This is a genomic window from Actinophytocola xanthii, assembly GCF_001921205.1.
GTDB lineage: Bacteria > Actinomycetota > Actinomycetes > Mycobacteriales > Pseudonocardiaceae > Actinophytocola > Actinophytocola xanthii.
The window spans coordinates 1-57,329 of record NZ_MSIE01000040.1; the positions used below are offsets into that span (position 1 = coordinate 1).

50 protein-coding genes (1 of these 50 running past the window's edge) are annotated in these 57,329 nt (G+C 72.8%); 27 read left to right on the forward strand and 23 right to left on the reverse strand.

All coding sequences use genetic code 11. The features are described from left to right. Positions 1-171: 171 nt before the first annotated feature. Complete coding sequence (locus tag BU204_RS21230; protein ID WP_075127470.1) at positions 172-792, forward strand: TetR/AcrR family transcriptional regulator; 621 nt, start codon at positions 172-174, stop codon at positions 790-792. A 3-nt stretch (positions 793-795) separates the two neighbouring features. Here BU204_RS21230 and BU204_RS21235 read toward each other — a convergent pair whose 3' ends face one another. Then, positions 796-1,440: a VOC family protein gene (locus tag BU204_RS21235; RefSeq protein WP_158073486.1), complete on the reverse strand. Its 645-nt coding sequence runs from the start codon at positions 1,438-1,440 to the stop codon at positions 796-798. A 107-nt stretch (positions 1,441-1,547) separates the two neighbouring features. Here BU204_RS21235 and BU204_RS21240 point away from each other — a divergent pair, with 107 nt between their 5' ends. After that, positions 1,548-2,087 (forward strand): hypothetical protein, encoded by a 540-nt coding sequence (locus BU204_RS21240; protein ID WP_075127471.1) that lies wholly within the window; start codon positions 1,548-1,550, stop codon positions 2,085-2,087. A gap of 23 nt (positions 2,088-2,110) precedes the next feature. On the opposite strand, the gene BU204_RS21245 is transcribed toward BU204_RS21240, so the two are convergent. Further along, a complete protein-coding gene (locus tag BU204_RS21245) occupies positions 2,111-2,746 on the reverse strand; it encodes a class I SAM-dependent methyltransferase (RefSeq protein ID WP_075127472.1) in 636 nt (211 codons plus the stop codon). Between the two features lie 183 nt (positions 2,747-2,929). On the opposite strand from BU204_RS21245, the gene BU204_RS21250 reads away from it, so the two are divergent. The 3 genes from BU204_RS21250 (at position 2,930) to BU204_RS21260 (ending at position 6,150) form a co-directional block, all read left to right on the forward strand. Next, positions 2,930-3,742 carry a DUF6299 family protein gene (locus tag BU204_RS21250; RefSeq protein WP_075127473.1) on the forward strand — a complete coding sequence of 271 codons (813 nt, stop codon included), beginning with the start codon at positions 2,930-2,932 and terminating at the stop codon, positions 3,740-3,742. Between the two features lie 115 nt (positions 3,743-3,857). Further along, positions 3,858-5,006, forward strand: a complete 1,149-nt coding sequence (locus BU204_RS21255) for a glycosyltransferase (protein WP_075127474.1) — start codon at positions 3,858-3,860, stop codon at positions 5,004-5,006. A 25-nt stretch (positions 5,007-5,031) separates the two neighbouring features. After that, positions 5,032-6,150 (forward strand): NAD(P)/FAD-dependent oxidoreductase, encoded by a 1,119-nt coding sequence (locus BU204_RS21260; RefSeq protein WP_075127475.1) that lies wholly within the window; start codon positions 5,032-5,034, stop codon positions 6,148-6,150. Positions 6,151-6,158: 8 nt separating this feature from the next. Here BU204_RS21260 and BU204_RS21265 read toward each other — a convergent pair whose 3' ends face one another. The 4 genes from BU204_RS21265 to BU204_RS21280 form a co-directional block, all read right to left on the reverse strand. After that, positions 6,159-7,361 (reverse strand): GAF domain-containing sensor histidine kinase, encoded by a 1,203-nt coding sequence (locus BU204_RS21265; RefSeq protein ID WP_075127476.1) that lies wholly within the window; start codon positions 7,359-7,361, stop codon positions 6,159-6,161. Positions 7,362-7,471: 110 nt separating this feature from the next. After that, a complete protein-coding gene (locus BU204_RS21270) occupies positions 7,472-8,740 on the reverse strand; it encodes a cation:proton antiporter domain-containing protein (RefSeq protein WP_075127477.1) in 1,269 nt (422 codons plus the stop codon). Between the two features lie 301 nt (positions 8,741-9,041). Beyond that, complete coding sequence (locus tag BU204_RS21275; RefSeq protein ID WP_075127478.1) at positions 9,042-9,485, reverse strand: hypothetical protein; 444 nt, start codon at positions 9,483-9,485, stop codon at positions 9,042-9,044. Positions 9,486-9,568: 83 nt separating this feature from the next. After that, positions 9,569-12,718 carry an AfsR/SARP family transcriptional regulator gene (locus tag BU204_RS21280; protein WP_075127479.1) on the reverse strand — a complete coding sequence of 1,050 codons (3,150 nt, stop codon included), beginning with the start codon at positions 12,716-12,718 and terminating at the stop codon, positions 9,569-9,571. A 157-nt stretch (positions 12,719-12,875) separates the two neighbouring features. Here BU204_RS21280 and BU204_RS21285 point away from each other — a divergent pair, with 157 nt between their 5' ends. Continuing rightward, positions 12,876-14,069: a PucR family transcriptional regulator gene (locus BU204_RS21285; RefSeq protein WP_075127480.1), complete on the forward strand. Its 1,194-nt coding sequence runs from the start codon at positions 12,876-12,878 to the stop codon at positions 14,067-14,069. Here BU204_RS21285 and BU204_RS21290 read toward each other — a convergent pair. Further along, positions 14,055-14,453: a VOC family protein gene (locus BU204_RS21290; RefSeq protein ID WP_075127481.1), complete on the reverse strand. Its 399-nt coding sequence runs from the start codon at positions 14,451-14,453 to the stop codon at positions 14,055-14,057. The genes BU204_RS21285 and BU204_RS21290 overlap by 15 nt on opposite strands. Positions 14,454-14,556: 103 nt before the next feature. On the opposite strand from BU204_RS21290, the gene BU204_RS21295 reads away from it, so the two are divergent. Next, positions 14,557-14,889: a hypothetical protein gene (locus BU204_RS21295; protein WP_075127570.1), complete on the forward strand. Its 333-nt coding sequence runs from the start codon at positions 14,557-14,559 to the stop codon at positions 14,887-14,889. On the opposite strand, the gene BU204_RS21300 is transcribed toward BU204_RS21295, so the two are convergent. The 4 genes from BU204_RS21300 to BU204_RS21315 all read right to left on the reverse strand — a co-directional run bounded on the left by BU204_RS21300 (position 14,886) and on the right by BU204_RS21315 (position 23,531). After that, positions 14,886-20,903, reverse strand: coding sequence for an Ig-like domain-containing protein (locus tag BU204_RS21300; protein ID WP_075127482.1), 6,018 nt, complete (start codon positions 20,901-20,903; stop codon positions 14,886-14,888). The two genes, BU204_RS21295 and BU204_RS21300, sit on opposite strands and share 4 nt — an antisense overlap. Before the next feature lie 106 nt (positions 20,904-21,009). Next, a complete protein-coding gene (locus BU204_RS21305) occupies positions 21,010-21,969 on the reverse strand; it encodes a sporulation protein (protein WP_075127483.1) in 960 nt (319 codons plus the stop codon). Between the two features lie 82 nt (positions 21,970-22,051). After that, complete coding sequence (locus BU204_RS21310) at positions 22,052-23,035, reverse strand: DNA polymerase domain-containing protein (protein ID WP_233160446.1); 984 nt, start codon at positions 23,033-23,035, stop codon at positions 22,052-22,054. 49 nt (positions 23,036-23,084) lie between these two features. Next, complete coding sequence (locus BU204_RS21315; protein WP_075127484.1) at positions 23,085-23,531, reverse strand: DUF4383 domain-containing protein; 447 nt, start codon at positions 23,529-23,531, stop codon at positions 23,085-23,087. A gap of 107 nt (positions 23,532-23,638) precedes the next feature. Here BU204_RS21315 and BU204_RS21320 point away from each other — a divergent pair, with 107 nt between their 5' ends. From BU204_RS21320 to BU204_RS21335, 4 genes are all read left to right on the forward strand, one after another. Beyond that, positions 23,639-24,124, forward strand: a complete 486-nt coding sequence (locus BU204_RS21320) for a hypothetical protein (protein WP_075127485.1) — start codon at positions 23,639-23,641, stop codon at positions 24,122-24,124. Positions 24,125-24,195: 71 nt separating this feature from the next. Continuing rightward, entirely contained in the window at positions 24,196-25,026 is an 831-nt protein-coding gene (locus tag BU204_RS21325; RefSeq protein ID WP_083661489.1) for an ANTAR domain-containing response regulator, read from the forward strand. 373 nt (positions 25,027-25,399) lie between these two features. Then, on the forward strand, positions 25,400-25,849 hold the full coding sequence (locus tag BU204_RS21330) for a DivIVA domain-containing protein (RefSeq protein WP_158073487.1): 450 nt from the start codon (positions 25,400-25,402) through the stop codon (positions 25,847-25,849). 59 nt (positions 25,850-25,908) lie between these two features. Then, positions 25,909-26,958, forward strand: coding sequence for a LacI family DNA-binding transcriptional regulator (locus BU204_RS21335; RefSeq protein WP_075127487.1), 1,050 nt, complete (start codon positions 25,909-25,911; stop codon positions 26,956-26,958). On the opposite strand, the gene BU204_RS21340 is transcribed toward BU204_RS21335, so the two are convergent. After that, positions 26,948-27,748: a hypothetical protein gene (locus tag BU204_RS21340; protein ID WP_198942942.1), complete on the reverse strand. Its 801-nt coding sequence runs from the start codon at positions 27,746-27,748 to the stop codon at positions 26,948-26,950. The two genes, BU204_RS21335 and BU204_RS21340, sit on opposite strands and share 11 nt — an antisense overlap. A gap of 26 nt (positions 27,749-27,774) precedes the next feature. Further along, on the reverse strand, positions 27,775-28,692 hold the full coding sequence (locus BU204_RS21345; protein ID WP_075127488.1) for an alcohol dehydrogenase catalytic domain-containing protein: 918 nt from the start codon (positions 28,690-28,692) through the stop codon (positions 27,775-27,777). Positions 28,693-28,802: 110 nt separating this feature from the next. Between BU204_RS21345 and BU204_RS21350 the strand changes: the two genes are divergently transcribed. Next, on the forward strand, positions 28,803-29,249 hold the full coding sequence (locus BU204_RS21350; protein ID WP_075127489.1) for a winged helix-turn-helix transcriptional regulator: 447 nt from the start codon (positions 28,803-28,805) through the stop codon (positions 29,247-29,249). A 50-nt stretch (positions 29,250-29,299) separates the two neighbouring features. Here BU204_RS21350 and BU204_RS21355 read toward each other — a convergent pair whose 3' ends face one another. Beyond that, positions 29,300-31,060 (reverse strand): carbohydrate-binding module family 20 domain-containing protein, encoded by a 1,761-nt coding sequence (locus BU204_RS21355; RefSeq protein ID WP_075127490.1) that lies wholly within the window; start codon positions 31,058-31,060, stop codon positions 29,300-29,302. A gap of 129 nt (positions 31,061-31,189) precedes the next feature. Between BU204_RS21355 and htpG the strand changes: the two genes are divergently transcribed. From htpG to BU204_RS21375, 4 genes are all read left to right on the forward strand, one after another. After that, positions 31,190-33,040: a molecular chaperone HtpG gene (gene htpG / locus BU204_RS21360; protein ID WP_075127491.1), complete on the forward strand. Its 1,851-nt coding sequence runs from the start codon at positions 31,190-31,192 to the stop codon at positions 33,038-33,040. 267 nt (positions 33,041-33,307) lie between these two features. Further along, complete coding sequence (locus BU204_RS21365; RefSeq protein ID WP_198942943.1) at positions 33,308-34,477, forward strand: aromatic ring-hydroxylating oxygenase subunit alpha; 1,170 nt, start codon at positions 33,308-33,310, stop codon at positions 34,475-34,477. After that, the gene (locus tag BU204_RS40175; protein WP_158073488.1) at positions 34,474-34,956 is read left to right on the forward strand and encodes an aromatic-ring-hydroxylating dioxygenase subunit beta; all 483 of its coding nucleotides are present in this window, start codon (positions 34,474-34,476) and stop codon (positions 34,954-34,956) included. The genes BU204_RS21365 and BU204_RS40175 overlap by 4 nt, the downstream gene beginning before the upstream one ends. Further along, entirely contained in the window at positions 34,953-35,567 is a 615-nt protein-coding gene (locus BU204_RS21375) for a maleylpyruvate isomerase N-terminal domain-containing protein (RefSeq protein ID WP_075127493.1), read from the forward strand. Before BU204_RS40175 ends, BU204_RS21375 begins: the two co-directional genes overlap by 4 nt. Before the next feature lie 2 nt (positions 35,568-35,569). Here the strand turns inward: BU204_RS21375 and BU204_RS21380 are convergent, their stop codons facing one another. Together BU204_RS21380 and BU204_RS21385 are read right to left on the reverse strand one after the other, a co-directional pair. Further along, a complete protein-coding gene (locus BU204_RS21380) occupies positions 35,570-36,475 on the reverse strand; it encodes a prenyltransferase (RefSeq protein ID WP_083661492.1) in 906 nt (301 codons plus the stop codon). Between the two features lie 10 nt (positions 36,476-36,485). Continuing rightward, positions 36,486-37,187: a methyltransferase domain-containing protein gene (locus tag BU204_RS21385; protein ID WP_075127495.1), complete on the reverse strand. Its 702-nt coding sequence runs from the start codon at positions 37,185-37,187 to the stop codon at positions 36,486-36,488. A gap of 69 nt (positions 37,188-37,256) precedes the next feature. Here BU204_RS21385 and BU204_RS21390 point away from each other — a divergent pair, with 69 nt between their 5' ends. After that, positions 37,257-37,781 carry a PPOX class F420-dependent oxidoreductase gene (locus BU204_RS21390; RefSeq protein ID WP_083661493.1) on the forward strand — a complete coding sequence of 175 codons (525 nt, stop codon included), beginning with the start codon at positions 37,257-37,259 and terminating at the stop codon, positions 37,779-37,781. Here BU204_RS21390 and shc read toward each other — a convergent pair. Both shc and BU204_RS21400 read right to left on the reverse strand, forming a co-directional pair. Then, positions 37,751-39,685, reverse strand: coding sequence for a squalene--hopene cyclase (gene shc, locus BU204_RS21395; protein WP_083661494.1), 1,935 nt, complete (start codon positions 39,683-39,685; stop codon positions 37,751-37,753). The two genes, BU204_RS21390 and shc, sit on opposite strands and share 31 nt — an antisense overlap. Beyond that, positions 39,682-41,976: a chorismate-binding protein gene (locus BU204_RS21400; RefSeq protein WP_083661495.1), complete on the reverse strand. Its 2,295-nt coding sequence runs from the start codon at positions 41,974-41,976 to the stop codon at positions 39,682-39,684. Before BU204_RS21400 ends, shc begins: the two co-directional genes overlap by 4 nt. 90 nt (positions 41,977-42,066) lie before the next feature. Here BU204_RS21400 and BU204_RS21405 point away from each other — a divergent pair, with 90 nt between their 5' ends. After that, the gene (locus BU204_RS21405) at positions 42,067-42,492 is read left to right on the forward strand and encodes a cupin domain-containing protein (protein WP_083661496.1); all 426 of its coding nucleotides are present in this window, start codon (positions 42,067-42,069) and stop codon (positions 42,490-42,492) included. 20 nt (positions 42,493-42,512) lie between these two features. Here BU204_RS21405 and BU204_RS21410 read toward each other — a convergent pair whose 3' ends face one another. Genes BU204_RS21410 through BU204_RS21420 form a run of 3 tightly spaced genes read right to left on the reverse strand, consistent with a single transcriptional unit; the run spans position 42,513 to position 46,026 of the window. Continuing rightward, entirely contained in the window at positions 42,513-43,574 is a 1,062-nt protein-coding gene (locus BU204_RS21410; RefSeq protein WP_233160447.1) for a quinone oxidoreductase family protein, read from the reverse strand. A gap of 5 nt (positions 43,575-43,579) precedes the next feature. Beyond that, positions 43,580-44,788 carry a cytochrome P450 gene (locus BU204_RS21415; RefSeq protein WP_075127499.1) on the reverse strand — a complete coding sequence of 403 codons (1,209 nt, stop codon included), beginning with the start codon at positions 44,786-44,788 and terminating at the stop codon, positions 43,580-43,582. Positions 44,789-44,814: 26 nt separating this feature from the next. Then, positions 44,815-46,026 carry a cytochrome P450 gene (locus tag BU204_RS21420; protein WP_075127500.1) on the reverse strand — a complete coding sequence of 404 codons (1,212 nt, stop codon included), beginning with the start codon at positions 46,024-46,026 and terminating at the stop codon, positions 44,815-44,817. A 234-nt stretch (positions 46,027-46,260) separates the two neighbouring features. Here BU204_RS21420 and BU204_RS21425 point away from each other — a divergent pair, with 234 nt between their 5' ends. Continuing rightward, positions 46,261-47,568, forward strand: coding sequence for a hypothetical protein (locus BU204_RS21425; RefSeq protein WP_075127501.1), 1,308 nt, complete (start codon positions 46,261-46,263; stop codon positions 47,566-47,568). Here the strand turns inward: BU204_RS21425 and BU204_RS21430 are convergent. After that, a complete protein-coding gene (locus BU204_RS21430; RefSeq protein WP_075127502.1) occupies positions 47,491-48,219 on the reverse strand; it encodes a sulfite exporter TauE/SafE family protein in 729 nt (242 codons plus the stop codon). The genes BU204_RS21425 and BU204_RS21430 overlap by 78 nt on opposite strands. A gap of 123 nt (positions 48,220-48,342) precedes the next feature. Between BU204_RS21430 and hrpB the strand changes: the two genes are divergently transcribed. Next, a complete protein-coding gene (gene hrpB / locus BU204_RS21435; RefSeq protein ID WP_075127503.1) occupies positions 48,343-50,793 on the forward strand; it encodes an ATP-dependent helicase HrpB in 2,451 nt (816 codons plus the stop codon). On the opposite strand, the gene BU204_RS21440 is transcribed toward hrpB, so the two are convergent. After that, a complete protein-coding gene (locus BU204_RS21440; protein WP_075127504.1) occupies positions 50,747-51,478 on the reverse strand; it encodes an alpha/beta fold hydrolase in 732 nt (243 codons plus the stop codon). The two genes, hrpB and BU204_RS21440, sit on opposite strands and share 47 nt — an antisense overlap. A 217-nt stretch (positions 51,479-51,695) precedes the next feature. On the opposite strand from BU204_RS21440, the gene BU204_RS21445 reads away from it, so the two are divergent. The 7 genes from BU204_RS21445 to BU204_RS21475 all read left to right on the forward strand — a co-directional run. Next, positions 51,696-52,652, forward strand: coding sequence for a helix-turn-helix transcriptional regulator (locus BU204_RS21445; protein WP_075127505.1), 957 nt, complete (start codon positions 51,696-51,698; stop codon positions 52,650-52,652). Between the two features lie 187 nt (positions 52,653-52,839). Then, on the forward strand, positions 52,840-53,538 hold the full coding sequence (locus BU204_RS21450; RefSeq protein WP_075127506.1) for a hypothetical protein: 699 nt from the start codon (positions 52,840-52,842) through the stop codon (positions 53,536-53,538). 309 nt (positions 53,539-53,847) lie between these two features. After that, a complete protein-coding gene (locus tag BU204_RS21455) occupies positions 53,848-54,048 on the forward strand; it encodes a DUF397 domain-containing protein (protein ID WP_075127507.1) in 201 nt (66 codons plus the stop codon). Next, positions 54,049-54,915: a helix-turn-helix domain-containing protein gene (locus BU204_RS21460; protein WP_143229638.1), complete on the forward strand. Its 867-nt coding sequence runs from the start codon at positions 54,049-54,051 to the stop codon at positions 54,913-54,915. A 23-nt stretch (positions 54,916-54,938) separates the two neighbouring features. Then, on the forward strand, positions 54,939-55,817 hold the full coding sequence (locus BU204_RS21465) for an SAM-dependent methyltransferase (RefSeq protein ID WP_083661506.1): 879 nt from the start codon (positions 54,939-54,941) through the stop codon (positions 55,815-55,817). A gap of 18 nt (positions 55,818-55,835) precedes the next feature. After that, complete coding sequence (locus BU204_RS21470; RefSeq protein ID WP_075127509.1) at positions 55,836-56,210, forward strand: YchJ family protein; 375 nt, start codon at positions 55,836-55,838, stop codon at positions 56,208-56,210. Beyond that, on the forward strand, positions 56,207-57,329 hold the 5' portion of the coding sequence (locus tag BU204_RS21475; protein ID WP_075127510.1) for an ABC-F family ATP-binding cassette domain-containing protein. It continues 515 nt past the right edge of the window; the window shows 1,123 of its 1,638 coding nt (coding positions 1-1,123); the start codon lies at positions 56,207-56,209; the stop codon falls past the right edge of the window. Before BU204_RS21470 ends, BU204_RS21475 begins: the two co-directional genes overlap by 4 nt.

The following is a 57,329-nucleotide window of genomic DNA, read 5'->3' on the forward strand; positions in this document are numbered from 1 at the left end:
GAGACCGCGGCGCGCGTCCTCATCGAACGCGATCAACTTGGCCATCTGGGGTTTGGTCCTCTCCCTGGTCGAGCACCTGCTGGCACTCTCCGATCACGAGTGCCAGCCACAGCGTACACAAACTTGCGTGTACGCAAAAATTCGCCCACGCACTTTTGCTACGCTGCACGCATGCCAGACGAGACCGGTGGGCTCCGGGAACGCAAGAAGCTCGCCACCCGAGAAGCCCTGAGCGCGGCCGCGCTGCGCCTCGCGCTCGAGCGCGGAGCGGAGAACGTGCGCGTCGACGACATCGCCGAGGCGGCGGGGGTGTCGCCCCGGACCTACAACAACTACTTCTCCAGCCGGGAGCAGGCGATCGTGGCCGCCGTGACCGCCGAGCGGGCCTCGCGGGTCGCGGCGGCGCTGCGTGCCCGGCCGCGCGAGGAACCGCTCGCCGAGGCGGTGACCGAGGCGGTGGTCGAGCAGTACACGAGCGAACCGGCCGGCGAGGCGCTCGCCTTGATCACCTCGTCGCCGCGGCTGCGCAAGGAGTACGTGGAGGCGGCGGTCGCGATGCGGCAGCCCCTGGAGTCGGCGATCGCGGAGCGGCTCGACGGGGCCGCCGCCCTGGCCCCGGCCGTGTTGGCCGCCGCGGTCTCGGCCGCGACGCGGGTCGCCCTGGCGCACTGGGTGCGCGCGAGCGACACCGGCGGCGGGTTCGTCGTGGTCAGGGTCGAGCGGTCGCTACCGGACCTGCTCCGCGAGGCGCTCGCTCAGGTGGCACCGGCCCTGCGGGCGGCGCAGGGCTGAGGTTCACCAGGCCGAGGTGGCCACGCATGCTTCGTTGCCCTCGACGTCGGCCAGCACCCACCAGGCCGGGGCGTGCTCGTCGGTGACCAGGCGCCCGCCGGCCGCGACCGCGGCCGCCACCCTGGCCTGGGCCTGGTCGTGCGGGACGAAGACGTCGACGTGGAGGCGGTTTCGTTGCGGCCGGGGGGCGTCGGCCTGGTTGAAGAAGAACACCGGAGCACGGAGGTGCGGATCGACCAGCTCGTCCTCGGGCGCGTCGGGGCGGGCCGGGTACCCGAGCACGGCCCGCCAGAACGGGAGAACCTCGCCGACCGCCAGCGCGTCCACGGTCACGACCAGGTTCTGCACCGCGGTCGGATCGGCCAGCGCGCCGTGCTCCCGCGCCACCGCCGAGACTTGCCGGGCCAGCTCGACCGACCGGGTGCCCAACCCGTGGCCGGTCGGGACCAGCCGCACCGTGACGCCGCCGGGCCGGAGGTCGATCGCCGGTACGTGGTCGTCCAGCGCCAGCTCCCCGAGCGCCGCCACGAGCCGCGCACCCGCCGCGAGCGACTCCGTCCGGAAGTGTGTGCAGACCAGCTGCCCGAGGACGCGCCAGTCCGCGACGGCCTCGTGGAACCGGCGCGGGGTGATCGCCTCGCCGCTCACGCGAGGAGCCGCGCGGCTTCGGTCCCGTCATTGATCACCACGTGATTGTGGCAGCCGCCCGCGCAGGCCCGGCCGGCACCTGAGCCGGCACCCCGGACGGTGCCGGCGTGCGCGAGACTGGCGACGTGCGCGAGTCCATCACGCGGGTCGTTCCGCGGGTTCTGCTCGGCGGGGTGCTGCTGCTCGGCTTCGCGTGCCTGGTCACGGGGATCGGCCAGCGGGGGGACGTGCGCAACGCCTACGAGGTCGGGTTCGGGCAGTCGGGGGACCGGTGCGAGGCGTCGGTCGACGTGCATCTGGACGTCGAGACGGGCGAGGCGATGAGCTGCACGAACCTGAACACCTCGTTCGGGGCGCCGTTCGCGTTCTCGGGGTTCACCGCCGGGCAGAACGAGGAGGTCGCCGCGTTGGTCGAACGGCTGGGCGACGGCGGCCTGAGCGAGGGCGAGCAGCGGCGCATCCAGGACCGGGTGGACGAGCTCGCGGCCACCGTCCCGGCGGAGAACCGGCCCTACCACTACTCGGGCCTGTGGGGCACCGGCCTCGCACTGCTCGGAGGTGGGATCATCGTCGCCGGGCTGGTGCTGTTCCTCCTGCTGCGGCGGCGGTTGGAGTCGCTGCTCGGCCGGCTGCCCTGGCCCAGGTGAAACGGCTCATGTGACACGTCAGCTCAGGAACCAGTCCGATCACGGTCGCCATTGTCCCGGCGAGCCACCAGCACCACGTCGTTGACGTGTCCGGAGCCGGGAGGAGCCGGACTCACCCGTTCCCGAACCTCGTTGGCCAGCACCGTCCACCCCGCGCCCAGCTGCGCGGCGATCTCGTCGCAGTCGTAGTACAGGCTGGGGTCGGCGGCGGGGTCCTCGGCGGGAACCGCGTGGTCGCGGACGTCGTGGTTGCCCACCAGCAGGGTCCCGCCGGGCGCCACGGCGGCCAGGATGCCGTGCAGGCCAGCATGGTTCGGCCGGCGCGGAATCGGGCAGTACATGGCCACGACGAGGTCGAAGGAAGCTGCCGGCGGCGCGGTGGCCGTCAGGTCGGCATGCGTCCAGCTGATCCGGTCCGCCCCCGGCCGGGACGCGGCCGCGGCGACCGCCCGCGCCAGGGCGACCCGGGAGATGTCGACAGCGGTCACGAACCAGCCGCGGCTCGCCAACCACAGCGCGTCCCCGCCCTCGCCGCAGCCGACGTCGAGTGCCTGCCCCGGCGGAAGGTCCGCCGCCTCGACGACGAGCACCCCGTTGGGCTCGCCGCTCCACAGCCGCGTCGCGCCGCCGTACCTGGCGTCCCAGTATCGCTCGTCCACTTCTCGCCCACCTCGCTCTCGCGACCACAGTGCACCCCGCCGCGCGGGATCGCCAACGAAGGTTGCCGGGACCGCAAACCGGGTCCGGTTGCTTGCAGAAGCAACGCACCGCGTCTCCGCGGCGTCCTACGGGGTGGCGTCGCGTGATCACCACGTGACACTGGGGAAAGGAGTTCCATGGGTATGAGGTCACTGGTCCGTACCGGCCAGGCGTTAGGCCTGGTCGCCGCGACCGCGTCCGTGATCGTCCTGGGGGCGTCGCCGGCCAGCGCGGAGCCGCCGACGAACGACACCATCGAGAACGCCGTCGAGATCACCGCCGTGCCGTTCACCGACACCGTGGACACGACCGAGGCGACCACCGACGCGGAGGACGCCGCCGTCAACGCCTCGTGTGGCGCACCGGTCACCAACGGCAGCGTCTGGTACCGCCTGGAGGCCACGGCCCCCGCCTATCTCGTCGACGTGTCGCAGTCCGACTTCGCCGCCGGCGTGATCGTGGCGACCGGGACGCCGGGCAACCTGTCCCTGGTCAGCTGCGGCCCGCAGTCGATCGGGTTCGAGGCTGTCGAGGGTGAGACCTACTACGTCATGGCGTTCAGCGACGACCCGGCGGTGGTCGGCGGACAGCTGGTCATCGAGGTGCGGGAGTCGGGTCCGGCCCCGAAGGTGTCGATGACCGTCGACGAGGTGGGTCGGGTGAACCGCGAGACCGGCGCGGCGACCATCTCCGGCACCTACACCTGCGTCGGCGAGGCCGACCTCACGCTGGTCCAGGGCCGGCTGTCGCAGGAACAGGAGCAGGGCAACGTGGTCGGTGACTTCGAGCAGCTCGAGCTGGGCTGCGACGGCGTCACGGAGTGGAGCGCCGAGATCGTCCCGGAGAGCGGCAGCTTCCAGCGGGGGTTGGCCGCGACGTACGCGCTCTCGGCCGGCTGCAACGCGATCGGCTGCAACACCTACGAGACGATCGAGGTCGTCCGCCTCCGCCGCTGACGCTGACGCTGGTAGAGAACACCGGGGCGGGACGGGTGCTCGATCCGTTCCGCCCCGGCACCTTGTCTACTTTGGACTAAGACGGGCAGGGCGGGCCGTGGAGTAGGTTCGGTGCGTGCGCCTGCTCTTCTCCGCCCGCCCCGCCCACGGCCACCTCCACCCGTTGCTGCCACTCGCCCTCGCGGCGCGCGCCGCCGGGCACGAGGTGACCTTCGCCACCGGCGCCGCGTTTCTGCCCCGGCTGCGTCAGGAGGGCTTCGAGGTCCACGAGGCCGGCATCGGGGTCGCCGAGGCGGAGGCCGAGGCCCGGCGCCGGTGTGGGGACGGCGCCGACCCCATCGAGCTCATCCTCACGATGTTCACCGACGTCCTCCCCCGTCGGACCTCCACCGATCTGGACCCCGTGCTGGCCGACCGGCGCCCCGATCTCGTCGTCTACGAGCAGAGCGACGTCGGCGCGGTCGCGGCCGCGCGCCGGGCGGGGGTGCCCGCCGTGTCCCACATCATCGGCCGGTCACTGCCGGACCCGGTCCGGGCGCGGGCCGCCGAGCGGCTGGCCTGGGTGTGGGAGGGCGAGACGCCGCACGACCCGCTGGCCGGCGACCGCTGCCTGGACATCTGGCCGCCGAGTCTGCGGGATCCGTCCACCCACGCCATCCCGACCAGGATCCCGGTCCGGCCGACGCCGTGGAGCGGAGCGGCTCCGCTGCCCGAGATCGCCACCGCGCCGCGCGAGCGGCCGCTGGTCTACCTCACGCTGGGCACGGTGGCGTTCGGCGCCGTGGAGACGCTGCGGACAGCGGTCGAGGGGTTGTCCCGGCTGCCGGTGGACGTCCTGGTCGCGACCGGCCCTGGCGACCCGGCGGCGCTGGGCGAGGTGCCCGCGTCGGTCCAGGTCGAGGGTTTCGTCGACCAGGCCCGCCTGCTGCCACACGTCGACCTGGTCGTACACCACGGCGGGACGGGGACGCTGCTGGGCGCGTTCGCCGCCGGCCTGCCCCAGCTCCTCCTCCCGCGGGGCGCCGACCAGTTCGTCAACGCCGAGGTGGTGGCGGAGCTCGGCGCCGGCCGCCGCCTGGTCGGTCCGGAGGTCACCGCCGAGGCGGTGACCGAGCAGGCACGCGCGCTCCTCGCCGACGCCACGGCGGCCGAGACCGCGACGCGCGTCGCCGCCGAGATCGCCGAGATGCCGGCGCCGGCGGACGTCGTACCCGCCCTGATCGAGCTCGCCGGCACCCGACCGGAACCCTCTAGTCCACTGTAGACAGTCGGGAGACGGGAGTGGCGCCATGGCCGAGCACGTCGTCGTCGTCGGGGCCGGGGTGTACGGGGCCGCGGTGGCCGCCGCGCTGAGCCGACGAGGTGCGCACGTCAGCGTCGTGGAGGCCGCCACGCCGGCAGGCGGGACCTCCGGAGCCACGTTCTCCTGGACCAACTCCTGCGGCAAGCAGCCACGGTCCTACCACGACCTCTCGGTCGCGGCGATGGCGGCACACCGGCGGCTCGCGGCCGAGGTAGCCGGCAGCGACTGGTACCACGGCGGCGGCAACCTGGAGTGGGCCGGCGACGACGCGGCGCTCGCCCGGCTGCGCGCGAAGGTGGCCGGGGTCCTCGACTACGGGTACCGGGCACGCTGGCTGGACCGGGAGGCGGTGCTGCGCCTCGAGCCCGACCTCGACCCGGCCGCCCTCCCGGCCGAGGAGATCGCCTACTTCCCCGACGAGGGCTGGGTGGACCCGGCTCGCCTGGTCGACCACCTCCTCTCGGTCGCCACGTCCCGGGGCGCCGAACTCGTCCGCGACGCCGTGACCGGGCTGGACGTGTCCGGCGAAGCCGTGCGTGCCGTGCGGCTCTCCTCGGGGGATCGGCTCGCGACCGACGCCATGGTGAACTGCGCCGGCCCGTGGGCGGCCGGGATCGCCGAGCTCGCCGGCCTGCCCCTGCCCATGCGCAACACCCGCGGGGTGCTCGTGCACACCTCGCCGGTCGCGGTCGGGATCTCCCGGGTGGTGCACGCCCCGGAGGTCCACCTGCGGCCCGACCGGGCCGACCGGGTGCTGCTGCACTCCGAGGAGATCGACGGCGCGGCCCGGGTGACCGAGAGCGGCGAGCCCGACGTGCCGCCGGCAGCCGTCGACCGGGTGCTCGCGGCCGGTGCCGCGCTCTACCGAGGGCTCAGCGCGGCGACCGTGGCGAGTGTGCGGGTCGGCGACCGGCCCATCCCCGGCGACGGGTTACCGGTACTGGGACGGGTGGCCCGGCTGCCCAACTTCCACTTCGCCGTCTCGCACAGCGGCGCGACGCTGTGCGTGCACGCGGGGGAGCTGGTGGCGGCCGAGGTCCTCGGCGAGGACGTCGGCGATGCGCTGGCCCCGTTCCGGGTCGAACGGCTGCTCCCGGCCGGGTGAGCGCCGGGTCACCACCAGGGGCGGTCCTCGTCCGGGCCGTGCACGGGCACCTCGACGCTGACCGTGGTGCCGCCCCGCCGCCGCGCGCGGGCGGTGACCGACCCGCAGTGCGCCTCGACGATTCCCTGGGTGATCGCCAGGCCCAGGCCCGCCCCGCCCGGCGCCGCCGTTCCCAGCTGCACGAAGGGCTCGAAGATCCGGTCCAGCTCGTGCTGGGGCACGCCGGGGCCGCGGTCGGAGACCTCGATCCGGACCATGTCGTCGACCAGCTCGCCGTCGACCACCACCGCGGCCCCGGGCGGTGACACCCGCACCGCGTTCGCCAGCAGGTTGGTCAGCACCTGGACCAGCCGGTCGTGGTCGCAGCGCAGCCAGATCCGGGGTGGCGCGGCGTGCAGCGTGATCTGGGCACAGCGGGCGACCTCGGCGACCGACTCGACCGCCGACCCGACGATCGCCGCCAGCTCGTACTGGTCCAGCCGCAGCCGCAGCGCCCCGTGCTGGAGGCGGGAGTACACCAGCACGTCGTCGGCCAGGCGGATGAGCCGCTTGGTGTTGTTGACCGCGACCCCGACCAGCTGGTCCACCTCCGGCGACAGCTCTCCCATCTGCCCGGAGGAGATCAGCTCGAGTGAGCCGCTAACCGAGGTGAGCGGGGTGCGCAGCTCGTGGCTCACCATCGAGACGAAGTCGGTGCGGGAGCGCTGGACCCGCTCGTTCTGGCGTTCGGTCTGCACGGCGACCAGCTCGAGCTCGGCCCACCGGGCCAGACCGGTGAGCCGTTCCCGGTCCCTGCGGTCGAACGTGCGCGGCTCGGTGTCGGCGGCGCAGAGCGTACCGAGCAGCTGGCCGGACGGGTCGCGCAGCGGCTGGCCGGCGTAGAACCGGATGTGCGGCGACTTGACCACCGTGGGGTGGTCGGAGAACCGAAGGTCGTTCACCGCGTCGTTGATCACGAGCAGGTCGCCGAGCTTGAGCGCGTAGGTGCACAGCGACTCGCTCCGCGGCGTCTGCTCGAACGGTACCCCCACGCGGGACTTGAGAAACTGCCGGTCCAGCGCCATCAACGACAGGAACGCCATCGGCACGCCGAGGATGTCGCGCACCAACCGGGTGATGCGGTCGAACCGCTCCTCCGGCTGGGTGTCCAGCAGCTCGAGCGCCCGTACCGCGCCGGCCCGAACCAGCTCGGCGTCCCACCGCACCGACACGCCGACACCTCCCGCCCTGGCACCGGTGCCATGCGACCACGCGACGGCCGCGGATGTCCACCTAGGACACACGATCGGGTGAGGGACGACCACCAGCTCGGCGGCGGTGGCTACCGTGACGGGTCGACCCGGTCGGCGGCAGGGGACAGCTCGCTCCTCCGCCGGGGACGAGCCGGCGGGCTTCGTCTGGGCCGGCCCGCCCCGAGCAGGTGCAGCAGCGGTCCGGTCATGGCCGTCGTCAGCACGGCCATGACGACCATCATCGAGTACAGCTCGGCGTCCAGGAGGCCGAGCTGGAGACCGATCGTGAGGATGATCAGCTCGGTGAGCCCGCGGGTGTTCATCAGCGCGGCCAGCACGGCGGACCCGTGCGGGTCGACACCGGTACACCGCGCCCCGAGGAACGCTCCGAGGCCCTTGCCCACGACCGCGACCACCACGATCAGCGCCAGCTCGCCGAGGCCGGGAACGCCGATCAGGGACAGGTCCACCTCGAGCCCCGCGACGACGAAGAACACGGGCAGCAGCAGGATCGTGTTCAGCTCGCCGACGCGGGCCAGGACCGCCTCCCCCGCCTTCCCGTCGCTGCCCCGCGGCACGAGCACCCCCAGCAGGAACGACCCGAAGATGAAGTGCAGCCCGAGCCACTCGGTCGCCGCACCCGAGAGCAGCTGCCCGGCCATCAGGGTGACCAGCAGCCCCAGCGTCACCTCGCGCCCGGAGACCAGCCGGCGCAGCAGCGGCCGGACCACGCCGAGCATCACGACCAGGTAGGGCACGGCGAGCAGCAGCAGCCACTGGTCCTCGCCGAGCCCCACAACCGCCACGACGCCGGCGAGCAGCGACCAGGCCAGCACGTCGCCGACCGCCGCGCTGCTCAGAGCCACCCCGCCGAGGAAGGTCCGGCCGAGGTTTCGGTCCTCGACGATGCGGGCCAGCACGGGCAGCGCTGTCACGGCCATCGCCACGCCCATGAACAGCACGAACCCGCCCAGGTGGGCGGTGGGCCGGCCGGCCGCCAGAACGAACGCCACGCCGGAGCCCAGCGCGAACGGCACCAGGAACGCGCCTCCCGCGACCCCCGCCGCGACCCGCCCCCGCCTGCGCAGCGCGCCGGCGTCGAGCTCGAGGCCGACCAGGAACATGAAGGTCGCAACGCCGACGTTGGCCAGGGCCGCCAGGAAGGGTCGGCTGTCCAGGGGGAACAGCCACTCGGACAGCGTCGCGCCGAGCACGCTCGGCCCGAGCAGGACCCCGGCCACGATCTCGCCGACCACCGGTGGCTGGCCGACCCTGCGCGCGAGCAGGCCGAACAGCCGAGCCAGCACGATGATCACGGCGAGGTCGAGGAGGAGGAAGGTGGCCTGGTGACTGTCCATGACAGTCCCATGTTGCGCGCGGTCGGGCGGGGGCTCATCTCCCCACGTGCTCATTGGACTCGACCGGGCGAACACGAGCGGGGTCCCGCCGAGCTGGCGGGTGGCCCGGACACGGCGAAGCCGGTCCCGTTCGAGGTGTCGGGGGCCCTGCGAACGGGACCGGCGGAGACGCCGTCGTCGGAACGAGGTGCGGCGGTGCTGTCCGCGGACTGCTGGGACCGCCGCCGTTCGGCTGGCGGCGCCGCTCGGTGGGCCGGCGCACGTGGCGCCGGCTCAGTGGGACGCGCTCAGTAGGACGGGCTCAGCGGGGCTGGATGCCCTTCTTCGCCTCGTGGTTCCCGTTCGCCGCCACATCGAGGATCACCCACGGGTTCACCTGGTAGGGCTCGGCGTCCGGTGGGTCGCAGGACACCAGGCCCATGGTGAACGTGTTGACCGTCTCCCCGCCGGGTTCCCCCTTGCTCCAGTCCTGGAGCCGGTTGTCGGAGCCGCAGCTCTCGTCGATGATCGTGACGTCGCCGGTCGGGTCGTCGACGTGGTAGATCTTCCCGCCCTCGACGCAGTACCGGACGGAGTGCGTGTAGGTCCACAGTGTCCGGCCGTCGGCGGTGCTCACCACCGTCTCGGTCGCCGTTCGGCTCGGGGTGTCGCAGGCCGGCTCCGGTGCCGACGGTGTCGCGGCGGCCCCCGGGGCGACACCCACGGTGAGCAGTGCCGTGGCGCAGGTCGTGATCAGAAGTCTCATGGTGTTTTCCCTCCCTCCGCACAGTGTTGGGTCCCGGCCACGGCCGCGTCTTCGTGACTTGTGTGCAAAGTTGGGCCGCCGGTTCACCGGTTTTCGTGACCGGTGAGCACGGCCGACACCTGCCGGCCCGCCACCCGGTGGTCGGTCCCGCGCAGGGCCTCGAGCGCCTTGCGCGCGTAGTCGGCGGCCTCCCGGCCGCGACCGGCCGCGGCGGACAGCTCGGCGATCGCGTTGAGCGCCAGGGCCTCCTGCACGCGGTAGCCCGCCCAGCGCGCCGTGGCCAGCGCCTCCCGGGCGTACTCGGGGTCACCGCAGGCGAGGGCGAGCGCGGTCAACGCCTCGCACTCCGGGTACCGGTCGCCGCTGCGGCGGGCCAGGTCCAGCGCCTCGCGGAGGTGGCGCACCGCGTCCGGGACGCTGCCGAGGCGGTGCTCCACCGTCCCAAGAGTGTGTAGTGCCTCGCTCTGGTTCCGCGGGTCGCCGATGTCGCTGGCCAGCGCGAGCGCCGAGCGGGCCTGGTCCAGCGCGGCCCCGAGGTCGCCTCGGTCGCGCAGCGTCCTTGCCCGCTGGGTGCGGGTCTCCGCCTCGCCGTAGCGGTCGCCGGCCTCGCGGTGCAGGGCCAGGGTCGTCTCGAGCAGCTCGGTGACGTCCTCGCCGAGCGCGTGCCGGATCCGCGCGAGGTTGCCGAGGTTGATCGCCTCCCCGTAGCGGGAACCGATCCGGCGGTAGAGCTCGAGCGCCTGCGCGCAGTGCAGGGCGGCGCGGCGCAGCTCACCCCGCTCCCAGTGCACCAGGCCCAGGTTGCCCAGGGTGACGGCCTCCCCGGCGGTATGGCCGGTGCGCCGGCTCAGCTCGAGCGCGCGGTCGAAGTGGCTGACCGCCGGTGTGAGCCGCCCGGCCTGCCAGTACACGCACCCCAGGTTGCCGAGGACGGCGGCGTGTCCCGCGGACCATTCCGCCCGCCGGGCGAGCACCAGGGCGTGGGCGTAGTGCTCGACCGCGGGGCGGTAGCGGCTCTGCCGCTGGTACAGGTCGGCGAGGCTGAGCCGGGCGGCCGCCCGGGCCCGCTCGTCTCCCCCCGTCGTCGCGGCCTCCAGGCCGGCCTCGGCGACCGCCTGCCAGTCCAGGAAGTACTGGCAGAGCCAGAAGTACCCGCGCAGCGAGTCGGCGAGCAGCCAGGCGGCCGGGGCCGGCGACGCGTGGCGGACGGTCGCGACGAGGTTTCCCCGCTCGGCGTCCAGCCAGTTCGAGGCGGCGGACCGGTCGGCGAACGGCGCCTCGACCGGGAGCCCTCGCGGTGCCGGGACCGGCAGCCGCAGCATGTGCGGGTAGAGCAGGCCCGCGGCCCGGTCCACCCCGTGCAGGTACCACTCGTGCAGGCGTTCGGTCGCCGCCTGCCGGACCGGCGGCGGGTCGTGCTCCTCGGTCTGCTCGACGGCGTAGCGGCGCAGCAGGTCGTGGAAGCGGAACCGGCCGGGGGTGTGCTGCTCGACGAGGTGGGCGTCGGCGAGCCGGTTCAGGTGTTGGGCGGCCTCGGCGACCGGCAGGTCGACCAGCGCCGCGGCCACCTCCTGGCCGAAGTCGGTCCCGGGCACCAGGCCGAGCAGCCGGAACAGCAGCCGCGTCCGGTCCGGTAGGGCCGCGTAGGACAGGTCGAAGGCCGTGCGCACGGCCGCCTGCTCGTCCCCGGGCACCTCGAGGGCGGCCAACGGGTTGCCCTCGCGGAGCTCCTGGACGTGGTCGGCGACGCCCCGGTAGGGCCGGTCGGCGAGGTTGGCGGCGGCGATCCGGAGCGCGAGCGGCAGGTACACGCACAGCTTCGCGAGCTCGCCGGCGGCCTCGGGCTCGGCCGCCACCCGCTGCTCGCCCAGGATCGTCGAGAGCAGCGCCGCCGCCTCCTCCGGGGTGAGCACGTCGAGGGAGAGCTGGCGTGCCCCGTCCATAGCCACGAGGCCGCCCATCCGGTCCCGTGCGGTGACCAGCACCAGGCAGCCGGGGCTGCCCGGCAGCAGCGGGCGGACCTGGTCGGGGCGGGCCACGTTGTCGAGCACCACCAGCACCCGCCGGTCGGCCAGCATGGTCCGGTAGAGCGCCGACGCGGCCTCGAGCTCGGTCGGGACCTGCTCTGCCGGGACACCCAGCGCCCGGAGGAACTGGGCCAGCACCTCGATCGGCCGCGCCGCCGGCATCGGCGCATGGCCGCGCAGGTTCGCGTAGAGCTGCCCGTCGGCGAACCGCCCCCGCACGCGGTGGGACCAGTGCACGGCGAGTGCGGTCTTGCCGACGCCACCGGCACCGCAGACCGCCGCGATCGGCACCGCGGGGCCGGTGCCGGAAACCATCTCGTCCAGGGCGGCCAGCGCCGCCGCCCGCCCGGTGAACCCCGACACGTCCGGGGGCAGCTGGGCGGGTGCCGGCGTGGCCGCGCCCCGCCCAGGCCCCGTCGTGCCGGCCCCGCTGTCGTTGCCGTCGTCGCTGTCGTCGCTGTCGTTGCGCAGCAGCGCGCCGTGGGCGGCCCGCAGCTCCGGGCCGGGGTCCACGCCGAGCTCCTCGGCCAGCCGGTGCCGCACCTGCTGGTAGGTCTGGAAGGCCTTCGCCCGTTCGCCGACGGCGTGGTAGGCGCGGATCAGCCTGGCCTGCGCCGGTTCGTCGAGCGGTTGCTCGACCGCGGCCTCGACCAGGGCGGGCAGCACCTCGGCGGCGGTCCCGAGCTCGATCATGGCGTCGCCGTAGCGGGCGAGCGCGACCCGGCGCTCGGCCAGCAGCGAGACCACCGTGGGGTGGTCGGCGAGGAGCGGCACGTCCACGAGGGGCGGTCCGTGCCACAGCTCGAGTGCCTCGCCGAGCAGGCGTGCCACCCGGCCGACGTCGCCGTCGCGATGGGCCGCGTTCGCCTGGGCGACCAGGCCGCGGAACCGCGGCAGGTCGGCGCGTGCCGGGTCGACCGGCAGGGCGTACCCGCCGCGGACGTGGGGCAGCAGGTCGCTGCGGGCCCGATTGGGGCGGTCCGGTTCGAGCAGCCGGCGCAGGTGCTTGACGTGGGTCTGGAGCACGTTGACCGCGCTCGGCGGTGGCCGCTCGCCCCACAGCAGGTCCACCAGCGCCGAGCGGGGCACCGGCTCGCCGCCCGCCAGGACGAGCAGGCCGAGCACCGCACGCCGCGCCGGCGGCCCGAGGTCGACCTCCTCGTCGCCGTGCCAGACCCGCAACGGCCCCAGCACCTGGATCCGCACCCCGGCCCCACCTCCGGCCGCTCCACATCGCCGTCGAGGCCCCCGCACCGTCGTCAGGTCCCGACGTAACCAGCAATCGGCGGGAGTCGCAAGGAATTCCCGTCCAGTCGTTGTCCAGTCGGACGGGGCACCCTACCCGCGCGAGGAGGTATGCGACGTGACTGGTCTGTTCACCGTGCTGCGCCAGCGGGTGGATCGCAACGCGAAGCGCGCGGTCGAGGTCTACACGAACGAGCTGGCCGACTTCCGGGCCGCGGCGGCCAAGCCGACCGTCCGGGCCGGAATGTTGGACTTCGCCGTGCTGCTGCGTCGGCGGGAGGCCGAGCTGGCCGCGGACGGGGCGCCCTTCGAGGCCACCGACCTGGCCTCGCTCACCGCGTTCGGCGCCGAACGCGGCGCGCAGGGGGTGTCCCTGGCCGACCAGCGGGGCGTGCTGCTGCTCCACTCGATGCTGACCCTGCGCGAGATCCAGGAGGTGGCCGCCCCCAACCAGCTCGACCACCTGATGGCCATGCTCGCCTGGCTGCCGACCAACGGCCTGGCCGCCCAGCAGGCCTACACCAGGGGGTACCTGGCCGGGCAGAAGAAGTGCCTGCCGGTGGTGAACAGGTTCGCCGAGCTCGCGAAGGCGTTGCTCGAGGACAGCGTGCTGGCCGCCGACCTGGCGGAGAGCCTCGAGCTGCGCCTGGCGCAACGCCACCTCGTCCTGGTGATGCGGGTGCTCGGCATGCCCTTCGCGGCGGGCGACGGGCGGCGTGACCAGGTGGTCGACCTGCTGCTGCGTCGCGAGCGGGTGCCGATGGCCTGGTACGAGCCGGACGAGCTGGTGGCCGTGCTTCCCGCCGACGATCCGAACGGCGGCACGAACGGCGGCACGAACGGCGGCGAGCAGCTCGAACACCGCGCGCTGACGCTGGCCCGCGAGTTCGCGGAGCTGGTCGACCGGCCCTGCTCGACCGGGGCGGCGCAGGGCCCGACCGGGGCTCTCGGGGAGACCCTGACACTCGCCAGGCGGGTCAACCGGGTGTCGCCGCCGGAGACGGTGCCCAGCCACATACCCACGCTGCGGGACGTGTTCGTGGAGCTGGGCGTGACCGAGCTCCCCCAGGTCGACGAGTGGCTGCGGGACCTGGCCCGCCGGCTCGCGGCCGGACCCGACCTGGTGCGCACCCTGGACGCGTTCTACCGGCACGACATGAACCGGCTCAACACGGCGGGCGAGTTACGGATCCACCCGAGGACGCTGGACTACCGCCTGCACCGGGTCCGCGAGCTGGTCGGCCTGGAACCGGCGTCGACACGGGGTGTCCGCACGCTCAGCGCCGCCGTGGCCCGCCTACGGGCGGGGTGACCCGAGGGCGCGCCGAGGTTCCGACCGCAGGACGCAGAACTCGTTGCCCTCCGGGTCGGCCAGGACGACGAAGCTCTCGGTGCCGGTCTGGCCGATGTCGACGTGGCGGGCGCCCAACGCGACCAGCCGCTCGACCTCGCGGTCCACGTCGCCGTCCACGGGGCGGAGGTCGAGGTGGTTGTGGTTCTTGCCGTGCTTGGGTTCGCCGGTCTTCTGCAGCCACAACGTGGGCACCTCGGGCGGGGCGTCGGAGGACGGGAGCAGCTTCGCCGAGCCGTCCTCGCCGCGGTCCACGTGGTGGTAGCCCAGGGCCTGGGACCAGAAGTCGACCATCCGGTCGGTGTCCCGCACGTCCACTGTCCACTGCGCGAATCGAACCGTCATCGTCCGGGCTTACCCCTCCCGCCCGGGCGGTAACTCGATACGGGGTCGCCCCCGTTTCGGGCCGCGGTGAACGGGTAGCCGCCGGACACGGGAGGGGATGGACATGGCACACGAAGAACTGCCGCTGGCCGACTACGACCAGCTCGCGATCGGGGACCTGCGCCACCGGATCCGGTCCCTGGACGAGGGACAGCTGCGCGCGGTCCTCGACCACGAACGCGCGCACGGCAACCGCGTCCCGGTGCTGGAGCTGCTCGACGCCCGGCTCGCGGACCTGACCGCCGGGGCCGAGCCGTCTCCGGGCGACCCGGCGCGCGCCCCCGAGGTGTCCGGCACATCGGGTGGCTCACCCGTGCAGCCCTCGACGGCGGCCGAGTCCAACACGCCGCTGCGCCACGGCGTCGCGGGGCAGACCCCCGCCCGCGGCCGACCCTAGGGCACGTCCCTGCCCCGTCGCCGGCGGGTGGTGGCGGTGACCAGCGCACCGCCGGCGAGCAGCAGGCCCGCGGCGAGACCGACGAGCCAGCCGGCCCGGGTGCCCGTGTAGGCGAGCTGCGTCCGGACGGTGTCGACCGTCGGCGGGAGCTGGGGAGCGGGCTTCTCGGGCGTGCCGATCGGGAGCTTGGCGTACACCGGCACGGCGGACATGACGCTGAGCTGGACCGGCGCGGAGACCGCGCCGGTGACCGGGTCGGTGCCGATGCAGGAGTACTGGCCGTAGGGCAGCCGGTTCAGGGTGAACCCGCCGTCCGCGCCGGCGGTGATGTCCATGCGGACGTCATCGTCGGTGTTCATGGTGTCGTCGAAGCCTGCCCAGAGGCAGGTGACCTCGGCGCTGGCGATGGGGGCGCCGGTGACACTGTCGACGATCGTGCCGCCCAGCGCGCCGCTGCCGACCCCCGCGAAGTCGGCCTCCGCGGCGGCGCCGGTCACCGACACCTCGACGGTCCAGTCGGCGCTGCCGTCGCTGTCTGAGGTGTAGGCGAAGCCGGCGGCCACGACCGAGGCCCTGACCGTGTAGTCGCCGGGCGGGACGTCGGTGAAGCGGTAGCTGCCGTCGGCGGCTGTCGTCGTGGCCAGCTCGGTGTCGGTCGCCGCGGCCCCGAACGCCGCCGGGCCGGCCGCGGCCGCGGGGCGCAGCGTCACGCTGACGCCCGGCAGGGGCCACTCGGTGGCCTCGCGCCGACCGTTGACGTTGCGGTCGAACCACACCACGCCGGTGACTGTCGCCACCGGGTCGACGGGCTCGGGTGGCTCGGTGGAGGACGGTGGCGAGGACGCGGACGTCTCCGTCGGGGACGACGTGCTCGACGGAGCGCTCGGGGACGTGCTCGACGGAGCGCTGGACGACGTGCTCGAGGAGGGCGCGCTGGACGACGAGGACGGCGTGCTGGACGAGGTGGTCTCGCTCGTGGAGGTCGTCTCCGTGGGCGAGGTGGTCTCCGTAGTGGACGTCGTCTCCGTGGTGGACGTCGTCTCCGTGGTCGACGTGGTCTCCGTGGTCGACGTGGTCTCCGTGGTCTCCGTGGTCGACGTGGTCTCCGTCGTCTCCGTCGAGGTCGTTCCGGTCGTCGAGGTCGTCTCGGTCGTGGAGGTCGTCTCCGTGGAGGTGGGCTCGGTGGTCGTGGTGGTGGTGGTGGTCGTCGTGCCGGGGGCGAGCGGGGTCGCCGTGCCGTCCTCCGCGGTCAGGGGGCCCGTCGCCCCCGGTGAGACCGCGGTGGCGGTTCCCCACGACGTCCACTCCCCCGCGGCCTCATCGGCCGGGGTCACCCGGTGCGTTCCCGTGCAGTCGGTGTGCTCGCCGGGCGCCAGCTGGGTTGCGGCGCAGGCCAGCTCCGTCCCGTCGGCGAGGGTCACGGCGACCTGGCGCAGCGTCGTGTTACCGGTGTTCGCCGGGGTGTAGGTCAGGGCGATCTCACCGGCCGCGAGCACCGCGGCGGCCTCGAGCGCCAGGCCGGGAACCCGGGCGAGCGCCACGTCGACCGACGCGGCGTCGTCGACCGGTCCGGCCACGCTGCTCGCGGTCACGGACACCGCGCGCCCGACCGTGCCGGCGTCGACCTCGGCCTGGGTGAGCGTGTGGTCGCTCGTGCAGTCGGTGCTCGCGCCGACGGCGAGCTCAGCCACCGGGCAGACGGTGCCGGCACCGGCGGTGAGCTCGTCCAACGCCACGTCGCCGGTGTTGGTCACCGTCCACGTCCACGTGATCGTCCGCCCCGCCCTCGGCACGGCGCCCGGGTCCGGCGCCGTCCCGCGCACGGACAGCTCCGGCCGCGGGTCGGGTGCCGCCACCGTGAGCTCCACAGTGGACTCGACCCAGCGGTGGGAGACCGGGTCGGTGACGCGGTAGGTGAACGTGTCCGTCCCGACGTAGTCCGGGGCCGGCGTGTAGCCGAGGTTCTCGTCCACGTCGCCGTGCTCGGCGGCGGTGCGCACGGTGACCACGCAGCCCGCGCAGGTCGGCGCGGACGGCGGGGTGACGGCCACCGGCTGGTTCACCGGGACGGTCAGCCGCAGCACGGGCGGCGTGACCAGGACGCGCACGGTCGAGGTCGCGGTCCGCTCGCCGTCGCCGGCGGTGTAGGTGAACGTGGCCAGCCCGGAGAACTCCGCCGGCGGCCGCCAGTCGACCCGGCCGTCGACGACCGACGCGGTCCCGTAGTCGGCGGCCCCCACCGACTGGAGCACACAGCCCTGGCACTCGTCGTTGGCGAGCACGTCCAGACCGCTGACCACGGCGCCGTAGGCGGCGGTCGTCGAGTCCGGTCGCGCGTCGTTGACCTCCACGGTCAGCATCGCGGCCGCCGAGTGGCCGGTGACGGGGTCGGTGACGGTGTAGGGGACGGTCACCGTGCCGCTCCACCCGGCCGCCGGAACCACCCGGATGCCACCCGGCACGACGTCGACGGTCGCGGACCCGGTCACGGCACCGGTGCTCGTCGTGCAGGACGTGCAGGAGTCGTTGGCCAGCACGTCGACCACGACGGGCGTGCCCACCGCGGTGAACGCGCTGTCGTCGGCCGCGACCGGGGTGACCGTGAGGTCGACCTCGGTGCTGGCGAACGCGCCGGTCACCGGGTCGGTCGCGGTGTAGCGGAGCGTGTCGGTACCGCTGAACCCGGGCGCCGCGCGGTAGACGAGCCGCGAGCGCACGTCGACCACGACCGCGCCGTGCGCGGGGTCGGTGGCCACCGAGACCGTGCAGCCGGCGCAGGAGTCGTTGGCCAGCACGGACACCGCGACCGGCGCGGGGCCGGCGGTGGTCGCCCGGTCCGCCGCGAGCAGTGGCGCCTGCGCCACGTCCACGGTCACGGTTCCGGTGAGGACATTGCCCGAGCCGTCCACGGCGCGGTAGGTGAACGTGGCCGTCCCGGCCCCGCCGGGGGTGAACGTGACCCGGTCACCGGTGATCGTCGCCGTGCCCGAGGTGGGGGTGCCGAGCCCGGTCAGCGCGCAGTTGGCGCAGAGGTCGTTGGCGAGCGGGAGCACGTCGACGGGCGTGCCGACGACCGTCGTGACCTGGTCGTCGACCGCGGTGGGGACGACGGTCACCACGACCTCGGCGCTGGTCGTGGCGCCGGCCTGGCCGAGGGTGTAGGAGAACCGGGCCTGGCCGGAGAAGCCGGGGGCCGGGGTGTACCGCACCGCGTTCCCACTGATCTCGGCCGTGCCGGAGGTGGGGGTCGTGACCGCGTCGAGGGTGCAGGCGGTGCAGGGGTCGTTGGCGCGCACGGCCACCACGACCGGCACGCCGGGTGCGGTGGACGCGGTGTCGTCGACGGCGCCGCGCACGCTCACCCGGACCGTCGCGTCGTCGGCGGCTGTTCCGGAGACGCTGCTGGTCACCCGGTAGGTGAACGGGAACGTGCCGATGGCGGTGCCCGGCGTGTAGGTGAACGCGCCGCTGCCGGCGAACGTGACCGACCCCGCGGCCGGGTCGGTGAGCTTCGTGCGGGTGCAGGTCGCCGGGCAGGAGTCGTTGGTCGACACGTCGCCGGAGACCGTGTCGCCGAGCAGGACCGACACCGCGTCGTCGACGGCGTCGGGGCCGACCGTGGTGGTGACCGCGCCGGTCACTCGCAGGCCGCTGACCGGGTCGGCCACCACGTAGGTGAACGAGTCCGGGCCGGCGTAGCCGGCGGCGGGGCTGTAGGTGGCCACCCCGGACGCGGGGTCGATCGAGACCGACCCGTGGGCGGGTGCGGTGCCCAACGAGTAGACGCAGCCGGCGCAGGAGCCACCGGTGGGCAGCGGCGCGGTGGCGCTGACCCCGTAGGTGGTGCGCAGGGTGCTCGCCGGCGGCGCGACCAGCACGGTGACGGGGGTGATGAGGCTGCCCGAGCTGCCGGTGATGCCGTAGGCGAAGCTGTCCAGGCCCCACAGGCCGGCGGTGGGCGTGTAGGTGACGGTGACCGTGCCACCGCTGGAGTAGGTGACCGTGCCCCGGCCCGCGGCCGTACCGGCCTGCGGCTTGCAGCCGCCCGTGCAGCCCGGGTCGTTGGCCTGCACGGGGACCACGACCGCGGTGCCGAACGGGGTGGTGATCCGGTCGGGGGCGAGGTCGGCGACGTCGATCCGGACCACGCCGTCGGTGCTGCGCCCGGCGGCGTCGGTGGCCCGGTAGGTGAAGGTGACGGCGCCGGTGGCGCCGGTGGCCGGCGTGTAGGTGAACGTCCCGTTCGCGGCCAGGGTGAGGGTGCCGCTGGGGGCCCCGTTCAGCAGCGGCCCGCTGACCGGGGTGGTGGCGACGGTGCAGCCCGTGCAGGCGTCGTTGGCGAGCACGGTCGCGGCCGACAGGGCGGTGCCGCGCCCGGTGCTGTAGCTGTCGCCGACGGCCTTGGGGAGCACGGCGACGGTCACGGTCGCGGTGGCGGAGGTGAACCCGTCGGTCGCGGTGTAGGTGAACGTCCCGTTGCCCGAGGTGCCCGTCGCCGGGGTGAAGGTGACCGTGCCGTCGGCGTTCAGGACGGCGGTACCGCCGCTCGTCGTGCCGACCCCGCTGACCCGCAGCGGCAGCCCGGCGGGGCTGGTGTCGTTGGCCAGGACGTCCACCCCGACGGGGGTGCCGGCGTCGGTGACGGCGGTGTCGTCGGTGACGCCGAGGGACGACGTGCCGAGCACGGTCACCGTGGCGCGCGCCGGTGCGGAGGTGGTGACGTCGGCCGTGCTGTCCAGGACCGACTGGCCGAAGTGGGCGACCGCGGAGTTCACCCGCTCGCCCGGCGTCGCGCCGAGCAGCAGGGAGTAGGTGAGCACCGAGGAGCCAGCCGCGGGAACGGTCAGCGGGCCGGGGACGACCAGGGTCTGCCCGGAGATCCGCGGCTCGGCGGTGGGTCGGCCGTCGAGCCGGATGCTGCCGGGCACGTAGCCGGCGTCGGTGGGGATCGTGTCGCTCACCCAGTCGACGGTTCCGGCCGTGGGGCCGCTGTTGACCAGGCGGAGCGCGTAGGAGGCGGTTCCGCCGCCGCCGGGCAGCACCCCGCCGGCCGGTGCGGTGAGCGCCTTGGTGAGGGTCACCGGCGCGACGGTGGACACGGTCGGCAGCGAGCCGACGGCGGCCGTGCCGGCGTCGGTGTGCTTCACCTGGGTTCCACTGGCGATGTACTGGATCGGCAGCACCCGGGCCGGGGTGCTCGTGGGGCCGACCGCGCGAAAGGTGTACCGCGCGGTGTAGGGGCGGTTCGGCCCGCTGGCGCCCGACAGGTAGAGCCCGTCGACGAACGTCCGGGATGCGGCGACCCCGTCCGGGGAGATCTGCAGCTCGGTGCGCTCCAGCTGCCAGGCGGAGGCCGGGAAGTCGCCGAGGGCGTTCGGGGTGTAGCCGAGCACGCCGGGGTCGTTGGCGGGGCCGGCGCCCAGGGTGCCGGTGTGGCCGGTCACGGTCACGGTGACGGTGTCGCCGAGGCGGGCGGCAGGGCTTGCGGTGGACGAGACGCCGTCGACCTTGTTGGCCAGCGCCTTGATCGTGTCCACGACGTCGGTGTAGGTGAACGTGCGGCTGCACAGGGCGCTGCCCGACCCGGGGGGCCCGTCGTACAGGGTGACCGTGTGGGACTGGGCGACGGTGGTCGGTCCGGTGGCGGTGAGCATCAGGTAGCGCACCGAGCTCGCCCCGGCCACGAGCTCGGGCAGCGGCACCGCGGGCGCCTGCCCGGAGGCGAGTCCGAGGACGCCGCCGGTGAACCCGCCCACCTCGAGCCAGAGGTTGTTCCTGGCCGAGCCGCCGGCGTTCACCCGGTAGCCGGCGTACCCCGACAGCAGCCGCGCAGTGCTGGCGGAGTCGATGTAGAAGTGGTTGTCCTGCAGCGCGAGGACCGAGGGGGTCCCCGCCTCACCGCAGCGGGTCGAGCCCGCCGCGCCGGCCGCCGGCGCGCTCACGACGATGTCGAGCAGCACCAGCAGTGAGACCAGCAGCGCGCCCACCACGCGCCGCACCACGCGAACCGTCATGCCCCGACCTCCGCCTCCGACCACGGCGCCACGATCGGCGCCGCGGCCAGAGAGCTGAGGGAGCTGTCACAGGGGCACCCGGACGGGGTCCCCGGGGGTCAGGGGGTCACTCCTCGCCGCCGAAGTCACCGCCGCCGAAGTCATCGCCGTCGATCAGGCCGCCGTCCATCATGTCCCCGAGGATCATGCCGCCGGCGAGCCCGGCCGCCGCGCCGCCGAGCATCCCGCCCATGCCCGAGCCGCGGTGCCCGGGACGTCCGTGGCCGTGCCCGGTGAAGCCGGCCGCGCCGAACGGCCCGCGCTCGGCGGCCTGGGTGAGCCACTGGTCGACCAGCCGCGCCCAGTCGGCCTTCTCGGCCTCCTCGTGCGGCATCGAGAACCGGCCGAAGGTGTCCCCACCGGGCCGGAACAGCCCACCGCGCTTGTCGGCCTCCAGCACCACCCACAGGTCCCGCGGGGTCGCGACGAACGTCAGCTCGACCTGGTTGAGCCGCCCGGCGTGATGGCTGGGCGGGAAGAACTCGAGCTCCTGGTAGAAGGGGATCTGCTGGGGTACGCCGTGCAGCCGGCCGACCTCGACGTCCGCGGACCGGAAGGTCGCGCCCAGCTCCCCGAACGCCTCGAGCACCCGGTTCTGGGACGGCAGCGGGCGCACGGTCAGCGGGTCCAGGTCGCCCGGGTCCGGCGCGCCCTTGATCTCGAGCTCGGTCCGCACACCGACGGTCATCCCCGGCAGCGTCACCTCGCCCACCGCGGTCACCGGGGTCTCCCAGGGCAGGGCGAGCTGGAACGGGATCTCCAACGGCTGGCCGGCGGGCACCCGGACCTCGCGCTGCACCACGACGCGGTGGAACTCGCCGGTGCCGCGCGCCTCGTGGTCGCCGTACTCGACCTCGACCCGGGTCACCAGCGACAGCGCGACCTCGTCGATCAACGCGTCGCCGGTCCCGCCCTGGATCTTGACCCGACCGCGGAGCACCTGCCCCGGGAAGACCACCGAGGAGTCGAGGACCGTGTCGACAGAGGGGCCACCGACCCCGAAGGCGGAGAGCATGCGTTTGAACAACGGACATCCCTTTCCGTGGCTGTGCGTGCGAGCGCACGGAGATGGTGACACGCGGGCGGTGAACCGGACAGACCGGGCGCGGCTACAGCCGGGGCAACTCCTGCTGGCGGCCGATGAGCCCGGCCAGGGGGTCGCCCACCTCCCGGACGCGGGCGAGCACCGTGCGGATGGACCACCGGTCCGGGCGCAGGGCCGGGTCCTCCAGCTCGTCCCAGGTGATCGGGACCGAGACCGGGGCGCCAGGCCTCGGGCGCACGCTGAACGGCGCGACCAGGGTCTTGTTGATGGCGTTCTGGGTGTAGTCGAGCCGGGCGAGGCCGCCGCGCCGGTGGCGGTACCACTCCCAGCTGACCAGGTCCGGCTCGATCCGGCCGATGACCCGCGAGACCGTCTCCACCCATCCCCTGGTGTCGTCGAAGGTGTAGCCGTCGCGGACCGGGATCCAGATCTGGACGCCGCGCTGCCCGGTGACCTTGGGCATCCCGGCGACGTCGAGGTGTGCCAGCGCGTCGCGGTAGAGCCGGGCGAGGGCGAGCACCTCGTCGAAGGTCGTGCGCGGGCCGGGGTCGATGTCGACCAGCGCCCAGGTCGGATGGTGCACGTCTGGGAGCGCCGAGGTCCACGGATGCAGCTCGACGCCGGCGAAGTTGGCCATCCAGACCAGCGCCGGCAGGCTGTCGAGAACGGCGTAGCACTGGGTCTCGTCCGGGTCGGCCTCGGTGTTGTGCCACCTGGTCAGCCACCGCGGCGCGTGGTCGGGGACCTCCTTGTGCCAGAAGCCCGGCCGGTGCACCCCGTCCGGGTAGCGGTGGGCGTTGACCGGGCGGTTGGCCAGGTAGGGCAGCAGGAACGGCGCGATGCGGGCGTAGTAGGCGATGAGCTCGCGCTTGGTGACCGGGGGCTCGGCGGACTCCGTGGCGGGGACCAGCACCTTGTCCAGGTTGGTCACCCGCACGCGCCGGCCGGCGACCGTCCAGAGGCCCTCCCGGCCGAACCCGCCCAGTGCGGCGAGCTCGTCCTCGGTGGGCCCGGCCGGAGGCCGGCGCAGTGTGGGGGTCCTGCCCATGGGACGTCGGTTACCCGTTCTCCGGGCGGTCAGTCGGGCGGTCCCTCGGTCAGGCGGCCGCTCGGCGGTCATCGGGCACTCGGCCAAGGGCGACGCCGAGCCCGATCATCCCGACGGCGAGGAACAGGTGCAGCCAGTTGTCCGCGCCGTTGAGCGGCACGAAGTTGGCGGCACTGTCGTGGTCGATGACCAACCCGTAGATCCACAGCACCGCGTACACCGCGCCACCGCCGATCAGGAAGTTCCTGGCGCCGGGAACGCTGCGGGCCAGCACGAGCCCGACGATGCCGAACAGCAGGTGGACGATGTTGTGCAGGATCGAGACGTGGAACACGCCGAGCAGCATCGCGGTCGACTCGTGCCCCGCGAAGGTCATGCCGTCGTACTCGGTCGTGATGCCCGGGACGAACCCCAGGATCCCGACCAGCAGGAACACAGCCGCCACGACCGTGGCCGCCAGCCGCACCGGGTGTAGCTGTTTGGTGTTCGTGGTCATGATGCTTCTCCGATCGATGAAGGATCCTCGCGCCCCGGCATACCCCAGCTTTTCCCGCACACACCTCGACGCACATGGAGACGGACATTTGGGGTAGTTCCGGGGGCATGAACACGTTTCTGGACATCTATCTCAACGACCAGCTCGCCCTCGGCGTCGCCTGGCGTGAGTTGGCGAAACGTTCGGCGGGAAACAACCGCGGCAGCGAGCTCGGCGCCACCCTGGACGGGGTCGCGACGGCCATCGCGGAAGATGTCGACACCTTTCGGGACATCATGGAGCGGTTGCGGGTGCGGCCGAGCCCGGTCAAGTCCGGCCTGGCCTGGACGGCGGAACGGCTGGGGCGGTTCAAGCTCAACGGCCGGCTGCGGTCCTACTCGCCGCTGAGCCGGTTCGAGGAGCTGGAGTTCCTCACGATGGGCATCGACGGCAAGAAACAGCTGTGGACGACCCTGCGCGATCTCGCCGGCCTGGCCGAACGGCTCCCGGACACCGACTTCGACGCGCTGGTCCGCCGCGCCGAGGAGCAGCGTGCGCTGCTCGAGCCGTTCCGCGTGCGGGCCGGGACCGAAGCCCTCACCGGAGCCGGCTGACTTCGGCTTCCCCCACCGTTCCCCTCGTGATCCCGACAGGGGAGCATGAGGGGAACACGGAGGTGGACAGGATGACGATCGAGTACGGGCGAGAGAACGGGCAGGACGAGGCCTGGCAGCGGGACAAGTCGGAGTTCGTGGCCCACCCCGACGCCCCTGTGCATCCGCTGGGGGAGCCGGAACGCAGCCCGCTCGCCCGCCAGTTCGCCGAGCTGACCAGGCGGCTGCTGAACACCGACACCGTCGCCGAGGCGCTCGGCCACATCATGCGGGCGACGTTCGCGGTGGTCCCGGCCGCCGATCTGGTCAGCGTGACGTTGCGCTCGAACGACGGCCGGCTGCACACGCCCCTGGAGACCGACCCGCTCGGCTCGGAGCTGGACGCACTGCAGGAGCGCTACGGACACGGACCGTGCCTGGACGCCTCGCGCAAGCCGGGCCTCGCCTACACCCACAGCGGCAACCTCGGCACCGAGCCGGCCTGGCCCCTGTTCGGTCCCGACGCCGCCGACCTGGGCCTCAGGTCCGTGCTCTCCACCGCCCTGCTGCCCGAGGTCACGCCGCCCCGGCTCTCCGGGGCGCTCAACATCTACTCCCGCCGCGAGGACGCGCTCGCCGAGGAGGCGACGCGGGACCGCGCCATGCTGTTGGCCACCCACGCCTCACTGGCCATGGCCAACACCGAGGCGGTCCGGCTGGCCGAGCTCCGGGAGACGCAGCTGCGCCAGGCGGTCGACAGCCGCGACGTGATCGGCCAGGCCAAGGGCATCCTCATGCACCGCCGCGGGATCAACGCCGACGAGGCCTTCGACCTGCTGCGGCGGACCTCCCAGGAGCTCAACGTCAAGCTCGCCGAGCTCGCCCGAACGGTGGCCGCCCGGGACGCCGAGCTGGACATCTGACCCGGGAGCGGGAGCGACGGAGCGGACACCGTCTGGACCCGGGAGCGGGAGCGACGGAGCGGACACCGTCTGGACGTAGGAGCGCCCGCAGGCGCGCCAGCGCCGAGGACGCGACGGAGGAAGACGGTGTCTTAGCGCAGTCGCGGGAGCGACCATCAAACACAGCGCGGGACTTATGGGAGCACGTGAACCGGGAGCAGCGACCTGACAACGGCAGGACACCACCCGCAAAGGCCGCGAACACCAGTCTCGGGAGCGACCATCCAACACCGCTGGACATTGGCGAGGGGCGGTAGTTAGGTGCGTGATGGCGTGGGTCGGGCGCGCTGACACCGATGGTCCGGCCCGGACCGTGCAGGTAGGAGCTGTGCTGATGACCGACGATCCGCCGTTGTTGACCCCGCAGGCCGTCGAGGGCGTGCGGTTCGACGCGGCGCGGTTTCCTTCCCGCGGGTACAACGAGGACCAGGTCGACGACTTCCTCGACCGCGTCGCCCAGACCATCGCGGTGCTCACGGCCACCGTCGAGGAGCAGCGTCGAGAGATCGACCGGATCAAGCACTGGCGGCAGACCACCGGCCCGGTGACCGGCGCCCCCGCCTGGGAGGCGGAGGCCAGGGAGCGCGCGGAGGCGATCGTCGCCGCCGCGCGGGTCTCGGCGGAGGAGATCCGGCGGCTCGCCCTGGCCAACGCCCAGCGGGTGCTCGGTGCCGACCACGTCGCCGAGGTGGCCGGCGTCGTCGACCGGCTGCACTCCGTGCGTGACACGCTCTCCGCGGAGCTCCAGCGGCTCGAGGCGACGCTGGACATCGGCTTTCGGTAACACCGGTTTGCTGAATTCTCTTGTAATATCTTGCAGACATCAGGACCGGGAGGCGCGGGATGGGCGTGGAGTCGGCCGGTGGACCCGCGCGGCTGGCCGACCTCGCCGCCCAGGCCGGGGTCAGCGAGGCCACGGTCAGCCGCGTGCTCAACGGCAAGGCCGGCGTCTCCCCCACCACCAGGCAGGCCGTGCTCGCCGCGATGGACCTGCTGGGCTACGAGCGTCCGCCCCGGCTCCGGGAACGCAGCGCCGGGCTGGTCGGGCTGATCACCCCGGAGCTCGGCAACCCCATCTTCCCGGCGCTCGCGCAGGTCATCGAGCAGGTGCTGACCAGCCGCGGCTACACGCCGGTGCTCTGCACGCAGACCCCGGGCGGCTCCACCGAGGACCAGCTGACCGACCTGCTGGTGGAGCGCGGCGTGACCGGGATCGTCTTCGTCTCGGGCCTGCACGCGGACTCCACCGCGGACATGAACCGCTACGTCAAGCTGGCCGGGCGCGGCGTGCCGTTCGTGATGATCAACGGGTACACCGAGAAGGTGTCCGCGCCGTTCGTGTCCACCGACGACCGTGCGGCGATGCGGCTGGCCGTCTCGCACCTGGTCGAGCTGGGGCACGAACGGATCGGGCTCGCGATCGGCCCACGCCGGTTCGTGCCGGTGCTGCGCAAGATCGAGGGCTTCGTGCAGAGCATGCGCACGCTGCTGCCCTGCACCGCCGAGCAGGCCGAGGAACTCGTCGCGCACTCCCTGTTCACCGTGGAGGGTGGGCAGGCGGCGGCGAACTCCCTGCTGGACAAGGACTGCACCGCGATCGTGTGCGGCAGCGACCTGATGGCCTTCGGTGCCATCCGGGCCGCCAGGCAGCGCGGGCTTTCCGTACCGCAGGACGTGTCGGTCGTGGGGTTCGACGACTCGCCGCTGATCGTGTTCGCCGACCCGCCGCTGACCACGCTGCGCCAACCGGTGGAGGCGATGGGGCAGGCGGCGGTGGGGGCGCTGCTCGAGGAGATCGGCGGCACGCCCGCTCCGCACGCGGAGTTCGTGTTCCTGCCGGAGCTGGTCGTCCGCGGCTCGACCGGGGCGCGTTCCCGCACGGTCAGTCGATGACCCAGTGCGTGACCGTGGCGTCGTCGGCGGGTGGCGCGTCGGGGTGGGTCTCCGCCTGCCGGACACGCCGGAGGACCTCCCGCGGCCCCTCGGCCCGCAGCAGCTCCAGTACGCCGGGCCAGTCGGTCAGCCCGTAGGGCTCGAGGACGCGGCTGGCGCCGTTGCTCAGCAGCGCGACGCCGTTCAGCTCGCTCAGTGCCACGCTGCCGGTCACCGCTTCCCCCGCCACCCGCGGGTCGTCCTTGGCGATCCAGTAACCGCCCGGCCGGTTCCGCCGCGCGCGCAGCGCCGCGACGCAGGAGGCCCACAGGCGGTCGAACTCCGGTGTTCCCTCGGGGATCCCGGAAAGCGGCGCCGTGCAGGCGCGGACGGCGGCCAGCTCGCGCTCGTCGGTGAGCACGCGCGGTCCGTCGTGGACCTGGTCGAGGACGAGGAAGGAGTCGCCGAGCAGAAGGTGGTCCAGACGCCCCCGGTAAGCACGGACGACGGCCACGATCGCCTGCGGGCTGTTGACGTCGCTGATGTCGCAGGTGTCGCGGTGGTCCTCGGCGATCTCCTCGATCGCGGCGGCGAGGATCTCCGCGACGTCGCGCCCGTCGCCTCGGGAGAGCATGCCGAGCAACGCGCCACCGAGCCGGTGGGTGTACCAGGCGACGCCGTGGGAGCAGATCGACTCGCTCCCCGGTATTCCGGCGCCGTCCAACAGCACGACGGCGCCGGGTACCGCTCCGGCGAAGTCCTCGTTGGACCGGCCGGTGCCGGCGGCGCTGGTGGCCATGCTCACCCGCATGGGCTGGTCCTCCTGTCTCGCCGCCGTCAGGGCTCGAGGACGTACCGTCCACGCACCCCGCCGCCAGCCATGGCGCGGTGGACCTTCGCGACCCGGTCGAGCGGCACGACCGCGTGCACCCGGGCCGGCAGCTCGCCCGACGCGGTGCGGGCGAGCAGCTCGGCCAGCCGGGTGCCGTCGGGGTGCACCGACACCGTACGCACGGTGATGCCGCGTTCGGGGGCAACCACGGCACCGGGCTGGACACCGGCGAAGACCCCGCCGTCGCCGACCAGGGCGAGGCCGCGCTCCTGCAGCGCGGCGGCGTCGGCGACCGCGTCCCAGCCGGACTCGGCCCGCGTGGTGAACGCGGCGCCGAGGCCGAGGACGAACTCCTCGTCGCCGGCCCTGGCCAGGCCCGTGACCTGCCAGCCGCGCTCGCGGGCGAACGGGACGACGTAGCCGCCGACGGCACCCGCCGCCCCGGTGACCAGCAGCCGGTCGCCGCCGGCGGGTGCGTCGCCGAGCAGGTCGACGAGCTGGGCCGCGGTCAGCCCGTTGAGCGGCACCGTGGACGCCGCGGCCAGGTCCAGCCCGTCGGGGACGACGGCGACGTCGGCTGCCGGCACGACGAGCTGCTCGGCATAGGCACCCAGGGCGCGGTCGACACCGGCTGCGATGCCGGCGACCGGGACGCCGAGCGGCAGGTCCACCCCCGGGCCGGTGGCGACGACCGTGCCGGCGAAGTCCCAGCCGAGACCGGTGTGGTCGGGCTGGTCGACCCAGCCGAACGCGTGGAACTGGCCGCGCACGACCCCGAGGTCGACGGGGTTGACGGCGGCCGCGGCGACCGCGACGCGGACCTCGCCCGGCCCGGGCTCGACGACCGGCACGTCGATGATCTCGATCGAGTCGGGCCCGTCCGGGACGCGGACGACGGCGGCGCGGAAGGTGGCGGTGGTCATGGGTGGCTCCTCCGGTCGGTGTTGACCACACCACCATCGAGGTGAAACTCTCTATCAGGAAGTAGGCACCTGAAAGTGCGTAGCTAACCCCTGGGTAGGGAGGACCGGTCATGCCGACGATGACGGCGGCCCAGAGGCGGGCCGAGGCGAAGGGCGAGTACGACGCGTTCATCGCCGAGTGCCCCAGCCGCCAGCTGCTCGACCGGATCTCCGACAAGTGGGTGGCGCTCGTCCTGGCCGCGCTCGGCAGCGACGGCGCGCGCCCCGGGGCCGACGGGCCCGCCCGGCCGCGGTCGATGCGCTACTCCGAGCTGTCCCGCCGGCTCGCCGGGGTGAGCCAGAAGATGCTCACCCAGACCCTGCGCGCGCTGGAACGCGACGGCCTGCTCACCCGCACCGCCACGGCCACGGTCCCGGTCACGGTCACCTACGAGCTGACCGACCTCGGCCTCTCCCTCCACCACGTGATCCGCGGCATCAAGGCGTGGGCCGAGGCGCACATGGACGAGGTGCTCGCCCACCGCGAGGACTACGACGCCCGCACCGCCACCGCGTGAAGGCCGGGTGGCCCCCGCCGCCGCACCCACAGGCGAGGGCCACCCGGGGTCTACCGGCGGAACGTGCCGCCGTCGACGGTGTGCCCGCCCTGGGCCGGGGTGCGGGTGGTGCGGTTGGCTCCGGTCTCCCAGATCACCGGCTGGCCGTCCTGGCGGATGACGAACTTGTACTCGATGTCGGTGCTCGCGGGCAGGCTCGCGGCGCCGTTCCAGCGCGGGTACGTCGACTGGTCGGTGGTCAGCGGGACGGCGCGGGCCGGGTCCCAGCTGCCGAGCTCGGGCACGCTGCCCACCACGTACACGTTCTGCCCGAGGGTCGTGGTGGCCTGGACGGTGAACCGCGCGGCGACCTGGCCCGGGTTCTGCTGGCCGGAACCGGTGTGGAAGGCGACGGCGCTCTTCGCCGGCACGGTGACCGTCGCCCGCCCGCCGGTGACGGTCACCCGGCTCGCGCAGCTCGTGGTCACGACGCAGTAGGAGCCGTCCGGCAGGCCGGTCGTGTACTGCGCTGTGTGGGTGCCGCCGGTGTTGTTGATGACCACGAAGCCCACCGCGCCCCGGCCGAAGCCGATCACGTTGGCCGCCGGGGACTGCCAGTTCGCCACGTTCGCGGAGCCGACCGCGTTGTGCCAGCCGACCATGCCGGCGACCGCCTGGTCGCGGTTGAGGCAGTACCAGCCGCTGCCACAGGTGGTGTCGGTGACGAAGCCGCCCGAGTTCGGTGGCGCGCCCTCGGGGTTGCTGAACTCGAACCCGGCGTAGATCGCGGGGGTGGTGTGCTTCCAGGCCAGCTGGAAGACATTGGCCAGCACCGCCGTCGCGCCGTCGCGGTAGGTCAGGTGCCGGCCGTTGCGCTCGGTGTCGTGGTTGGTGACGAACGAGACCGAGTTGGCCGCGGGCAGGATCCCCTGGCCGGGCCCGAAGTTCGCCAGGCTCGCGATGTCACCCTGGAAGGCGCTCTTCATCCGGTCGGCGTAGAAGAAGTCCAGGACGTCGCCGCTGCCGTAGTAGTCGCCGGGCGCCGGCGGCTCGCCAGGGAAGACCTCGTGGAAGACGTAGGGCCGGGCGCCGGAGGTGGTGTTGTTCAGCTGTCCGACGATGGCGGCCAGCTCGCCGCTCGGCACGTGCTTGGCCGCGTCCACCCGGAACCCGTCCACGCCCAGAGCCAGCTGGGAGTTCAGGTAGCCCGCGATCTTGGCCCGGACGCCGGCGCTGCTCGTCTTCAGGTCGGGCAGGTCCAGCAGCTCGCAGTGCTGGACCTCCCACTGGTCCCCCCAGTTGCTGATGTCGCGGTTGCAGACGTCCACGTTGTACTCGCCGCGGTCGTACATCGGCGGGTCGTACTTGTCGCTGATGACCGTGCCGTCGTAGCCGGTGCCGGTCTGGGCGGCGGTGTGGTTGACGACCGCGTCGGTGTAGACGTCGATGCCGGCCGCATGACAGGCGTTGACCATGGCGGCGAACTGCGCCTGCGTACCGAACCGGCTGTTGAGCCGGTAGCTGTAGGGCTGGTACACGTCCCACCACACCCCGCTCGGGTGCCGCAGGGACTCGGCGGGCGGCGCGACCCAGACCGCGCCGTAGCCGGCGGGGTCGAGGTGGTTGGTGCATTCGGCGGCCACCGACCGCCAGTTCCAGGCCCACAGGTTGGCGATCACGTCGCCGTTGGGTACGCCGGTGTCAGCCCGGTGGACACCGGCCGGGGCCGCCGGCGCGGGGGGATCGGCGGTGGCGGCGGGGACGGACAGGACGCCGGTCACCAGTGCCGCCGCGGCGGCGGCGACCGTCGAGCGCAGGGAGGGGTGTCGCATACCGTTCTCTCCTCGTCGAGAGCGTCTTGCGCAAGATACTGCAACATCTTGCAGACTAACGCCAGATGGAATCCCCTGTAAACGGCTGGCTACCATCACGGAGAGTTCGCGACACCAGAAGGAAATGCCGTGACCGAGACCCTCGAGTTCCAGTCCGAGGCGCGCCAGCTCCTCCAGCTGATGATCCACTCGATCTACTCGAACAAGGACGTGTTCCTCCGGGAACTGATCTCCAACGCCTCCGACGCGCTGGACAAGCTGCGCCTGGAGACCTACCGCGACAAGGACCTCCAGGCCGACACCGCGGACCTGCACGTCGAGATCGAGACCGACCAGGAGAACCGCACCCTCACCGTGCGGGACAACGGCATCGGGATGACCCGCGACGAGGTGGTCAGCCTGATCGGCACGATCGCGAAGTCGGGCACCGCCGAGCTGCTGCGGAAGCTGCGGGAGACCCAGGACGCGGCCGTCTCCGCCGACCTGATCGGGCAGTTCGGCGTCGGCTTCTACTCGAGCTTCATGGTCGCCGACCGGGTGGTGCTCACGACCCGGCGGGCCGGAGCCGAGGAGGGCGTGCGCTGGGAGTCCGACGGCGAGGGCACCTACACCATCGAACCGGCCGCCGACCTCCCGCAGGGAACCGCGGTGACCCTGCACCTCAAGCCGGAGGACGCCGAGGACAACCTGCACGACTACTCCTCCCCGGCCAAGGTCCGGGAGATCGTGAAGCGGTACTCCGACTTCATCACCTGGCCGATCAGGATGGCCGGCGAGGAGTCCACGGAGACCGTCAACTCGATGAAGGCGCTCTGGGCGCGCCCGGCCGCCGAGGTCACCGAGGACGAGCTGACCGAGTTCTACCGCCACGTCTCCCACGACTGGAGCCCGCCGCTGGAGACGGTCCGGCTGCAGGCGGAGGGCACCTTCGAGTACCAGGCGCTGCTGTTCATCCCGTCCCGCGCGCCGTTCGACCTGTTCGTGCGGGAGGCCAAGCGGGGCGTGCAGCTCTACGTGCGCCGGGTCTTCATCATGGACGACTGCGAGGCGCTGGTGCCGGAGTACCTGCGCTTCGTGAAGGGCGTGGTCGACGCGCAGGACCTGTCGCTGAACGTGTCCCGGGAGATCCTCCAGCAGGACCGGCAGATCGAGCTGATCCGGCGACGCCTGGTGAAGAAGGTCCTCTCCACGGTGAAGTCGCTCGAGCAGGAGAAGTACCGGACGTTCTGGACCGAGTTCGGCAAGGTCGTCAAGGAGGGCCTGGTCTCCGACGTCTCGAACCGGGACGCGATTCTGGACATCTGCTCGTTCGACTCGACCCACGACACCGAGAAGCCCACGACGCTGCGCGAGTACGTCGAGCGGATGAAGGACGGCCAGGAGCACATCTACTACCTGACCGGCGAGTCCCGCTCGAGCATCGAGAACTCCCCGCACATGGAGGCGTTCCAGGCCAAGGGCTACGAGGTGCTCGTGCTCACCGACCCCATCGACGAGATGTGGGTGGAGTCGGTCACCGGCTTCGAGGGCAAGCAGTTCCAGTCGGTCGCCAAGGGACAGGTCGACCTGGACGAGAAGGCCGACGACGCGGAGCGGAAGGAGGAGTTCGCACCGCTGCTCACCTGGATGGCCTCCGCCCTCGCCGAGACGGTCAAGGAGGTGCGCCTGTCGTCCAGGCTGACGACCTCCCCCGCCTGCATCGTCGGCGACGAGCACGACATGACCCCCACCCTGGAGAAGATGTACCGGGCGATGGGGCAGGAGCTGCCGAAGGTCAAGCGCATCCTCGAGCTGAACCCCGACCACCAGCTGGTCGGCGCCCTGCGGGCGGCGCACGCGGAGCGCGGCGACGACGACGCTCGGCTCCGGGAGAGCGCCCAGCTCGTGTACGACATGGCGCTGCTGGCCGAGGGCGGGGAGCTCGCCGACCCGTCGCGGTTCGTGAAGGTGCTCGCGACCCGGCTCGAACAGGCCCTCTGATCCCCCTCCGAGCCGCCGGCGCCGACGTGCGCCGGCGGCTCGCGTGTTCTCGCCCCGGCTCTCGAATGCGGCTCGAACGCGGGTCGCCTGGCTCTCGCGGCGCTGACGTCCGCCTCGAAACGTCGACTACGTTTCCGTGACGGGCAGGTATTCCGCCAGCCGACTGGAGCTGTGATGCGATTAGGCGAGAGCACCACGAACGGACATCATGCCGGGCCGCTGGGACATACCTGGCCGAGTGCGGACACCTCCCGAATACCGCACTGGGTGTACACGGACGAACGCGTTTTCGAGCTCGAGCAGAAGAAGATATTCGGCGGTCCGTTCTGGAACTACGTCGCGCTGTCGACGGAGCTCCCCGAGCGGGGTGACTTCGTCCGCTCCTGGGTGGGCAACCAGCCGGTCGTCGTGGCCAGGACGAAGTCCGGCGGGGTCAGCGTGGTGGCCAACCGCTGCTCGCACCGCGGAATGTCCTTCTGCATGGAGGAGCGCGGCAACACGAAGACCTTCGTCTGCCCCTACCACCAGTGGTCGTTCGACCTCGAGGGCCGGCTGACCGGCGTGTCGTTCAAGCGCGGCGTGCGCGGCAACGGTGGAATGCCCGAGGATTTCAAACTCAGCGACCACAACCTCACCACATACCGGACCACCGAACGCAACGGCGTTATTTTCGCGAGTGCGGCGGAGAATCCGCCGACATTCGAGGAATCGTTCGGCCCGGACATGCTGCACTATTTCGACCGCGTTTTCGACGGACGTGAGCTGCGCGTCATCGGATACCAGCGGCACCGAATTCCGGCGAACTGGAAACTGGTCTTCGAGAACATCAAGGACCCCTACCACGCGAGCCTGCTGCACGTGTTCTTGGTGAGCCTGGGGCTGTTCCGGGCCGACCAGCCCTCGCGGGTGGTGATGGACGCCACCGGTCAGCACGCCGCGCTGGTGTCCCGCCGCGGCCAGCAGGCACCCAACGACGTGACCGCGCAGATCAAGACGTTCGACGAGCGGCTGGTGTTGAACGACTCGACGATGCTGCAGCCGGCCAAGGAGTTCCCGGACGAGAACACCGTGGTCATGCACACGCTGTGGCCGAACGTCATGGTGCAGCAGCAGACGAACACGCTGGCGATGCGGCACATGGCGCCCCGGTCGGCGGGGGTGACGGATCTGCTGTGGACCTACTTCGGGTACGCCGACGACGACGAGGAGATGACGCTGCGGCGGCTGCGGCAGGCCAACCTGCAGGGGCCGGCCGGCCTGATCGGCGTCGACGACTGGGAGGTGCTCGCCTACCACCAGCAGGGGCTGGCCAGCGCACCCGAGGAGACCGGGGTGGTGGAGATGGGCGGCCGCGGCGTCGGCAACGAGGAGCACATGGTCACCGAGGCCGCCGTGCGGGCGTTCTACGTGCACTACCGGGAGGTGATGGGCTGGTGAGCGGCGACCCGATCACGCTCGACGAGTGGTGGCGTGCCTACCAGCTCTACACCGACTACACCGAGCTGCTCGACACCCAGCGCCTCGACGACTGGATCCACCTGTTCGAGGACGACTGCCTGGTCCGGGTGATGTCGGCGGAGAACGACAAGGCAGGCCTCCCGCTGGCGCTGATGCGCTGCGAGGGGGTACCCGGCCTGCGGGACCGGGTGCACGCGATCAAGGAGGTGTCGGTCTACGCGCCGCGCACCATGCGCCATGTCGTGTCGGGCCTCCGCCTGACCAGGCAGGGCGGCGACTTCCTGGCGACGGCGTCGTTCGTGGTCACCCAGTCCCTGGAGGGCGCCCAGACCACGGTCTTCGCCAGCGGCGTCTACCGCGACCGCCTCACCCCCGCCGGCGACCGCCTCCGCTTCGCCGAGAAGGTCGCCGTCTACGACGGCGACCTGGTCGTGAACTCGATGGTGTACCCCCTGTGAGCACAACCCCCACCAGTGACCTGACCCTCGTGCGGCAGGCGTGGGAACAGTGGGCAAAGGTGGGCGCCGGACTGTCCGATGTGGAGTGGGCGCGTCCCACCCGGCTGACCGGGTGGGACGTGCTCACGCTGTACGCGCATGTGGCCCGGTCGGTCGAGGTGCTCGCCGGCCTGCTCGACGAGCCCCTTCCCGGCACCGCCCCCGAACGCGCGGACGCGAGTGCCTACTTCGCCTCGTTCGCCGGTGTCCGGGAGCAGGCGGCACGGCAGGTCGACGCGGTCGCCCGGCGTGCGGCGGCGGCCGGTCCCGCTCCCCTGGTGGCCTCCCTCGCCGGCGACGGCCCGGCGGTGCTCGACCGCGCCGAGGCGGCCGGCGAGGTGACGGTCGGGACCGTGGGCGGCACGATCGCGCTCCCCGACTACCTGCTCACCCGCCTCGTCGAGGCGACGATCCACCTGCTGGACCTGCGCCACGCGGTACCCGGCCCCGGCCCGGCGCCGGAGGCGGTGGACCGGGTGGTCGACGTGCTGGTCGGGATCGCCGGGCCGGTCGCGTTCGTGGAGAGCGCGACCGGCCGGGCGGACCTGTCCATCTTCCCGCTGCTCGCCTGAGGTCAGGAGAGCACCCCGCCCAGGGTGAAGAGGGCGAAGTTGGCGATCATCACGAAGTACAGCCTGCTCCACGAGATCATCGACTCGCCCAGTTCGCGGGCGCGGGCCACGGCCAGTGCGACGTGGGCCGCCCAGGGCAGGGTCAGCAGGGGCAGCAGTGTCCACGGCGTGCCCCACCGCAGCGCCACGACCGTGACCACCACGTAGAAGCCGGTGACCGCCGCCACGTACAGCACCTTCGTCGGGGTCAGGCCGATGATCTTCGGGAGCGTGATCTTGCCCGCGGCCGAGTCCTTCGGGACGTCGCGGGCGTTGTTGTGCATCATCAACGCGCAGAACAGGAAACCCGGTCCGAGCGCGGCCACCACCCCGTCCACGTCCACCCGGCCCACGTTCGCGAGCACCACCAGCAGCGTCACCGCGGTGCCGGTGACCACGAAGTCGATCAGCTCGCCCAGGCCGCGGTGGCCGAGCGGGCGCGGTCCGCCCGCGTAGGCGAAGTACGCGACGTAGCAGAGCGCCGCCAGCGCGAGGATCCACGGCTGGATGGTCAGCGCGAGGTAGGCGGCCAGCACCCAGGCCAACGCGAAGCACGTCATGCCGACCAACCGCACCTGCCGCATGGGAAGCCCGAGCGCCAGCGAGCTGTCCGGCCGCACCGTGCCCGGCGTGTCCAACCCCCTGCGGTGGTCCTCGTAGTCGTTGATCAGCCGCCGGCCGATCGAGTCCAGCACGAACAGCGCGAGCGTGATCGCGACCCGCCCTGGGGACAGCGGGGCGATCTGGTCGGCGATCGTGAGGCCGTAGCCGGCCTGGAGCACGATCACCACGATCAGCGGCGGCCCGGCCGCCTGGACCCAGGCGGCCAGTGTTCCCACCGGACGGGCGGGGAGCGCTTGCTGTGTCATGGCGTTCCTTTCACGCGACCTTGGTGCCGACGGCCTGGTAGAGCACGTTCGTCGCCCGCACGGGTCGCATGCGGACCTCCTTGCGCAGGTACACGAACCACCCCAGGAAATCGAGCACGCTGGGGAACAGCCCTCGCAGCTTCAGCGGGACGCCGGCGCTCGCGCACGCCTGTGCGAGCCGGTCGGGGTTGACGAACAGGCGGTGGTCGTGGCACCCCTTCGGGGCCATGCCGGGCAGCGGCAGGTTCTCCCCGATGGTGATGATGAACAGCCGGGCCAGTGCCGTGTCGGCGATGGTGTCGAGGACGAACGTGCCGCCGGGCTTGAGGATCCGGCAGCACTCGACCGCGACCGCGTAGGGGTCGGCCACGTGCTCGAGGCACTGCCCGGCGACCACCACGTCGGCGCTGCCGTCGGCGAGCGGGATGTGGTTGATGTCGCCGCGTACCACGTGGTCGACGCCGTGTCCACGTGCGACCTTCGGTCCTTCCTCGGACAGGTCGACCCCGACGTGGGTATATCCCTTGCCCTCCAGGTGCGGGTGCAGCAGCCCGCCGCCGCACGCCACGTCGACCAGCACCGCGCCGGGACGCGTGGCGTTCGGGATCTGCTCCGCCCTGGACCGGGCGATCCAGCTCAGCGACACGAAGTGCCCGCGCGGGTCCCACCACTGGTGGGCGAGCTCGTCGTACTGCCGCGGGTCGTTGCGCATGGTCCCTCCGAAGGTGTCTTGAGGACCGCTCGAGCGCGATACGGCCCCTGGTCAGCAGAATTGCCAAACATGAGTGGCGAAGCCCCTTCCACGCCCCGCGCACGCCGGTGGTCCAGGCCGGTTCCGGGTCGCAAGCTCCCCGGCGGCCGGGTCGCGGACCGGCTGAGCCGGCCCTCAGCCTCGATCATCGAGATGTTGGACGCGCTGCCGGCCGACAGCGCGAAGGATCCGCGCACCGCACGCGGACGCCACACGGTCCTCGTGACGTTCCGGCGCGACGGACGACGGGTGGCCACACCCGTCTGGGCCGCGGTCCGCGACGGTGTCATGTACGCACGGACCCAGCGGGCCTCCGGCAAGATCAAGCGCCTGCGCAACGACGGCACCGTGCTGCTGGCCGCGTGTACGCCGCGCGGTGTCCCGCTCACCGCCCCGGTGCCGGGGCGGGCGAGGCTCCTCGGACCCGACGAGGAGCACCTCGCCGAGACGGCGCTGCGGCGGGCACACGGCCCCATCCGGGCCTTCTGCGCCGCCGTGCAGGACCTGCTCCGGGTGGACATGTGCTACCTGGCCATCACGGTCGACGAGGCCTGAGCACCGCTGCCGAGGTACCGGCCGAGCGCCATCACCGGGAAGATCTGCCGGTACAGCGGATATCCCATGTAGAAGTCGCCGGGGAAGCCCGTCCCCGTGAAGACGTCCTCGGCCCAGGTCCCGTCCGAACGCTGGTTGTCCACCAGCCAGGCGATGCCGCGGCGAACGCGGTCCTCCTCGGCCGGGTACCCGGCCGCGTGCAGTGCCATCAGGGCCCAGGCGGTCTGTGACGGCGTGGAGACGCCGCGCCCGCGCCAGCTTTCGTCGTGGTAGGAGCGCAGGTCCTCGCCCCAGCCGCCGTCGTCGTTCTGGTGCCGGCGCAACCAGTCCAGCGCCCGTGCGACGGCGCGCCCCTCGGCCGGCACGCCGACGGCCACGAGGGCGATCACCGCGGCGCTGGTGCCGTAGACGTAGTTGGCGCCCCACCGCCCGAACCAGGCGCCGTCCTCCTCCTGCTCGCGCAGCAGCCACAGCGCACCGCGCCGCAGCGTGGGGTGACCGGCCGGCAGCTCGGCCGCGAGCGCCTCCAGCACGTGCGCGGTGACGTCGGCCGATGGCGGGTCGGTGGCCTCGCCGAAGTCGCAGAACGGGAGCTTGCCGGCGATGGTGGAGTTGTTGTCCGCGTCGTAGGAGGCCCAGCCGCCGTTCGTGGACTGCATGCCGACCAGCCAGTCCACCCCGCGGCGGCGCGCGCCGGCGAGCGCGGCGCGGGCGGTCTGGTCCGCCCCGCGAACGCGGCCCAGTGCGCTGACCACTGTGGACGTGTCGTCGCAGTCCGGGAAGATGTCGTTGTCGAACGAGAACGCCCACCCGCTGGCCGCCAGGCCGGGACGGCGCAGGGTCCAGTCGCCGCGGTCACCGATCTCCTCGGCCATCAGCCAGTCCGCGGCTCGGCGCAGGGCGGGGTGTGCCGGGTCGACACCGGCGTCGGTCAGCGCGATGACGGAGAGGCTGGTGTCCCAGACCGGACCGGTCACGCACTCCATGCGCCGCCGGGGCCTGGACTCGTCCGCGTCCCAGACCTCGAAGCGCGTCAGCCCGGCGAACGCCCTGCGCACCACCGGGTGGTGGACGGGGTGCCCGGCGGCCCACATACCGAGCAGGCAGAACACCGACAGCAGGTGCACACCGAGCCAGGTGCCGTCGACCTCCTGGTGGTCGGCGATCCAGTTCTCCGCGCGGCGCATGGCCAGTGCCCGCACCCGGCGCAGCGGGCGGCGCTCGTAGTGCTCGAGCAGACCGTTGATCCGCACGAACGCGTTCTCCACGCTGAGGGCGGGGTAGTCGGGCGCCGGCCGCGGCACACCGGAGCGCAGCTCGTCGACGTCGAAGTCCAGACGGTGCACCCGGCGCTCCGCGCGCGCCATCGACAGCGGGATCAGCGCGATCCGCGACCACCCGGAGAACGAGGGCACGCCGAGCGGTGCCCGCCGGGGCACGAGCATGATCTCCGGCGGCAGCACCGGCAGGTCCTCCCATGGCCACAGTCCGAACACCGCGAGCCAGATCCGGGTGGCCATCCGGGTCCGCTCGATACCCCCGTTGGCGCGGCAGAACGCGGCGGCCTTGGCCATGTGCGGCGCGTCCGGGTCGTCACCGGCGAGGCGCAGCGCGAAGTACGCCTCCACGGTGGTCGACAGCTCCCCCGGACCGCCGGGGAAGGTGGCCCAGGTGCCGTCGTCGCGCTGCTCGGCGCGGATCCAGTTGGCCGCGGCGGCGGTGAGCTCGGGGGTGCGCACGCCGTACAGCTCGCGCAGCAGGAGGTCCTCGGCGTCGAGGGTCACGTTGGTGAACATGTGCCCCCACCACCAGCCGTCCTCGTGCTGGGCGTCGAGCAGCCAGCCCGTGGCGCGGCGCAACGTCTCCCGGGCACCGGTCTCCAGCCGGTTGTCCACCTGGGTCACCGGCCACCGTCCTCACCGAGCACGGCGACCAGCAGCTGCTCCACCTCGGGCATGAGCTCCCGGGCCACGCCGAGCAACCGGGGCGCCACCTCGGCGACGAGGTCGTCGCCGAGCTCGGCGAGCGAGCCGAGCGCGGCGCCGACGTGCTCGCGGGCGGCGGCGAGCGAGCTCTCCCGGGCACCGGCCTCGTCCAGCAGCGCGAGGATCCGCCCGCAGTGCTCGTCGGTGAGCGGCTGGGCCAGGAGGAGGTCGGCGAGCTCCGGCTGGTCGCGCAGGCCGTGGATGACCGGCAGGGTGTAGACGCCGTTGCGCAGGTCGCCGAAGCGCGGCTTGCCTGTGTCCACGGCGGACCACAGGTCCAGCAGGTCGTCCCAGATCTGGAAGGCGATGCCGAGGTGATGGCCGTAGCTGGCCATGACCTTCTGCTCGCGCGGCCCGGCACCGGCCTGCATGGCGCCCAGCGCCGCGCTGCTCGACATGAGCTTGGCCGTCTTGCCGGCGATCGACTCGAAGTAGGCCGCCTCGCCCCGGTCGAGGTCGCCGACGTCCACGGTCTCCAGGAACTGCCCGTTGCACAGCCCCTTGAGTGTCTCGGCGAACAGCAGCACGGCGTCCGAGCCGAGCCCGCCCAACAGCTCCACACAGCACGCGAGCAGGTGGTCGCCGCACAGCAGCGCGACGGTGTCGCCGTAGAGCGCGTTCACCGTCGGCAGGCCGCGGCGCGTCTGCGCCGAGTCGCAGAGGTCGTCGTGGTACAGCGTCGCCACGTGCAACAGCTCGACGATCGCGGCAGCGGTGATCACTCGCTCGCTGGCCGGGCCGGGCGGGGCGAAGGGGTAGGCGGAGGTGAGCACGAGCGTGGGCCGGAACAACCTGCCGTTGTTGCGGACGAGGTTGGCACACGGCTCGTTGATGCGCTGGTCGCCCACGCGCACGGTGGCCGCCAACAGCTGGCGCACCCGCGCCAGGTCGTCGACAAGGTGGGGGAAGTGGGTCGCGGTGTGGGTGGTCGCGGTCATCGTGGTCCCCTCGTCGGGTTCTTCCGGCTGCTCGGCGAGCAGCGCGTCGCTCAGTGCACGGAACTTGGCGCCGGCCTCCGCCGCCTCGGTGTCCGGGTCGGACTCGGCGACCACGCCGCATCCGGCGAACAGCCGCACCTGGGGGCCGTCGAGCTGGCCGCAGCGCAGTGCGATGCCGAACTCGCCGTCGCCGTCGGCGTTGATCCAGCCGACCGGTCCGGCGTAGCGCCCGCGCTCCAACGGCTCCAGGCGGGCGATCAGCTCGAGCGCCGCGTCGGTCGGGGTGCCGCCGACCGCGGCCGAGGGGTGCAGGGAGTCCAGGATGGACAACAGGCCGGGTGCGTCCGGTGCGAGTACCCCGCGGACGTCGGTTTCCAGGTGCACCAGGGTGGGCAGCCGCAGCACGGTCGGCTCGCCGGCCACGAGCCGTCCGGTGAACGGCTCGAGCCCGCCCAGCACCGAGCGCACGGCGTACTCGTGCTCGGCGCGGTCCTTGCCGGAGTCGGACAGCTCGGGCGGCACGCCGTCGGGCCAGCGGCGGCCGGGGAAGGCGGTGCCGGCGAGCACCCGGGAGAAGACCTCGTCGCCGGTGCGGCGCAGCAGCATCTCCGGTGTCGAGCCGACCAGGCCGTCCACGCAGAACGTCCAACAGCCGGGGTTGGCCGCGGCCAGCCGGCCGAGCAGGTGACGCGGGTCGACGTCGCCCTCGGCCACGGCGAGTTGGTCGCGGGCGAGGACCACCTTGTCCACCTCGCCCGCCTCGATGCGGGCCACGGCGGCCCGGACGACCTCGCGGTAGCGGTGCGCCGAGACCGAGGCGTCCACGAACCGCACCCGGCCGGGCCGGCGCACGGGCTCGGCGGCCCGCATGGCGGGCGGCACGCCGTCCAGGCGCACCGTAGTCACCCAGGTGCCGGCCTCGTCGCGACCGAGGACCGTCTCCGGCACGACGAGGACCGAGTGCCCGGGGTGGGCGGCGAAGGCGAAGCTGGCGAACGCGACCAGGCCGCTGCGGGACGAGCCCACCCGGTCGTCCACCTCGGCCCGCGCGCATACTTCTCGCCACCATTCGTCGGCCGCGACGAAACGGGTGGCACCGGCCGGTGTGAAACTCGCCGCCGCACCCCACGCGACCATTCCCGCGGAATGGTGCAGCCAGGCGCTGACCCGCTGGGGTACCGGAATCTCCTCCGGTCCGAAAGAATTGTCCGAGACAAACCTGGTGGACACCCTCAACCGGGGCAGGACGTGGTTCAGACCGGTTGCTGTCACGATGACATCCTAATTCTGTTCCAGCCGGCCCACTCGAGACCGAGTCAAGCACCGGCAGTCGGTCAGCCATTCTTGGGTAGGATTCCGGACATGAGCAAGAAATTGGCGACCGCGCATTTTTCCTTGCCTTTCCTCAACGGCCTCATTCGTATCGACGCGACCGACACCGGCCAGGGTTTCGCTCTCCTGGAAATGAACATGAACCCTTTGTCGGGACCGGAGACCCATATTCACGTGAACGAGGACGAGTACTTCTACGTCCTCGAGGGGACCTACGAGTTCCGCTGCGGCGAGGAGCTGTTCACCTGCGGTCCGGGAGACGTGGTGAAGGTGCCGCGCGGCGAGCCGCACCGGTTGACCGCCGGCCCGGCCGGCGGCCGACACCTGACGATGTTCCACCCGGCCGGGCCCGAGGGGTGGTTCGTCGAGGCCGACAGCCTCGCCGCCTCCGGCGCGCTCACGCCGGAGGCGGCGGGACTGCTGTTCGACAAGTACGGGATGATCCGGCCGGGTTGAGGCGCCGCGACCAGAGCTCGCTACTCGACGGTGAGCACGACCCGGCCGAAGGTGTCGTCGGTCTCCAGCAGACGGTGGGCGCCGGCGGCCTCGGTCAGGGTGAACTCCTCGGCGTTGACCGGTACCCGCAGCCCGTCCGCCACGTCCTTCCAGGTGGCCTCGAAGTCGGCCGGACGCGCGGTCCGCACCGTGCGGATCGACTGGCTACGCAGGTACATCGCCCGCAGGTCCACCTCGACCCTGGCGTCCTCGAGGGCGCCCGAGCAGACCACGGAGCCGCCGGTCGCGAGCACCTCCTGCAGGCGGCTCCACACGGGAGCGTCCACCACGTTGTCGATCACCGCGGCCACGCCGCGGCCGCCGGTGGCCGCGGCGAGCTGGGCCGGGAAGCCCGCGTCGGTGGTGTCCACGACCAGCTCGGCGCCCAGGGCACGCAACCGGTCGTGCTTCCAGCTCTGCCGGGTACCCGCGACCACGCGAATCCCCCGGTGCACAGCCATCGCCACCACCGCGGAGCCCAGCGCCCCGCCCGCGGCCGGCACCAGCAGCCAGTCCCCGGGCACGACCTCGCTGACCTCGAGCTGGCGGTGCGCCACCGCGCCGTTGAGCGCGAGGGCGCAGGCCTCCCGGTCGGACACACCGTCCGGAACCGGGAGCACAGCAGCCTCGGGCACCACGCAGTACTGCGCGTAGGCGCCCTGCCGGTGCACGCCGAGCAGCTCGAGCCCGCCGCACCGCTCCTGGTGCCCCTGGTCGCAGCCGGCGCACCGGCCACAGCTGAGCACCGGGAACACCACGACCCGCTGCCCCGGCGCGGTCACGGGGACCCCGGGACCGCTCGCCACCACCTCGCCGACGTGGTCGGCGCCGAGGAGGTGCGGGAACCGCACCGCCCGCGCGAAGGGCAGCCGACCGGCCCGGGTGGCCAGGTCCAGCGTGCGGCCGACGGAGACCGCCCGGACGCGCACCAGCACCTCGCCGGGCCCGGGTTCGGGCACCGGCACCTGGTTCACCTCGAGGACCTCCGGACCGCCGAACCCGGTCAGCACGACCGCGGTCATCTCGGCTGGAATCGTGGTCATGGCGGTCACCAGGTCATCGGGAGCGTGTGCAGCGTGTGCAGCGACATGGTCGGCTTGAGCTGGAGCTCCTCCCGGGGAACCGCGAGGCGCAGCGTCGGGAACCGCTTGAACAACGAGGTGAGCACGATCCGCAGCTCGGCGCGGGCGAGCGGCGCGCCGAGGCAGGAGTGCGCCCCGCCGCCGAAGCCGAGGTGGTCACGGTTGTCCCGCTCCGGGATGAACTCCGCCGGGTTCTCGTAGCGCCGCTTGTCCCGGTTGCAGGCACCGACCGGCACGAGCACGGCCTCCCCGGCCGAGATCTTCGTGCCGCCGATCTCGACGTCCTCGGTGAGGATCGCCAGCGGACCGCCGTCCCCGATCGGGTTGATCCGGATCAGTTCCTCCACATACGCGTCCACACAGGAGGGGTCGCTGACGAACCGCTTGAGGTGCTCGGGGTTGTCCAGCAGCGTCACGACCGCACCGTTGATCATGCTGAGCGTCGTCTCGTGGCCCGCGATGCACAGGAACATGATCAGCATGACCAGGTCCCCGTCGTTGAGCTTGCCCTCGTCCATCGACTTGACGAGCATGCCCATCAGGTCGTCGCTCGGCTCCTTGCGCTTGAACTCAGCCAGCTCGAGGATGTAGCCCGCCATCTTCATCTGCTGGGCCATCAGCTCCTCTGGCGAGTCCGCCGTGACCGTGAGCAGCGAGTTGCACCAGTCGTGTACGAGGGCCTCGCCGTCCGGCGGCACGCCGAGCAGCTGGCAGATCATCGCGATCGGCACCGGGAGGGAGAGGGTCTCCACCAGGTTGACCGGCGGCGTCATCTCCTCCATCGCGTCGAGCAGCCGGTCGGTGGTCGCCTGCATCTGCGGCTCCATCGCCTTGACCTTCCGCGCGGTGAAGGCACCGGCGGCCAGCCGCCGCAGCCGCATGTTCTCCGGCGGGTCGCTGGTGGTCAGCATGCCGGGTGGCGGGCGCAGCGTCGAGAACCACGGCGCGTCGGGCTCGCAGAGCAGCTTGCGGCTGTAGATGTTCTCCCGGTCGATGAGGATCTCCTTCGCGTCCTCGAACCGGGTGACCAACCGGACCACGTCACCGGTCGGCAGCGTCACCTTCGCGGCCGGCTCGTGTTCCTGGAGCTGGTTGTACAGCTCCGGGTGCTCGTAGGCGTGCGCGCGTGCGAACGGGAATGCCGGACATCCACCCGGCTTGAACGAACTGTCCACCGTCTATCCCCTTTGTCCTGTTGCGATTACCAGCGGACGGGTACTTCGTCCAAGCCGCCGACGAGAAGTCCTTCGTGCGTACGCAGCTCGTCACTCGGCACGGCCAGGTCGAGCGTCGGGATGCGACGGAGCAGGATCTCAAGCGAGACCTGTAGCTCGGTCCTGGCGAGCGACGCGCCGACGCACGAGAACTGGCCACCGCCGAAGGTGACATGCGGGTTTGGCGCCCGATTGAGATCCATTGTGGACGGATCGGTGAACATGTTGCCGTCCCGGTTGGCCGCACCCATGTTGCAGATGACCGTGGTTCCCGCGGGCAGCGTGCCGAACGACAGGTCGATGTCGGCACTGACGTAGCGCGGGATACCGAAGCCGGGGTTGACGTCGAAGCGCAGGATCTCCTCGACCGCGTAGCGGATCAGCGAGCGGTCGGCGAGCAGCCGCTCCCAGCGCTCGCGCTCGGCCAACAGCATCGCCACCATCTTGCCGATCATGTTCGAGGTCGCCTCGTGGCCGGCGATCAGCAGCCCCTGGGCGGTCAGCAGGAGCTCGGTCTCGCTCAGCCGTCCGTCACCGGAGTCGGTGACCTCGATCAGCGAGCTGATCAGGTCCTCGCCCGGGTTCTCGCGGAGCTTGCCGATGTGCTCCATGAGGTACTGGGCGAACTCGGCCTGCGAGGAGTTGATCTCGTCCTGGGTGAACCGGGACATGTTGACCATGACGTTCGACCAGTGCCCGAACCGGTCCCGGTCGGACTCGGGAACGCCGAGCAGCAGGCCGATCACCCATACCGGCAGCGGGAAGCCGAACTCCTCGCTGAGGTCGGCCGGCGGCCCCTTCTCCAAGATCTGGTCGATGAGCTCCTCGGCCTTGGCCTCGATCCGCGGCCGCATCTCGATCATCCGGCGGGCGGTGAAGTAGCGGCTGACGAGCTTGCGCCACCGCTCGTGCCCCTGTCCGGACGCGATGGACACCTCGCCGCCGAAGAGGCCGCCGTCCTCCTCGTCGGAGATCCTCGCCGCGTCGGCGGTGTCGAGCTGGCGGTTGAACCTCGGGTCGAACAGGACGGCGCGGACGTCCTCGTAGCGGGTGAGCAGAACGGCCTCGTCACCACTGGCGAGCCGGATCCGGGCGACCGGGCACTCGGCCCGTAACCGCTCCCACTCCGGGGAGGGCTCCAGCGCGGAGGGATTCGGTAGCGGGTAGTCCAGGACGGTGTCGTTGCGCTCGACGGTCACAGAGCCTCCAAAGGGGACGGGCTGCGCCGAGCGTTGCCCAGCTGCGGGATGGACTTCAACGGACGGGGATGAGCCCCATGGTCATTCTCGAGTGAACCGCGACCGCCCTGTCCTTTTCGGACCCGTTTGTGGCGTGTCCGATGATCATGGTGAGGACCGGGATGGTCTCTCTCGGTCACCCGGAAGGTCGCGCGGGCGGGCGAGCCGGCCGCTCCTCGCCTATGGTGGGGCGCCGTGGCCGAACCAACGCGGCGGGTCTACCTGCACGTCGGCACCCCGAAGAGCGGGACCACGTACCTGCAGGAGGTGCTGTGGCGCAACCGCGAACCGCTCGCCGTGGCCGGCGTCCTGTACCCGGGCGACCGGCCCGACCGCCAGTTCCTCGCCACGCTCGACCTGCTCGGTCTGACCTTCCACGGGCACAGCGACCCCGACGTGCCCGGGTCCTGGGACCGCCTCGCCGAGCAGGTCCGGGCCTGGCCCGGGACCTCGGTGGTCTCCCACGAGATGCTCGCCCCCGCCGACGAACGGACGGCGGCCCGCGCCCTCGCGTCCTTCGGCGACGCCGAGGTGCACCTCGTGTGCACCGCCCGCGACCTGGCCAGGCAACTGCCCGCGGTCTGGCAGGAGGACGTCAAGAACCGCGGCCAGCTGACCTTCGCGGAGTTCTCCCGCTCGCTGCGCGGTCTCGACGAGGACACCGACCCTTACCACGCGCGGACCTTCTGGGGGTACCAGGACGTCCCCGCCGTGCTGCGGACCTGGTCCGCCGGGTTGCCCCCGGACCGCGTCCACGTCCTGCCGCTGCCTCGGGGCGCCGCCGCGGGCGCGCTGTGGTCGCGCTTCGCCCGCGTCCTGGGCGTGGACCCGGCGCTGGGCGAGGACGAGGACGAGGTCCGCAACCCCTCGACCGGCGTCGTGGAGACCACGCTGCTGCGCCTGCTGAACAGCGCCGGCGTGGCCGACGACCTCCCCTGGCCCGCGTACGAGAGCCTGGTCAAGACCTTCCTCGCGGTGGAGGTGCTGGCGTCGCGACCGGGCTCGGTGCCGCTGACCCTCCCGGCCGGCGACCGCGACTGGGTGCGGCGGTGGAGCGAGCAGGCCGTGGCGGCGCTGCGGCGGGCCGGCTACGACGTCGTCGGCGACCTGGCCGACCTGCTGCCGGCGGACGGGGAGGAGCGGCGTGAGACCCACCCGGACGGAGCCGACCCCGCCGAGCTGGCCGACGCGGCGGTCTACGCCCTGGCGGCGACCCTGCGCCTGGTGGAGCGGGAGCGCGCGCGGTTCGCCGAGGAACAGGCCCGGTCGGCCGAGGAGCACGAGCGGGTGGTCGAGGAGCTGCGGCGGGCGGGCCTGCGCGAGGTGCTGGCGCGGCGCCACGGGCACGCCCCGCGGGTGCGCTGGATGCTCGACCGCTACCGGGGAGCGCGTTCCCGCCTGCGCGCGCTGACCGGCGCCCGCCGGTCAGCCGGTGGCCACCAGCCAGGCCGTCCCGCCGAGGGCGGTGGCGACCACGAGCCCCTGCAGCACCGGCACGGGTAGCCGTCCGACCACCCTGGTGCCGAGCCAGCCGCCCGCGGCGGCGGGAGCGGCGAGCAGGGCGGCGAGCCCCCAGTCGACCAGCCCGGTGAGCGCGAACGCCACGCTCACCAGCACGGCCATCACCAGCAGCAGCACGTTGCGGGTGCGCATCAGGTCCCGCGCCGGCATGGCGGCGAACCCCGGCGCCAGGGCGAGCACCGCGAAGGCCAGCGTGCCTGTGCCGACGCCGACCATCCCGGCGTAGACGCCGCAGGTGAACGTGGCCCCGGCGGTGGCGGACGGGCCCAGCGTCCGGCCGGCGCGGCGGACCAGCCGCCGCACCGGTTCCTGGACGACGACCAGCACCGCTGCCGGGAGCAGGCACCACGGCGCGACCGCCTGGAACGTCTGCGGTGGGGCGAGCACGAGCAGCGCGACGCCGGCGAGGGTGCCGGCGCAGCCCGCCGCGAGCGGCCGCGAACCCGGGCCATGGGTTCGGAGCAGGCGGAACCCGCCGAGGAACGAGACCGGCGTGACCAGCTGCGTGGTGGCGTGGGCGGTGATCGCCGGCACGCCCGAGGCGCTGAGGGCGAGGAAGGTGACCACCGCTCCGCCGCCGCCCGCGGTGTTGAGGAAACCCGTCACCAGGGCGGCGATGATCTCGAGCCTCATTCGGGCGTGTCGTCCGGGTAGGGGCTCCTGATCACGCGCGCCATTCGAACAAACATTCGAGAGGGTGTCAAGGCGGGGCGAGGGTGCGTCCGCGCAGCCCCGGTCACCGGGCAGACTCGTGGCATGCGGCTGCCCGATCTCCCGGTCCGCGCGGTGCTCGACGACGTGCGTGCCGCGCTCACCGACAGCGGCCGCGCCGTGCTGGTCGCCCCGCCGGGCACCGGGAAGACGACCGTCGTCCCGCTGGCCCTGGCCGAGGGCGTCGAGGGCCGCGTGGTGGTCGCCGAGCCGAGGCGGCTGGCCGCGCGCGCGGCCGCGACGCGGATGGCCGCGCTGCTGGGCGAACCCGTCGGCCGCACCGTCGGCTACGCAGTGCGCGGTGACCGGAAGGTGTCCCGGTCCACGCGGGTCGAGGTCGTCACGACCGGCCTGCTGGTGCGCCGGCTGCAGGGCGACCCGAGCCTGCCGGGCACGGACGTCGTGGTGCTCGACGAGTGCCACGAACGCCACCTCGACGCCGACCTCCTGCTGGCGCTGCTGCTGGACGCGCGGGCGGGTCTGCGTCCGGACCTGCGCCTGCTCGCGACCTCGGCGACGGTGGCGACCGACCGGCTCGCGGCGGTGTTGGGCGAGGCGACACCGGTCGTGCGGGCCCTCGCCCGGACCTACCCGGTCTCGGTCAGCCACCTCCCGCCGGCGCGGGGCGAGCGCGTGGAGGCGTGTGTGGCCAGGGCCGTCCGGCGCGCCCTGGCCGAGACGGACGGCGACGTGCTGGCGTTCCTGCCGGGCGTGGCCGAGATCGCCCGGACCACCGCGCTGCTCGACGGCCTCGACGTGGTCCCGCTGCACGGCCGGCTGTCCGCGGCGCGCCAGGACGCGGCCCTGGTACCCGGCTCCTCCCGGCGCGTGGTGCTGGCCACCGCCGTCGCCGAGTCCAGCCTGACCGTGCCGGGCGTGCGGGCGGTGGTGGACTCCGGGCTGGCTCGCGTGCCGCGGATGGACCACCGGCGAGGACTGGGCGGCCTGGCCACGACCAGGGTGTCGGCCTCGGTGGCCGAGCAGCGCGCCGGGCGGGCCGGGCGGGAGGGGCCCGGCCGGGTCTACCGCTGCTGGCCCGAGCACGAGCAGGCCACGCTCCCCGCCCAGCCGGACCCGGAGATCAGGACGGCCGACCTGACCCGGCTCGCGCTCGAGCTGGCCTGCTGGGGCACGCCGGAGGGCACCGGCCTGGACTGGTGGGACCCGCCGCCGGCCGGGGCGCTGGCGGCCGGACGCGCGGTGCTGTCCGCGCTCGGCGCCCTGGACGCCACGGGCGGAGTCACCGGACGCGGCCGGCGGCTGGCGGAGATCGGCCTGCACCCGAGGCTGGCCAGGGCCCTGCTCGACGGGGCCGAGGCGATGGGGACCACCGCCGCGGCCGAGGTCGTCGCGCTGCTCGACGACGACACGCTGGCGACGGGCACCGACCTGTCCGACGCCCTGCGCGACCTGCGCGGGGGTGCCACCGACCGCGCCCGGCGGTGGCGCCGGGAGGTGCGGCGGCTCCGCGAGCTGGTGCCGGACCGGCCCGGCACCGGGAGCGCCGACCCGGCGCTGGTCGTCGGGCTCGCCCACCCCGAGCGGCTGGCCCGGCGACGGGCACCCGGCGCGCGGAGCTACCTCATGGCGGGCGGCACGGCGGTCGAGCTCGCCGGGGCGGCCGACAGCGAGTGGCTCGCCGTCGCGAGCGCGGACCGGCAGCCGGGCCGCAGCCACGGCACCATCCGCCTGGCCGCCCGGGCAGACGAGGAGCTGGCCGTCCGGGCCGCCCCGGCCATGCTGTCCACCGAGGAGCAGATCGCCTGGGTGGACGGCGACGTGGTGGCCCGCGAGATCACCAGCCTCGGTGCGATCGTCCTGCGGGAGCGCCGGCTGGCCGAGCCGGACCGCACGGCCGTGCGCGAGGCGCTGCTCGACGGGCTGCGCGGCGAGGGGCTCGCCCTGCTTCCCTGGCCGCCAGCCGCCACCCGGCTGCGGGCGAGACTGGCCCTGCTCCACCGCGCGCTGGGCGCCCCCTGGCCCGATGTCTCGGACGCGGCGTTGCTCGAGGCGGCGCCGCTGTGGCTCGGTCCGGAGCTGGCCGACGCCCGGCGCCGGGCCGACCTCGCCCGGGTGGACACCCACGCCGGGCTCTCCCGCCTGCTGCCCTGGCCGGCCGCGGCGCGGCTGGACGAGCTGGCGCCGGAGCGGCTGCCGGTCCCCTCCGGCAACCGGGTGCGCCTGGACTACTCGGCCGAGGAGCCGGTGCTCCCGGTGAAGGTGCAGGAGGTCTTCGGCTGGACCGCCACCCCCACGGTCGCCGACGGCCGGGTGCCGGTGCTGTTGCACCTGCTCTCGCCGGCCGGGCGGCCGGTCGCCGTCACCCGTGACCTCGAGTCGTTCTGGCGCACCGGGTACCACCAGGTCCGTTCGGAGCTGCGCGGCAGGTACCCGAAACACCCGTGGCCGCTCGACCCGAGCACGGCCGAGCCGACGGCGCGGACGCGCCCTACGACACCCCGAGCAGGATCTCCGCGAGCGCGGCCGGCTCGGTGAACATCGGCCAGTGCCACGTGGGCAGCTCGGCGTAGGTCCAGCGGTCACCGCCCATGTGCGCGAACAGCGGGACCTCGGCGGCCCAGCCCCGTGCCTGCTCCTCGGTGAACTCGCAGGCGACGCAGAGCCGGGGCAGCGTCTCCCACTGCCCGGTCAGCGAGACCGGTGTGGTGGCCGTGGCCCACGGCTGGGGGACGGCGCGTTCGCGCAGCGCGGTGAGCACCGCCTGGTCCAGGTCCGGGACCGCCGAGGCGAGCTGCTCCCAGGGCGGCGGGGGCAGCCGCCACCCGTCCCCCTCGGCGGCGACCCGAGCCGCGTTGGCCTCGTGCTCCTCGGCCCCGAAGTCCGCCATGGCCATCCCGTCGGGCAGCGGACCGGTGTCCACGAACACCAGCTGGGCGATCCGCTTCGGAGCGCGGTCGGCGACGCCGGCGATCACCGCGGCGCCGCCGTAGCTGTGGCCGACGAGGACGACGTCGGTGAGGTCCTCGTAGTGCAGCAGGTTGAGCACGTCGGTCACGTGCACCGCGAGGTCGGTCTGGGGCGTGGCGAGGTGGACGCGCTCGGCCATCCCGGTGAGGGAGAGCGCGTGCACCTCGTGACCCCGGGCACGCAGTGCCTCGGTGACCGGGCGCCAGGCCCAGGCACCGAGCCAGTAGCCGGGAATCAGGACGTAGGTCGTCATGCGCGCACGCTAGGGCACGTCCGCACAGCCCTCGGTCGCGGTCTTCGCGCCCAGCTCGCCGCTGGCGGCGTTGTCGGACAGGCCGAGTACAACCCGGTACGAGGCCTGCCCTCCGCCTTGCCAGCGACGACCTGGATCACGAAGCCCATCGACCGGGACCGTGCGGACGCGCCCTAGGCTCGATACCGGACAGAAGCCGCCCGATATCATGAGCGGTGTGACCCGCCCCACAGCGCGCGTCCTCGCGTTGCTGGAGATCCTCCAGGGCGGCGGCCTCCTCAGCGCCCGCGAGCTGGGCGAACGGCTGGGCGTCGACGAGCGGACCGTGCGCCGCTACGCCGAGCACCTCACCGACCTCGGCATCCCGATCGAGGCTCGCCGCGGCCGCTTCGGTGGTTACCGGCTGATGCCGGGGTTCAAGCTCCCGCCGCTGATGCTCACCGACGAGGAGGCGGTCGCCGTCGTGCTCGGCCTGGCCGCCGGCCAACGGGTCGGCCTGGTCACCGAGGCCCCCGAGGCCACCGCGAGCGCCTCGGCGAAGATCCGGCGGGTGCTCCCCCCGGCGCTGGCCGAACGCCTGGAGGCCCTGCTCGCGGCCGCCGACCTCACCGGTCGGGCCGGCGCGGCGAGCCCGCCCGGCACCGCGGTCCTGCTGGCCCTGGCCGACGCGGCCGACCGTCGTCAGCCGGTCCTGGTCACCTACACCGCCTGGCGCGGTGCCTCCAGCCGGCGCAGGCTCGAGCCCTACGGGCTGGTCTTCCACTTCGGGCGCTGGTACGTCATCGGATCCGACTCGCAGAGCGGCGAGATCCGGACCTTCCGCCTGGACCGGATCAACGCGGTCGAACCCATCGCCGGCTCCTTCGAGGTACCCGCGGACTTCGACCCGACGGCCCGGGTGCTGTCGGGCCTGGTCGACGTGCCCTACCCGCACGAGGTGAGCGTCCTGCTGCACGCGCCGCTGGACACCGTGCGTGAACGCCTCCCGGTCAGCGTGGCGACCCTGCGGGAGGTGGGGAACGGCGTGCGGATGGTGCTGCGCGCCAACCAGCTGGCCTGGGTCGCACGGGTCCTCGCCTGGCTCGACTGTCCTTTCACCATCGAGTATCCCGACACCCTGCGGGACGAGGTGCGGGCGCTCGCCGAGCGCCTCGGCGCGGGCGGCGGGGGCTGACCGACGACCGTGACCGGTCCATTCAGGATAGTCACTGCGAGTAGTTGACTGCTCACTCGTCTGCCGGGCAGCGATCGAGCTCCCCCTGCCCGCACACTTGTCGTGGTCCGACCTCTGGAGGACACCGCCGGTGCGTCAGCGAACACGTCCCTCGCGCCACGATGCGACAGCTCAACAGTTTCTCGCCGTGGCCGCCGAACTGATCGAGACGTACCTGCAGTCCGACCCGATCCACCCGAGGCAGTCCCGCCGCCTCCGCCACGTCCACTTCCCCGAGGCGTTGGACTGGCTGCGGACCGAGGACGTCATCCGCCTCGCGCAGACCTGGACCGGCGAGGGAGCGAGCCGGCGCGCGTTCTTCAGCCGCTGGCCGACCAGGGGCGAGTTCCTCCCCGACGCGGTGGTCTACACCCTGCTGCGCGAACCGGAGCCGCCGGCACCGGGACCGGCCACGTCGGTCTCCCGGCTCATCTCCCGCGCGGCCGACGACCTGTTGGCCGACCTCGCCCGTCACCCGCGCAGCTACCTGGTGCTGCACCTGGGTCCGCTGCTGCCCCGCGACCCCCGGCTGTCCGACGCCCTGCTCCCGAACTCCCGGGCGGCGATCCACGTCTGGCTCGACATCTACCGGCGCCTCGCCCACGGCCTGGACCTCGTCATGCGTCCAGAGTGGACGTTCAAGCGGATGTCCTCGGTCCTGCAGGCCATGCTCGACGGGTTCCTGCTGCGCCAACGGGTCCACCCCGACGACCACGCCTCGTCGCGCTGGAAGGGGGCCAGCATCCTCGCCGACGCCATCATCGCGTTCCTGCTCGGCGCGGTGGACTGGGACCTGACCGGCCAACCCGGCCGAGTCGCCCTCGACACGCTCACCCGGAACCTGTAGGAGCCGCGTTCGAAGATAGGGCGGCCCGGCACCCCCCAGGAATCCCGGGCCGCCCCGAGCCCGGCGCCGGCAACACCCGACCGCGGTGCCCTCCGGCCGCCGGTTCGCTCTCCGGCTGCCACCCTCCCAACGATCATAGCGCCGAAACGGCCGACTCGGCGCCGACCGATCAAGGAACGAGCACACCCGCGCAAATTCCTGCGGATGATTCGAAGGATAGGAACCAAGCGGCCGAAAACAGGGCTTGCGATCCGATTAATCTACCCGCACGATTAATCCGTCCGGTCGGCTCGGGGACGGAGATGATCAATGACGATCACGCAGGCGAGAGGCGGGAAGCACCCCCGCGGGTGGCGACGGGCCAGTCGTTGCACTCCGCAGAACAACTGTGTAGAAATCAGGGTCGGCTCCGATGACGTCGGGGTTCGGGACTCGAAGAACGTCGGCGCGGCCCCACTCGTGTTCTCCCGCCACCAGTGGGCCGCATTCATCGGGGAGATCGTTCGCTGAGTGACCAGGGCAGGCACGGCCGCGGTGCGGCGAGGGAAGCTCGGCGCGGCATTACGTGACGCGCGCCGGGCCGCCGGCATGACGCAGGAGCGGGCCGCCGAGGAGCTGGGCTGTCGACAGGGCAAGATCAACAAGATCGAGACCACGCAGTGCGCGATCAGCCCGAAGGACCTCAGCCGTCTGCTGGAGATCTACCAGGCCTCCGACGAACTGGTCAACCGGGTCAAGGTCCTCGCCGCGCCGGGTGCCCCAGGTCGTCCCGCGGGCTCGCTCCCCAACAGCGCGTTCCTGCAGCTGCTCGAACTCGAGCCGCGGGCCAGCGAGATCCTCGCGCTGCACAGCGAGCGGATTCCGGGCCTGCTGCAGTCGGAGTACTACACGCTCTCCCAGTTCAGCAAGGCCGGTGACCCGACCGACCTCGCCGCGCTGCTCTTCGACCGGCAACAACGCGCCCGCCTGTTCACCACCGAGAACGCCCCGCGCTACCGCGTCATCCTGAGCGAGTCCTCGCTGCACCGGATGCCGGGCGGACGCACGCCGGCGCTGGTCATCGACCAGGCCGAGCACCTGCTCACCCTCGACGAGACCTACGAGCAGGTGTCGGTGCACATCCTCACCTTCGACGCGGACATCCCGTTCCTGGACGCGGACTTCACCGTGCTGAAGTTCACCGACGGCAACAAGGACCTGGCCTACGTCGAGTACGCGACGGAAGGGAAGATCTTCCGGTCGCCGAAACCCGTCGCCGAGCGCGAGCTGTACTGGCAGCGGGTCCACCACGCGGCACTCGGAACCGAGGACAGCAGGAAGTTCCTGGAAGAGCTGATCGATCGCGCACGCGCGGGATGGCGGAGTCCGAAGCAATGAACAACCTGCCCGAACGGAGCCCCATGACCGGAGACGACGGCGTCCCGCCGGCCGAGCTCGAGCTCGGACGGCCGGCCGCCCCCCGGGTACACGACCGCTGGCTCGGCGGCAGCTCCAACTGGTCGATCGACCGCGAGCTCGCCGACCGGATGGTGGACGACTACCCGTCGCTGCCGGACATCGCCCTGGCCAGCCGGGTGTTCAACAACCGCGCCGTGCGCCACCTGTACCGGCTCGGCGTGCGCCAGTTCGTCGACATCGGCTCCGGCGAGCCCATCCCGGGCTGCACGCACGAGGTCGTCGACGAGTTCGCCGCCGCGGAGGGCCGCGCTCCAGACGCGCGGGTGGTCTACGTGGACCGCGACGCGATCGTCGTCGCGCACACCGAGGTGCTGCTCGACCGGCAGGGTGACCAGCGGCGGCACGCGGTGGTCAACGCGGACCTGCGCGACCCCGACGGCCTCTGGGCCGCGGTCCTGGACACCGAGCAGATCGACCTCGACAAGCCGGTGGCGCTGCTGCTGTTCGCCGTGCTGCACCACCACCAGCCGGGGCCGGACGGCGACGACGTGAGCGCCCGCTCGGTGGCCCGGTTCCGCGAGCTGCTCCCCCCGGGGTCGTTCCTCGCGCTCTCCCACGTCACCAGCGAGGGGGTGCCGGCGGAGGTGGCCGCGCAGCTCGTCACGCTCGCCCGGTCGTTCGAGGAGGAGAGCGCCAGCAACGTCGTCACCCGGGGGCGGACCGAGATCTCCGCGCTGCTCGACGGCTTCGAGCTGCTCGAGCCGGGCTGGGCCTGGGGCCCCGACTGGCACCCGGAGGAGACCGGCCCGGGGGTCCGCCCCATCTCCCTCCCCACACCTGGGTACTCCCTGCTCTGGGCGGCCGTCGGTCGGGTGCCGTGACACCGGGACAATGGTCGGGTGAAGTGTCCATGCGGGACCGGTTCGGCCTTCGACGACTGTTGCGCGCCCCTGCACTCCGGTGCCACGACGGCGCCGACCGCGACCGCGCTCATGCGGTCCCGGTACAGCGCCTTCGCCGTCGGTGACGGCGCCTACCTGTTGCGGACCTGGCACTCCAGCACCCGGCCGCGCGAGCTGACACTCGACGCCGCGCTGCGCTGGGAGCGGCTGGAGATCGTGTCGGCCACCGGCGGCGGGCCGCTGCACGCGACCGGCACCGTCGAGTTCCGCGCCCACCACCGGCGCGACGGGAGGCCCGGCGTCCTGCACGAGCACTCCCGCTTCCGCCGCGAGGACGGGCAGTGGACCTACCTGGACGGTGAGCACCGGTGAGCGCGACGATGGTGGCCAAGGGGCTCGCGGCCGGGCACGGCGACCGGCTGCTCTTCTCGGGGCTGGACCTCGTCGTGGCGCCGGGCGACGTCGTCGGGCTGGTCGGGGCCAACGGTGCCGGGAAGTCGACGCTGCTGCGGGTGCTCGCCGGACTCGCCGCGCCGGAGGAGGGCTCGGTCTCGCTGAACCCGCCCACGGCCTCGGTCGGCTACCTGCCCCAGGAGCGGGACCGGCGGTCGGACGAGACGGTCCGCGCCTTCCTCGGCCGGCGAACCGGGGTCACCGCCGCGCAGGCCGTCCTCGATGACGCGACCGTCGCCCTCGCCGAGCAGGAGGCCGGGGCCGACGAGGTGTACGCCGAGGCGTTGGAGCGGTGGCTCGCGCTCGGCGGCGCCGACCTCGACGAGCGGATGTCGGACGTCCTGGCCGATCTGGGGCTCGCGGTCGACCTCGACCTCCCGATGGGCACCCTGTCCGGCGGGCAGGCCGCCCGTGCCGGGATGGCCTCGCTGCTGCTGTCGCGCTACGACGTGTTCCTGCTGGACGAGCCGACCAACGACCTCGACCTCGCCGGCCTCGACCGGCTGGAGGCGTTCGTCGCGGGTCTGCGGGCGGCGACGGTGCTCGTCAGCCACGACCGGGAGTTCCTCGCCAGGACCGTCACCAGCGTCGTCGAGCTGGACCTGGCCCAGCACCAGGTCAACACCTACGGCGGGGGGTACGAGTCCTACCTGGCCGAGCGGGCGGTCTCCCGCCGGCACGCCCGTGAGCGCTACGAGGAGTACGCCGAGACCCGGGCGGCGCTGGAGCTGCGGGCGCGCACCCAGCGGGCGTGGATGGACAAGGGGGTGCGCAACGCCCGCCGCAAGGCGCCCGACAACGACAAGGTGGGTCGCGGCAAGCGCATCGAGGCCACCGAGAAGCAGGCCTCGAAGGCACGCCAGACCGACCGGCTCATCGAGCGGCTCGAGGCCGTCGAGGAGCCGCGCAAGGAGTGGGAGCTGCGCATGCGGATCGCGGCGGCACCGCGATCCGGCGCGGTCGTCGCGACCCTGCGCGGCGCGGTGGTCCGTCGTGGCGAGTTCACCCTCGGCCCGGTCGACCTGCAGGTGGACTGGG

What these genes read in the sequence shown, in the direction of transcription:
- BU204_RS21230 (WP_075127470.1), top strand. Translation starts at nt 172, where the DNA reads ATGCCAGACGAGACCGGTGGGCTCCGGGAACGCAAGAAGCTCGCCACC.
- BU204_RS21250 (WP_075127473.1), top strand. Translation starts at nt 2,930, where the DNA reads ATGAGGTCACTGGTCCGTACCGGCCAGGCGTTAGGCCTGGTCGCCGCG.
- BU204_RS21260 (WP_075127475.1), top strand. Translation starts at nt 5,032, where the DNA reads ATGGCCGAGCACGTCGTCGTCGTCGGGGCCGGGGTGTACGGGGCCGCG.
- BU204_RS21270 (WP_075127477.1), bottom strand. Translation starts at nt 8,740, where the DNA reads ATGGACAGTCACCAGGCCACCTTCCTCCTCCTCGACCTCGCCGTGATC.
- BU204_RS21275 (WP_075127478.1), bottom strand. Translation starts at nt 9,485, where the DNA reads ATGAGACTTCTGATCACGACCTGCGCCACGGCACTGCTCACCGTGGGT.
- BU204_RS21290 (WP_075127481.1), bottom strand. Translation starts at nt 14,453, where the DNA reads ATGACGGTTCGATTCGCGCAGTGGACAGTGGACGTGCGGGACACCGAC.
- BU204_RS21295 (WP_075127570.1), top strand. Translation starts at nt 14,557, where the DNA reads ATGGCACACGAAGAACTGCCGCTGGCCGACTACGACCAGCTCGCGATC.
- BU204_RS21300 (WP_075127482.1), bottom strand. Translation starts at nt 20,903, where the DNA reads ATGACGGTTCGCGTGGTGCGGCGCGTGGTGGGCGCGCTGCTGGTCTCA.
- BU204_RS21310 (WP_233160446.1), bottom strand. Translation starts at nt 23,035, where the DNA reads ATGGGCAGGACCCCCACACTGCGCCGGCCTCCGGCCGGGCCCACCGAG.
- BU204_RS21315 (WP_075127484.1), bottom strand. Translation starts at nt 23,531, where the DNA reads ATGACCACGAACACCAAACAGCTACACCCGGTGCGGCTGGCGGCCACG.
- BU204_RS21320 (WP_075127485.1), top strand. Translation starts at nt 23,639, where the DNA reads ATGAACACGTTTCTGGACATCTATCTCAACGACCAGCTCGCCCTCGGC.
- BU204_RS21325 (WP_083661489.1), top strand. Translation starts at nt 24,196, where the DNA reads ATGACGATCGAGTACGGGCGAGAGAACGGGCAGGACGAGGCCTGGCAG.
- BU204_RS21330 (WP_158073487.1), top strand. Translation starts at nt 25,400, where the DNA reads ATGACCGACGATCCGCCGTTGTTGACCCCGCAGGCCGTCGAGGGCGTG.
- BU204_RS21335 (WP_075127487.1), top strand. Translation starts at nt 25,909, where the DNA reads ATGGGCGTGGAGTCGGCCGGTGGACCCGCGCGGCTGGCCGACCTCGCC.
- BU204_RS21340 (WP_198942942.1), bottom strand. Translation starts at nt 27,748, where the DNA reads ATGCGGGTGAGCATGGCCACCAGCGCCGCCGGCACCGGCCGGTCCAAC.
- BU204_RS21345 (WP_075127488.1), bottom strand. Translation starts at nt 28,692, where the DNA reads ATGACCACCGCCACCTTCCGCGCCGCCGTCGTCCGCGTCCCGGACGGG.
- BU204_RS21350 (WP_075127489.1), top strand. Translation starts at nt 28,803, where the DNA reads ATGCCGACGATGACGGCGGCCCAGAGGCGGGCCGAGGCGAAGGGCGAG.
- BU204_RS21355 (WP_075127490.1), bottom strand. Translation starts at nt 31,060, where the DNA reads ATGCGACACCCCTCCCTGCGCTCGACGGTCGCCGCCGCCGCGGCGGCA.
- BU204_RS21380 (WP_083661492.1), bottom strand. Translation starts at nt 36,475, where the DNA reads ATGACACAGCAAGCGCTCCCCGCCCGTCCGGTGGGAACACTGGCCGCC.
- BU204_RS21385 (WP_075127495.1), bottom strand. Translation starts at nt 37,187, where the DNA reads ATGCGCAACGACCCGCGGCAGTACGACGAGCTCGCCCACCAGTGGTGG.
- BU204_RS21390 (WP_083661493.1), top strand. Translation starts at nt 37,257, where the DNA reads ATGAGTGGCGAAGCCCCTTCCACGCCCCGCGCACGCCGGTGGTCCAGG.
- BU204_RS21405 (WP_083661496.1), top strand. Translation starts at nt 42,067, where the DNA reads ATGAGCAAGAAATTGGCGACCGCGCATTTTTCCTTGCCTTTCCTCAAC.
- BU204_RS21410 (WP_233160447.1), bottom strand. Translation starts at nt 43,574, where the DNA reads ATGACCACGATTCCAGCCGAGATGACCGCGGTCGTGCTGACCGGGTTC.
- BU204_RS21430 (WP_075127502.1), bottom strand. Translation starts at nt 48,219, where the DNA reads ATGAGGCTCGAGATCATCGCCGCCCTGGTGACGGGTTTCCTCAACACC.
- hrpB (WP_075127503.1), top strand. Translation starts at nt 48,343, where the DNA reads ATGCGGCTGCCCGATCTCCCGGTCCGCGCGGTGCTCGACGACGTGCGT.
- BU204_RS21440 (WP_075127504.1), bottom strand. Translation starts at nt 51,478, where the DNA reads ATGACGACCTACGTCCTGATTCCCGGCTACTGGCTCGGTGCCTGGGCC.
- BU204_RS21455 (WP_075127507.1), top strand. Translation starts at nt 53,848, where the DNA reads ATGACGATCACGCAGGCGAGAGGCGGGAAGCACCCCCGCGGGTGGCGA.
- BU204_RS21465 (WP_083661506.1), top strand. Translation starts at nt 54,939, where the DNA reads ATGACCGGAGACGACGGCGTCCCGCCGGCCGAGCTCGAGCTCGGACGG.